At 40.9% G+C, this 57,671-nt stretch carries 45 protein-coding genes, 1 other RNA gene and 1 pseudogene (1 of these 47 running past the window's edge); 43 read left to right on the top strand and 4 right to left on the bottom strand.

From position 1 onward, the window contains the following. The 9 genes and pseudogenes from G603_RS0109420 to smpB form a co-directional block, all read left to right on the top strand. Nucleotides 1-1,130: the 3' portion of a sensor domain-containing diguanylate cyclase gene (locus G603_RS0109420; RefSeq protein WP_026670074.1), read on the top strand. It extends 2,005 nt beyond the left edge of the window; the window shows 1,130 of its 3,135 coding nt (coding positions 2,006-3,135); its start codon lies beyond the left edge, outside the window; its stop codon occupies nucleotides 1,128-1,130. Further along, nucleotides 1,130-2,089, top strand: coding sequence for an ROK family protein (locus G603_RS0109415; RefSeq protein ID WP_026494756.1), 960 nt, complete (start codon nucleotides 1,130-1,132; stop codon nucleotides 2,087-2,089). Before G603_RS0109420 ends, G603_RS0109415 begins: the two co-directional genes overlap by 1 nt. A 124-nt stretch (nucleotides 2,090-2,213) precedes the next feature. Continuing rightward, entirely contained in the window at nucleotides 2,214-2,855 is a 642-nt protein-coding gene (locus G603_RS0109410; RefSeq protein WP_026670073.1) for an RpiB/LacA/LacB family sugar-phosphate isomerase, read from the top strand. Nucleotides 2,856-2,943: 88 nt separating this feature from the next. Beyond that, nucleotides 2,944-3,828, top strand: coding sequence for a hypothetical protein (locus G603_RS0109405; RefSeq protein ID WP_026670072.1), 885 nt, complete (start codon nucleotides 2,944-2,946; stop codon nucleotides 3,826-3,828). Between the two features lie 143 nt (nucleotides 3,829-3,971). Beyond that, on the top strand, nucleotides 3,972-5,519 hold the full coding sequence (gpmI, locus tag G603_RS0109400) for a 2,3-bisphosphoglycerate-independent phosphoglycerate mutase (RefSeq protein ID WP_026670071.1): 1,548 nt from the start codon (nucleotides 3,972-3,974) through the stop codon (nucleotides 5,517-5,519). Nucleotides 5,520-5,607: 88 nt separating this feature from the next. After that, the gene (locus G603_RS19860; RefSeq protein WP_051207686.1) at nucleotides 5,608-7,416 is read left to right on the top strand and encodes a glycoside hydrolase; all 1,809 of its coding nucleotides are present in this window, start codon (nucleotides 5,608-5,610) and stop codon (nucleotides 7,414-7,416) included. 58 nt (nucleotides 7,417-7,474) lie between these two features. Next, on the top strand, nucleotides 7,475-7,717 hold the full coding sequence (gene secG / locus G603_RS0109390) for a preprotein translocase subunit SecG (RefSeq protein WP_026494752.1): 243 nt from the start codon (nucleotides 7,475-7,477) through the stop codon (nucleotides 7,715-7,717). Between the two features lie 107 nt (nucleotides 7,718-7,824). Then, nucleotides 7,825-9,792: pseudogene (gene rnr / locus G603_RS0109385) on the top strand (ribonuclease R); the annotation flags it as partial. 498 nt (nucleotides 9,793-10,290) lie between these two features. Then, nucleotides 10,291-10,755, top strand: coding sequence for an SsrA-binding protein SmpB (gene smpB, locus G603_RS0109380; protein ID WP_026525708.1), 465 nt, complete (start codon nucleotides 10,291-10,293; stop codon nucleotides 10,753-10,755). Here the strand turns inward: smpB and G603_RS0109375 are convergent. Then, a complete protein-coding gene (locus G603_RS0109375; protein WP_026670069.1) occupies nucleotides 10,748-12,595 on the bottom strand; it encodes a DUF6020 family protein in 1,848 nt (615 codons plus the stop codon). The two genes, smpB and G603_RS0109375, sit on opposite strands and share 8 nt — an antisense overlap. A 175-nt stretch (nucleotides 12,596-12,770) precedes the next feature. Here G603_RS0109375 and ssrA point away from each other — a divergent pair. Both ssrA and G603_RS0109370 read left to right on the top strand, forming a co-directional pair. Then, nucleotides 12,771-13,121, top strand: a transfer-messenger RNA (tmRNA) gene (gene ssrA, locus G603_RS21950). Between the two features lie 270 nt (nucleotides 13,122-13,391). Then, on the top strand, nucleotides 13,392-13,670 hold the full coding sequence (locus tag G603_RS0109370; protein ID WP_026670068.1) for a hypothetical protein: 279 nt from the start codon (nucleotides 13,392-13,394) through the stop codon (nucleotides 13,668-13,670). A gap of 713 nt (nucleotides 13,671-14,383) precedes the next feature. On the opposite strand, the gene G603_RS0109365 is transcribed toward G603_RS0109370, so the two are convergent. Beyond that, the gene (locus G603_RS0109365) at nucleotides 14,384-15,286 is read right to left on the bottom strand and encodes a hypothetical protein (protein ID WP_026670067.1); all 903 of its coding nucleotides are present in this window, start codon (nucleotides 15,284-15,286) and stop codon (nucleotides 14,384-14,386) included. A 350-nt stretch (nucleotides 15,287-15,636) separates the two neighbouring features. Here G603_RS0109365 and G603_RS0109360 point away from each other — a divergent pair, with 350 nt between their 5' ends. From G603_RS0109360 to G603_RS0109350, 3 genes are read left to right on the top strand one after another with little or no spacing between them, the layout of a single operon-like run. Beyond that, a complete protein-coding gene (locus G603_RS0109360) occupies nucleotides 15,637-16,506 on the top strand; it encodes a hypothetical protein (protein WP_026670066.1) in 870 nt (289 codons plus the stop codon). A 20-nt stretch (nucleotides 16,507-16,526) separates the two neighbouring features. Beyond that, nucleotides 16,527-17,342, top strand: coding sequence for a glutamate 5-kinase (gene proB / locus G603_RS0109355; RefSeq protein WP_026670065.1), 816 nt, complete (start codon nucleotides 16,527-16,529; stop codon nucleotides 17,340-17,342). A gap of 4 nt (nucleotides 17,343-17,346) precedes the next feature. Then, entirely contained in the window at nucleotides 17,347-17,916 is a 570-nt protein-coding gene (locus G603_RS0109350; RefSeq protein ID WP_026670064.1) for a GNAT family N-acetyltransferase, read from the top strand. 35 nt (nucleotides 17,917-17,951) lie between these two features. Here G603_RS0109350 and G603_RS0109345 read toward each other — a convergent pair whose 3' ends face one another. Then, entirely contained in the window at nucleotides 17,952-18,530 is a 579-nt protein-coding gene (locus G603_RS0109345; protein WP_026670063.1) for a hypothetical protein, read from the bottom strand. A gap of 161 nt (nucleotides 18,531-18,691) precedes the next feature. Between G603_RS0109345 and G603_RS0109340 the strand changes: the two genes are divergently transcribed. The 17 genes from G603_RS0109340 to G603_RS0109260 all read left to right on the top strand — a co-directional run bounded on the left by G603_RS0109340 (nucleotide 18,692) and on the right by G603_RS0109260 (nucleotide 40,637). Further along, a complete protein-coding gene (locus G603_RS0109340) occupies nucleotides 18,692-21,550 on the top strand; it encodes an FtsK/SpoIIIE family DNA translocase (protein WP_026670062.1) in 2,859 nt (952 codons plus the stop codon). Nucleotides 21,551-21,591: 41 nt separating this feature from the next. Beyond that, nucleotides 21,592-23,268: a formate--tetrahydrofolate ligase gene (locus G603_RS0109335; RefSeq protein WP_026670061.1), complete on the top strand. Its 1,677-nt coding sequence runs from the start codon at nucleotides 21,592-21,594 to the stop codon at nucleotides 23,266-23,268. A 67-nt stretch (nucleotides 23,269-23,335) separates the two neighbouring features. After that, entirely contained in the window at nucleotides 23,336-24,202 is an 867-nt protein-coding gene (gene folD, locus G603_RS0109330; RefSeq protein ID WP_026670060.1) for a bifunctional methylenetetrahydrofolate dehydrogenase/methenyltetrahydrofolate cyclohydrolase FolD, read from the top strand. Continuing rightward, nucleotides 24,203-25,657 carry a chitobiase/beta-hexosaminidase C-terminal domain-containing protein gene (locus G603_RS0109325; protein WP_026670059.1) on the top strand — a complete coding sequence of 485 codons (1,455 nt, stop codon included), beginning with the start codon at nucleotides 24,203-24,205 and terminating at the stop codon, nucleotides 25,655-25,657. A gap of 101 nt (nucleotides 25,658-25,758) precedes the next feature. After that, complete coding sequence (locus G603_RS0109320) at nucleotides 25,759-26,634, top strand: sulfide/dihydroorotate dehydrogenase-like FAD/NAD-binding protein (protein ID WP_026670058.1); 876 nt, start codon at nucleotides 25,759-25,761, stop codon at nucleotides 26,632-26,634. A gap of 44 nt (nucleotides 26,635-26,678) precedes the next feature. After that, entirely contained in the window at nucleotides 26,679-28,070 is a 1,392-nt protein-coding gene (gltA, locus tag G603_RS0109315; RefSeq protein WP_026525697.1) for an NADPH-dependent glutamate synthase, read from the top strand. A gap of 10 nt (nucleotides 28,071-28,080) precedes the next feature. Further along, the gene (locus tag G603_RS0109310) at nucleotides 28,081-28,569 is read left to right on the top strand and encodes a hypothetical protein (RefSeq protein WP_026525696.1); all 489 of its coding nucleotides are present in this window, start codon (nucleotides 28,081-28,083) and stop codon (nucleotides 28,567-28,569) included. Then, nucleotides 28,569-29,048, top strand: coding sequence for a 23S rRNA (pseudouridine(1915)-N(3))-methyltransferase RlmH (rlmH, locus tag G603_RS0109305; RefSeq protein ID WP_026670057.1), 480 nt, complete (start codon nucleotides 28,569-28,571; stop codon nucleotides 29,046-29,048). Before G603_RS0109310 ends, rlmH begins: the two co-directional genes overlap by 1 nt. Beyond that, nucleotides 29,045-30,073, top strand: a complete 1,029-nt coding sequence (locus G603_RS0109300) for a PhoH family protein (protein ID WP_026525694.1) — start codon at nucleotides 29,045-29,047, stop codon at nucleotides 30,071-30,073. The genes rlmH and G603_RS0109300 overlap by 4 nt, the downstream gene beginning before the upstream one ends. A gap of 5 nt (nucleotides 30,074-30,078) precedes the next feature. After that, on the top strand, nucleotides 30,079-31,356 hold the full coding sequence (locus tag G603_RS0109295; protein WP_026670056.1) for a hypothetical protein: 1,278 nt from the start codon (nucleotides 30,079-30,081) through the stop codon (nucleotides 31,354-31,356). Beyond that, a complete protein-coding gene (gene ybeY / locus G603_RS0109290) occupies nucleotides 31,340-31,843 on the top strand; it encodes an rRNA maturation RNase YbeY (RefSeq protein WP_026670055.1) in 504 nt (167 codons plus the stop codon). The genes G603_RS0109295 and ybeY overlap by 17 nt, the downstream gene beginning before the upstream one ends. Nucleotides 31,844-31,865: 22 nt before the next feature. Next, on the top strand, nucleotides 31,866-33,482 hold the full coding sequence (locus tag G603_RS0109285) for a hypothetical protein (protein ID WP_026670054.1): 1,617 nt from the start codon (nucleotides 31,866-31,868) through the stop codon (nucleotides 33,480-33,482). A gap of 65 nt (nucleotides 33,483-33,547) precedes the next feature. Further along, the gene (locus G603_RS0109280) at nucleotides 33,548-34,789 is read left to right on the top strand and encodes an aminoacetone oxidase family FAD-binding enzyme (RefSeq protein WP_026670053.1); all 1,242 of its coding nucleotides are present in this window, start codon (nucleotides 33,548-33,550) and stop codon (nucleotides 34,787-34,789) included. Beyond that, nucleotides 34,786-37,119 carry a 5-formyltetrahydrofolate cyclo-ligase gene (locus tag G603_RS19855; RefSeq protein WP_081669878.1) on the top strand — a complete coding sequence of 778 codons (2,334 nt, stop codon included), beginning with the start codon at nucleotides 34,786-34,788 and terminating at the stop codon, nucleotides 37,117-37,119. Before G603_RS0109280 ends, G603_RS19855 begins: the two co-directional genes overlap by 4 nt. Beyond that, nucleotides 37,112-38,383: a glutamate-5-semialdehyde dehydrogenase gene (locus tag G603_RS0109270; RefSeq protein WP_035792691.1), complete on the top strand. Its 1,272-nt coding sequence runs from the start codon at nucleotides 37,112-37,114 to the stop codon at nucleotides 38,381-38,383. Before G603_RS19855 ends, G603_RS0109270 begins: the two co-directional genes overlap by 8 nt. A gap of 6 nt (nucleotides 38,384-38,389) precedes the next feature. Continuing rightward, a complete protein-coding gene (locus G603_RS21495) occupies nucleotides 38,390-39,472 on the top strand; it encodes a class II aldolase/adducin family protein (RefSeq protein ID WP_051207684.1) in 1,083 nt (360 codons plus the stop codon). 97 nt (nucleotides 39,473-39,569) lie between these two features. Then, nucleotides 39,570-40,637 (top strand): lactonase family protein, encoded by a 1,068-nt coding sequence (locus G603_RS0109260; protein WP_035792689.1) that lies wholly within the window; start codon nucleotides 39,570-39,572, stop codon nucleotides 40,635-40,637. Nucleotides 40,638-40,721: 84 nt separating this feature from the next. Here the strand turns inward: G603_RS0109260 and aroC are convergent, their stop codons facing one another. Further along, complete coding sequence (gene aroC, locus G603_RS0109255) at nucleotides 40,722-41,822, bottom strand: chorismate synthase (protein WP_026670050.1); 1,101 nt, start codon at nucleotides 41,820-41,822, stop codon at nucleotides 40,722-40,724. 202 nt (nucleotides 41,823-42,024) lie between these two features. Between aroC and G603_RS21490 the strand changes: the two genes are divergently transcribed. The 12 genes from G603_RS21490 (at nucleotide 42,025) to G603_RS0109195 (ending at nucleotide 57,241) form a co-directional block, all read left to right on the top strand. Next, a complete protein-coding gene (locus G603_RS21490; protein WP_196808059.1) occupies nucleotides 42,025-43,116 on the top strand; it encodes a M15 family metallopeptidase in 1,092 nt (363 codons plus the stop codon). 67 nt (nucleotides 43,117-43,183) lie between these two features. Continuing rightward, the gene (gene tgt, locus G603_RS0109245) at nucleotides 43,184-44,365 is read left to right on the top strand and encodes a tRNA guanosine(34) transglycosylase Tgt (protein WP_026525686.1); all 1,182 of its coding nucleotides are present in this window, start codon (nucleotides 43,184-43,186) and stop codon (nucleotides 44,363-44,365) included. Nucleotides 44,366-44,444: 79 nt separating this feature from the next. Continuing rightward, entirely contained in the window at nucleotides 44,445-44,804 is a 360-nt protein-coding gene (gene yajC, locus G603_RS0109240) for a preprotein translocase subunit YajC (protein ID WP_242834862.1), read from the top strand. Between the two features lie 129 nt (nucleotides 44,805-44,933). After that, nucleotides 44,934-46,034, top strand: coding sequence for a 3-isopropylmalate dehydrogenase (leuB, locus tag G603_RS0109235; RefSeq protein ID WP_026525684.1), 1,101 nt, complete (start codon nucleotides 44,934-44,936; stop codon nucleotides 46,032-46,034). Then, the gene (locus G603_RS0109230) at nucleotides 46,015-47,658 is read left to right on the top strand and encodes a glycosyltransferase family 39 protein (RefSeq protein WP_026670048.1); all 1,644 of its coding nucleotides are present in this window, start codon (nucleotides 46,015-46,017) and stop codon (nucleotides 47,656-47,658) included. Before leuB ends, G603_RS0109230 begins: the two co-directional genes overlap by 20 nt. A 51-nt stretch (nucleotides 47,659-47,709) precedes the next feature. Beyond that, on the top strand, nucleotides 47,710-49,383 hold the full coding sequence (gene ilvD, locus G603_RS0109225; protein WP_026670047.1) for a dihydroxy-acid dehydratase: 1,674 nt from the start codon (nucleotides 47,710-47,712) through the stop codon (nucleotides 49,381-49,383). Between the two features lie 31 nt (nucleotides 49,384-49,414). Next, nucleotides 49,415-51,100: a biosynthetic-type acetolactate synthase large subunit gene (ilvB, locus tag G603_RS0109220; protein WP_026670046.1), complete on the top strand. Its 1,686-nt coding sequence runs from the start codon at nucleotides 49,415-49,417 to the stop codon at nucleotides 51,098-51,100. Nucleotides 51,101-51,121: 21 nt separating this feature from the next. Beyond that, the gene (locus tag G603_RS0109215) at nucleotides 51,122-52,615 is read left to right on the top strand and encodes a L,D-transpeptidase (RefSeq protein ID WP_035792687.1); all 1,494 of its coding nucleotides are present in this window, start codon (nucleotides 51,122-51,124) and stop codon (nucleotides 52,613-52,615) included. Between the two features lie 191 nt (nucleotides 52,616-52,806). Continuing rightward, nucleotides 52,807-53,889 carry a 3-phosphoserine/phosphohydroxythreonine transaminase gene (gene serC, locus G603_RS0109210; protein WP_026494722.1) on the top strand — a complete coding sequence of 361 codons (1,083 nt, stop codon included), beginning with the start codon at nucleotides 52,807-52,809 and terminating at the stop codon, nucleotides 53,887-53,889. Nucleotides 53,890-53,958: 69 nt separating this feature from the next. Continuing rightward, nucleotides 53,959-55,128, top strand: coding sequence for a phosphoglycerate dehydrogenase (locus tag G603_RS0109205; protein ID WP_026670044.1), 1,170 nt, complete (start codon nucleotides 53,959-53,961; stop codon nucleotides 55,126-55,128). Between the two features lie 8 nt (nucleotides 55,129-55,136). Then, on the top strand, nucleotides 55,137-56,372 hold the full coding sequence (locus G603_RS0109200) for a DUF1015 domain-containing protein (RefSeq protein WP_026670043.1): 1,236 nt from the start codon (nucleotides 55,137-55,139) through the stop codon (nucleotides 56,370-56,372). Nucleotides 56,373-56,581: 209 nt separating this feature from the next. Then, entirely contained in the window at nucleotides 56,582-57,241 is a 660-nt protein-coding gene (locus tag G603_RS0109195; protein WP_026670042.1) for a hypothetical protein, read from the top strand. The last annotated feature ends 430 nt before the right edge of the window (nucleotides 57,242-57,671 follow it).

The following is a 57,671-nucleotide window of genomic DNA, read 5'->3' as shown; positions in this document are numbered from 1 at the left end:
GAGAGTACAACTGGCTTATGTACCTCATAGTTCCTATTATTTCCGAAGGCAGCAAGATGTTTCTTATGTGCTCAAGAAGTATCGATGCAGAGCGTATGAGAAAGCTTCCTGAAATAAGTCAGAGTGGCAGTGAATATTATGATATGCCAAGTGATCCTATATACCTGCTTCTTGCCAGTGATGCCTTTACCGATACCCTTGGTTATGGATCCTTTGAACAGTTTATCAGGAATACGTTTTTCCTGGAGGCTTCTCTTACGGATGATCAGACTATATATATGCATCTTGGACAAAGCGGTCTTATCAGTGACTTTGGTGAAACCGGATATATCTCACTTCCTTTTGGTGAAGTGATAAAAAGCATGGTATTTTCACAGGTCATTGAAGAAGACAGGGATAAGATGTACGAGTTCTATGACAAGGACAGACTTATTGCCGAGTATGAGAAAGGTAATATTTCAGGAAAAATCGTATATCTCCAGAGAACCGGTGCAAGTGATAAGCCAAGATATCAGAACGCCTGCTACCAGATCAGGAAAAATCGTGATGGTGACAATATTCATGTATATATCCTCACTTATGACGTTGATGAGTTTAAGCGCACCAATGAGACCATCAGAAATCTTGCGGAGAGGGATGTTCTCACAGGACTGTTCAACAGAATGACCATAACAAGGGTAGTTGAGGATATCATGAACGATCCTGAAACGCAGAATTTCGCAATGGTGCTTCTTGATCTTGATTTCTTCAAACAGTTTAATGATAACTACGGACATGACTGTGGTGATAAGGTCCTTCAGGATGCTTCTGAGAGAATGAAGAAGTACATGGGAGATGACAGCTATCCTGCACGAATAGGCGGAGATGAGTTCATGGTAATAATAAGGAATAAAACTCAGCCTGAAGTTGATAAAATTCTAAGTGATTTTTCTACAATGGATAAATCATTTGAATACAAAGGACAAAAAGTGACGTATACTATGTCTATAGGATATGCTCTTTGTCCTGATGATGGTACTAATTATAACTCGTTATATCAGAATGCCGATAAGGCACTCTACAAAGTTAAGGAAAGCGGCAGAAACAACTACGGACAGTATATTAAGTCAGAACAAAAGGAGGATAAGTAATGGGAGATACTTATAACATTTGCCTTGATATTGGGGGAACTAAGATACTTGGCGCGATTTTCAATGAAAAGAAAGAAATCGTGTATCGCCTTAAAAAGAAGACTAAGGAAATGGGCGATGATGTAAATAATATCGAGAAAGTCATCATAAGTGTCGTTAACGACATGATCAAGGATTCTGATATTAAGAAGTCCAAGATTAAGGCAATAGCAGCAGGCGCTCCGGGTGTAATCGATCAGGGTGCAGGTATCGTCCTTACATCCCCTAATCTTCCATGGCAGAATTATGACATCAAATCTTCCATAGAGAAAGAAGTAGGAATTCCTTTTTATATCGGAAATGATGTTAATGTGGGCGTTCTTGGTGAGTACAAGTACGGCGTTGCCAAGGGTTATAAGAACGTAGTCGGTTTCTTTGTAGGAACAGGCATGGGCGGCGGACTTATCCTTGATGGCAAGCTTTTTACAGGAAATAAGTATAAGGCTGCTGAGTACGGACACATGATCCTTGATCCCGAGGGACCTCTTTGCGGATGCGGTCAGAGGGGCTGTCTTGAAGCATTTTCAAGTAAAAAGGGCATGAGTGCCTATATCATGCAGCAGACAAACAGAGGCAGAAAGAACATGCTGGCAGACACCATAGAAAATGGCGTATTTAAGAGTAAGAATCTGAAAAAAGCCATTGCAGCAGGAGACCCCGTTACTCTTGAAGCTGTTGACAGAGCATGCCATTATCTTGCAATTGCAACAGGCAATATGATAAATACCATAAGCCCTGACATCGTGGTTTACGGCGGTGGTGTAATGGAAGCTGTTGGAGATTTCTTCATGGAGAAGATCTTAGCAGAGGTAGATCGTTACTGCATGCCTTCCATCAGAAACACTGTAGAGCTTAAAAAAGCCGCTCTTGGTGATGATTCAAATATCTACGGCGCTCTTGCCATGATAGAGGATAATTAACTACAGCTTTTAATGCCAAAAATGTTGAAAAAACAATACTAATGGCCAAGTGATATAGAATAAATGAATATTTAGAGATAAAATAACCTTGCAAATACTTTAATATTTGGGAGGTTATTTTTTTATGAAGATCGGTCTTATCAATGAGAACAGTCAGGCTGCTAAAAACCAGGTTATATATAACGCACTTAAGAAGGTGGCTGACGGCTACGGCTTTGAGGTTTTTAATTACGGTATGTATTCTGCAGAGGATGAAGCTCAGCTCACTTATGTACAGAATGGTATTCTTGCAGCAGTTTTGCTTAATTCAGGCGCTGTTGATTATGTGATCACAGGATGCGGCACAGGTGAAGGTGCAATGCTTGCACTTAACAGCTTTCCCGGCGTTATCTGCGGACATGTAGAAGATGCCCTTGATGCTTACACCTTTGCACAGATAAATGACGGCAATGCTATTTCACTTCCTTTTGCTAAGGGTTATGGATGGGGCGGAGACCTCAATCTTGAGTATATTTTCGAGAAGCTTTTCTGCGAGCCCAGCGGCCAGGGATATCCCAGAGAAAGAGCTGTTCCGGAGCAGAGAAATAAGAAGATTCTTGATGAAGTTAAGAAGGTGACTTATGTTCAGGATCTTACTGAGATTCTTTCAAAGCTTGATCAGGACCTTGTTAAGGGTGCTCTTTCAGGCGAACATTTCCTGGAGTACTTTAATGCTAACGCAAAGGATGATAAAATTAAAAAGTACGTTAACGAGCTTATGAAATAATAATATTTCCTGAAAACAAAGCCTCGCAGATGCTTGCGCCAAAGCGTACATTTGTGGGGCTTTTTCTTTGCGAAAAATGGGAGTAAAAATGAAAGATTTATTGGAATTAAGAAGAAAAAGCGAAGAAGACTTGGCTGTAACCTATGGTTTATATGAGCTTGAGTTTTCTGATGAAAGAAATGATGCTTTGGCACAGGAACTTAGAGATGCTATGGAAAAAGCATTTGATCAGCAGGACGAGGATGGAAGCGTAGAATATGATCTTTGTGCCACATCTGTTTTTGCTGCTAATATGTGCATAGCATCACGTGCTCTTGATGAGTATGATCCGATTTTTGCAAGGGACTGTATTCATGCAGCCCTCGATTCCGGTCAGTTTCTTATGGCTGCATTAGATAAGCTTGGGCTACTTAGAGGAAAAGATACAGAGGGCGTAACTACAGAAGATAAGCAGGCTATAGTATTTGCTTTTTCAGAGCTTATGAGAACCGACATTGAGATTAGAAATGCTTATGACCATTCCATGATGGCTGGAATGCCCCAGAAGATGAGCAGACAGAAAAAGTATAAGCTTATCACAGATTTTCTTAGTAATGACGAGCTTTATGGTGAGCTGTCTGATATGCTGGTTCTTACTGCAATAGCGGTATTGCTTGATGAAGAGGATAATGCCACTTCGAAAACAAGGAAAACTATCATGGATAAGTTGTCCTATTTTGCTGATAGCACTATTGATGGTGAGCTTTTGGAAGATGATAAGGGGCTTTATATGCTTTCCTATAGGACTATAATTGATGCACTTAATATGGTTTTGCAGAAGGATAAGGAAAAAAGAGAAGGCGGAGATTCCAATCTGATAAAAGTTATCGAATACAATGTTATCGATAACAGAAAGCATATGTCTGATGAAGAGATAAAAGAGATTCAGGACAGAATTACAAAATATGAAAATAAGCTAAAGAGTTTTGAATGATTTTTATGTTTTTTTAATGAGGCCAAAGCTACATAAAAGGGCTATTTCACTTGATAAATAAGCGGTTTATCAGTATACTACTTTGTGGAAACAGTTAAATTGCAAATTTAATATAATTTATTATTTATATGGAGGCATAAAATATGCAGGGTTCTAAACCAACAGTTTTACTTATTATGGACGGATTCGGAATTAACGACAATCCGGAAGGCAACGCCATTGCAATGGCTAATACACCGGTTCTTGACGGCCTTATGAAGGATTATCCTTGTGTAAGAGGTAACGCCAGCGGACTTGCAGTAGGTCTTCCTGATGGTCAGATGGGTAACTCCGAAGTAGGTCATATGAATATGGGTGCTGGACGCATCGTTTATCAGGAGCTTACAAGAATCACAAAGTCTATCGAGGATGGCGATTTCTTCACAAACGAAGGACTTATGGCAGCAATCGATAACTGCAAGAAAAATGATTCAGCTCTTCACATGTACGGTCTTGTAAGTGATGGTGGTGTACACAGCCACATTACACATATCTATGGACTTCTTGAGCTTGCTAAGAGAAACGGCCTTTCAAAGGTATATGTTCACTGCTTCCTTGATGGACGTGACACACCTCCGGAATCTGGTATCGATTTCGTTCAGCAGCTCGAGGATAAGATGAAGGAGCTTGGCGTTGGCGAAGTAGCTTCTATTTCCGGAAGATACTATGCAATGGACAGAGATAACAACTATGATCGTGTGAAGATCGCTTATGATGCACTTACAAAGGGTGAGGGCAACAAGGCTGACAGCGCACACGAGTGCATGGTTCAGACATACAAAGATGGCAAGACAGATGAGTTCGTTATTCCTACAGTTATCATGAAGGATGGCGCTCCTGTTGCTACAATCAAGGACAATGATTCAATCATTTTCTTCAACTTCCGTCCTGACAGAGCAAGAGAGATCACTCACTGCTTCTGTGATGATGAATTTGATAAGTTCGACAGAGGAGCACGCATCAAGACTACTTATGTATGCTTCACAGATTATGATCCGCTTATCCCTAACAAGGAGATCGCATTCAAGAAGGTTCTTCTTACAAATACCTTCGGTGAGTGGCTTGCAGCTAAGGGCATGAAGCAGGCTCGTATCGCTGAGACAGAGAAATATGCTCACGTTACATTTTTCTTCAACGGTGGTGTTGAGGAACCCAACGAAGGCGAGGACAGAATCCTTGTAAACAGTCCTAAGGATGTTGCAACATATGATCTTAAGCCTCAGATGAGCGCACCTGAAGTTTGCGAGAAGGTTCTTGAAGCTATTAACTCAGATAAATATGATGTTGTAGTTACCAACTTCGCTAATCCTGACATGGTTGGTCATACAGGTGTTATTCCTGCAGCAGTTAAGGCTGTTGAGACAGTTGATGAGTGCGTTGGTAAGATCGTAGAAGCAGTTAAGGCTAAGAACGGAACAATGTTCATCTGCGCTGATCACGGTAATGCAGATATGATGATCGATTATGCGACAGGCGAGCCTTGGACAGCTCATACAACCAATCCTGTTCCTTTCATACTGGTTAACTATGATCCTGCTTATACTCTTAAGGAGAATGGCTGCCTTGCAGATATCATTCCTACACTTATTGAGTGCATGGGTTATGAGAAGCCTGCTGAGATGACAGGAGAATCACTTCTTATCAAAAAATAAAACGTAATAAAAATTAAGGCGTGTGAAACAGACAACTGTGTGGATTTTCCGCACAGTTGTTTTTTCACTGCATGTATGGGGATTAGGTATGAAAAAAACAATAAGCTGCCTTTTAGCAGCGGTGATATTTTCTGTTGCTCTTGGGTGCTGCGGCACGAGGACAGATAATATTGATGATCAGAATTCCGGGGAAGTAACTGGTGATGCTACGAATTCTGATAACACAGATGGTGCTAGTGATGAAGATAGCGTAAATGAAGGCGAAGGGGAGACCTCTATGAATAAAGAACCGGACAGAAATATTAAAGTGTCTCTGGAAGAACATTCTGTTTTCAATGATACCAATGAAGACGGATATGGAGAATTTCAGGGCTTTGGTACATCCCTTTGCTGGTGGGCCAACAGATTAGGCTACAGTGAAAAGCTGACAGACGCTGCTGCAAAGGCTTTCTTTAATAAGGACGAAGGCCTTGGAATGTGTATCGGAAGATATAATGTGGGAGGCGGAGATAATGTCGCTGAAGACGGCAAAGTATTTACTGCTGAGAATGTGGATATTGATGTTCCCCACAAGACTCATATAAAACGTTCTGATTCTGTGGTTCCGGGATATGCTGTTGATGTGACCAAAATCGACACATCAGAGCATGACATTTCATATTACGAAGAGAATTTCGACAGAGCCTTTGAGGATTGCGGCTATGCCTGGAATTATAACTGGGACGCCGATGTTAATCAGATGAATGTGTTAAAGGCAGCCCTTAGGGAAGCTGGAGATGAGTTTATTGCAGAAGCTTTTTCCAACTCTCCTCCGTATTTCATGACAGTGAGCGGCTGTACTTCGGGCGGATTTAATCCTTCTGAGGACAATCTTAGAGAGGATTCAATTGAAGCCTTTGGCGCATACATGGCAGATGTCATTGAGCACTGGAAAAATGAAGGTGTTGTTACTTTTCAAAGTGTAAGTCCAATGAACGAGCCAACCACAAGCTACTGGGAGTGCTATAGCCCAAAGCAGGAGGGTTGCCATATAAGCTCCGGCGATATGCAGTCTGAAGTTTTGGTTGCATTAAAGGATGAGCTTGATGAAAAAGGTATAGATATCATAATCAGCGGAACAGATGAGACCAGCATTGATTCGGCAATTCAGGCTTATAATGCATTATCTGATGATGCAAAAAGTGTTGTTTCAAGAATAGATACTCACAGCTATACAGGCAGTGAGAGAAAACAGCTCCGAAAGCTTGCCGAAAGTGAAGGTAAAAACCTGTGGATGAGCGAAGTGGACGGTGATTTCGTAGCTGGTAAAAATGCCGGGGAAATGGCTTCGGGTCTTGGCTTATCCAAATGGCTTAAAACTGATATAAATGAGCTTTTACCTGCAGCCTGGATTCTCTGGGATGCCGTTGATGTGCATATAGATGAGACTAACCCTTATGACTGGCATACAAGAGACCACTGCTTTGGAGACCTTGATCTTGAAGGTGGCAACAGCCTTTGGGGAATCGCCATCGGAGATCACAATGAAGAGGAGCTGATCCTTACAAAGAAATATTATGCACTTGGTCAGTACACAAGATATATAAGGCCCGGCTTCTGCATACTTGCAGGGGATAACTTCACTGTATGTGCCTATGATCCTAAGGATAAAAAGCTTGTGATTGTGGCTACAAGCAATGCCAATAAGGATGAGCGCTGGGAGTTTGAGCTTACCGGATTCAAATCCACAGGAGTAAATGTAACTGCCATAAGGACCAGCGGAACTCTTGCAGATGGCGAAAACTGGGCTGATGTCACAGGTGATGCAGCCATAAGTGTAAACAGCGAAAATATGAGCTTTTCAGCAGATATTAAATCTCAATCTATCACTACTTTTATTGTTGATGGTGTTGATTAATCTGTGTTTTTATGGTAATTTATATTGGTATTTGTGAATTTGTTAGGAGGAAAATTTCGTGGCAGCTTTAAAGATTGTACTTTCTATTATATTTATACTTGATTGTGTAGCACTTGTAACACTTGTACTTGCTCAGGAAGGTAAGACACAGGGACTTGGTGCTATTCAGGGCTTTGCAGAGACAACTTACTGGGGCAAGAACAAAGGACGTTCCAGAGAGGGAATTCTCAAGAAGACAACTGTAGTTTTATCAGTACTTTTCGTAGTTCTTAGCGTAGTACTTAATATGCAGGTTTTCTAATTTAGTTGAATTGATTTTACGAAAGGCACTCTTTACAGAGTGCCTTTTTCATCTTATAAGAAATGCTTTGTGTTTCGATAACAGGAGATTTAATGTCTAAGAGGAAAATAGCAGCGAAGAAACAGAATATAACGGGAACCTTTATCTCAAATTCAAGGGGCTTTGGCTTTGTAGAGGTTGAGGACAGAGTTGATGATATTTTTATTCCCGAGGAGTATACAGGCACTGCATTTCAGGGTGATACCGTTGAAGTAGAGATTATCAGTACTGCCGCTCAGAGTGGCGGTAATCGCGATGAGGGAAGGATTGTTAATATCCTTGTTCGCGCTATTGATAAGATTGTTGGTACTTATCAGGATGGTCATACCTACGGATTCGTAATTCCTGATAACCTTAGATTTACTCAGGATGTTTTCATTCTTAAGGAGCATAGCAAGGGTGCTGTATCCGGTGATAAGGTCGTTGTTACCATGACCGATTACGGCGATCCCATAAAGGGCAGAAAGCCTGAGGGAAGAGTGTCGTCTATTATTGGTAATATAAATGATCCGGGCGTGGATATTTTATCTATAGTTGAGAGTTTTGATATACCCAGCGTTTTCCCTGAGAAAGTTATGAACCAGGCCGAGAAGGTAAAGGACCATATCATCGAAGCTGATATGGATGGAAGACTTGACCTTAGGGATACTGTGATGGTGACTATTGACGGCGAAGATGCCAAGGACCTTGATGATGCGGTATCACTTACTGTATCTGATGGAATATATCATCTTGGTGTCCATATAGCTGATGTTACCAATTATGTACAGGAAGGCTCTGCTCTTGACAGAGAGGCCTTCAGGCGTGGTACCAGTGTGTATCTGGTAGACAGGGTTATTCCCATGCTGCCCCATAGACTTAGTAACGGGATATGCAGTCTTAATCACGGCGAAGACAGACTTGCTCTTAGCTGCCTTATGGATATTGACTGCAACGGTGCTGTTATTTCACATCAGATAGCTGAGACGGTTATCAATGTAAATGAGAGAATGTCATATACTTCAGTTGCTGCAATTTTGGAGGATGAGGATCCTGAGCAGATAGACAGATACAAGGATCTCGTCCCTATGTTTAAGGAGATGGCAGAGCTTTCCGAGATTTTGAAGAAAAAGAGAAGAAGCCGCGGTGCCATAGATTTTGATTTTCCTGAAGCAAAGATTCTTCTTGATAAGGATGGCAATCCCACTGAAATCAAGGTGAGGGAGTCCAATACGGCTACTACCATGATAGAGAGCTTTATGCTTGCTGCAAATGAGACAGTTGCTGAGCATTTTTATTGGATGCAGGCACCCTTTGTTTACAGAGTCCATGAACAGCCTGATATGGAAAAGATAGCTAATCTTAATTCCTTTATAAGTAACCTGGGATATCATCTTAGATTTAAGTCTGACTCCATACAGCCCGCAGAGATTCAAAAGCTTCTTACCAAGATAGAGGGCACAGAGGAAGAGCCTGTAATCAGCAGAATTGCTCTACGTAGTATGATGCAGGCAAAATACAGTACAGAATGTCTTGGACATTACGGTCTTGCATGCACATATTATTGCCACTTTACATCGCCCATAAGAAGATATCCTGATCTTCAGATCCATAGAATTATTAAGGATTACTTAAGGGGCAGGATGAAGGATGAAAAGCTTGCTCACTATCAGGGAATACTTGAGGAGGTTGCAAAGCATTCCTCCGACACTGAGAGAAGAGCTGAGGAAGCTGAGCGCGAGACAGATAAGCTTAAAAAGGCTCAGTTTATGGAATCTCATATAGGAGAGACCTTTGAAGGAACTGTGTCAGGTGTTACAGGATGGGGAATGTTTGTAGAGCTTCCCAATACCTGCGAAGGCCTTGTTCCTGCATCGTCAATGGAGGATGATTTCTATATCTATGACGAGAATAATTTTTGTCTTGTGGGTGAGAGAACAGGCAGGACCTATAAGCTTGGTCAGACTGTAAAGGTTAAGGTTTTTGATACTGACAGGCTCAGTAAGACCATTGATTTCAGGCTTGTTTCGGATGTGGAAGATGATGAAGCATACGATCCTTTCACGGATGATGATTATGAAGAGGACTACTACGAGGAGGATGAGAATGGCCGAATCCGCCTTGTAAAAGGAAAGTCTAAGAGATCAAAGGCAGATAAGAAAAGAAAGTCTTTAAAATCTGATAGACCTGAGAAAAAGACTCCTGCTAAGCTTCGTGCCGCAAAGGTATCAAGGCTTGCACTTGAAGCTGAGGATGTAGATGCAGACAGAGCTTCCAAGGCAGAGCGTAAGAAGAAATCCAAGTCTAAAGCAGAATCTAAGAAGAAAGCTGATTCCAAGGTGAAGGGTAAATCCAAGAAAGGAATTAAAGCCAAGGAAGAAGCAGGCTCTAAGGGCCGCAAGGTTTATAAGGTACATAAGTATAAAAAGTCCGCTACCTCCAAGGCTGCCAGATCAGCTCAGGGCAAGCGGAAAAAGAAATGATGAACTACAGGGTTATGTACATAATGGATTATTCCCTGTAATATTAAATAAAAAACAGGTTGGTTAGGCTACATGGCAGAAGATAGTATTAAATTAATAGCAAATAATAAGAAAGCTTTTCATGAGTATTTCATAGAGGAAAAATATGAAGCAGGTATTTCACTTGCAGGAACTGAGGTTAAATCTCTTCGACAGGGCAAGTGCAGTATTAAGGAAGCCTGGGTCAGCATCGATAAGGGTGAAGCTTATATCTGCGGCATGAATATCAGCCCTTACGAGAAGGGGAATATTTTCAACAAGGATCCTCTCAGAGTAAGAAAGCTCCTTCTTCATAAAACAGAGATCAGGAAGCTTGATCAGGCATCACAGGCTCAGGGCTATACTCTTGTACCTCTTGAAGTGTATTTTAAGCGTGGAAAAGTGAAGGTCCAGATCGGTCTTGCCAAAGGTAAGAAGCTCTACGATAAGAGAGATGTGGCTGCCAAGAAGGATCAGCAGAGAGAGGCTATGAGAGATTATAAGGTGAGCCTCAGATAGTATCACCTTTATCAGATTTAAAACACATAAGTCCCATCAGCAGCATATTTGAATAGACAACAGGCAGAGCGTATCTGCCGCCGTTATTCATATAGGTAGGCCCGGCGAGACAAATGAGTATGGTTAAGATAGACGGAATCAGCAGTAAGAACTGCTTTCCGTCTTTTCTTTTTATGCTGCAAAAGAAAAGGCAGATTGGAATCCAGCACTGTATCGCAATATTTACAAAAGGGAATACTAATGGCAGATTCTCAATCACTCTGATAAATAGCTTGAATTTGGGTTTAAAGCCTGTTAGCATGGCTGGCTCTGAGAATGTAACATCCTTGTCGTTCCAAAGCATGGAATATACGCCTGATGTGGCATCGGGAGTACCCATTCTGGCATCAGGATAGTAGAAGCCTATACCTGTTGAGATGAAGGCATCAAAGTAGCTGTCAGGATATTTGAAAAATAACGAGAACCAGGAACCAAGATATTTTGACAGAGCATCACCTTCAGCGTGATAGGTCTTTTTTACAGGGTCAGATAAAAAGGCCTCATAGTCTGATAGAAGAACGTCGTAGTCAAGAACTGCTGAGATTTTCTCTATATCTTCTGATGAAAGCTCGTCGCTGTGCATGGACACAACTCTTGCTGTCTGCTGAAAAGGAACAGAAAGAGCCTCAGCTTCAGAGCCTTTCTTGATCCCAAGGGCAGGCAAAAAAGCCGCGGAATATATAAAGTAAAATACTGCAGCAAGGGTAAGAGGGATGATTAGCATGGATTTTTTCTTGATTAGTCCGATTATCGCAAAGATTATACAGCCGCCAATAAGATAGATTCCGTTGTTTCTAAAGATAGTTACCGCGAAGGATATAAAGAATAAAGCTATTAGCTGCTTTTTGTTTTCTCCAAGATATATGAGTCTTGCAAGGATGCATAAATAAAGAACAACGAAGCAGGTAAATAAAGTGTCCTTAACTACAGAAGTTATGTATCCGGGGTAAATCGGAACAACTGCAAAAACTACCGTGCTGATGATGATCCAGATAGAGGGTACATTTAGTTTTTTTAGAGTATCAGTGCAATAAGCAAATATAAGCGCTCCAATAAGAGACTGCACCAGAACCATTACGAAAATGCCAAGGTTAGTACTGCCAAAGATTTTATCTCCAATGAATACGAATATACCCATGAATGCTGTGGATGCAGGCGGCCAGTGAGCTGTTACATTACCTGCCATGAATCTGGCAATCTGATGATAACCGTCATACTCAAAGCCTGCAGGGAATCTGAGAAGGATATAAGGCAACCAGCATAAGAAGTAGAGAATAGTACAGTTTCTGAATGTGTGATCAAAGAATTTTGGCAATGCTTTACCTTTTGAAGCAGCGCAGATAAAGGAAAACAGGCGCTTTAAATACCTAAATGCAGTAAGCATCAAAAAGTAACTACCTATATAATACACTGCTGCAAAGAGAATGAATCTTGAACTATACATATTTTCAAAAAATGAATCTGTAGTGATTATAGAAAATCCCTCTGTCATAAAGAGTGCGAAGATGAGGGATGAGATCCTGTCGCAGATATTGGCTTCTGAAGCGTCAAACGACACTAATACTCCCAGACATACACAGAAGAATACTGCCATAGTCTGAACTGAGTATGGGAAAAGAAGCTGAAGTGCATCCGCAAATGAGAAGTATTCCATATTAAGAAGCTCAGCAAAGAGATTGGAATTCTGAGCCTGGAAAAACATGAATATGAAAAGAGCCTCAATAAGCCCTGTGATAACTGTTTTCTTATTCAAATGCTTTATAATTGAAAAAGTGGATCCTGCTTCGATATTTGTATTCACTGATTTCACCCTGAATAATATTATGATTATGTCAAATTGCTTTGATAGAATTAAGCATAAACTAAGCGGTTTTGACTAAAAAATTATAGCATATTTTATACCACAGGTTCAGTTGATTTTCTGAGAATAAGCCGATATAATAGGCAGAGTAAATAGAACATTTACAATTAAATAAGGGTTAGTAAAGGTTTCGACAGGGATTCTGAAGCTGGAGAAGCTGTCCGCAGGATGGTGCGTTAAACCTCAAACTTAAATATAAACGCTGAAGATAATTTAGCACTCGCTGCCTAAGTGCAGCGCGTAGGCCTGAGTGCACCTGCACATTCAGTAACCTGCGTCGACTTTGCAGGAAACGACATAGCTTAAGCTTTGCGGTTATGGTCGTATCATGAAGCTACCGAACTTCTTAGGGTGTGAATTTCCGGTGAAGTAAGGGAATCGGGCTTGCCCACAATAATTCACTACGACAGTAGAAGGACAGGGGACGGGTTTTTGGACAGGGGTTCGACTCCCCTCTAATCCACTAAAAAAGAGGACGCAAGTCCTCTTTTTTGTAGGATTAGAGAGGGAGTCGAACGACGAGACCACTGAGCAAAGCTCAGTGAGAAAGCGCCAGTGGCGCTTTCGTGTCGAAGACCGGCCCGAAAGGCGGCTAAGCCGCCGGTGGGACTCCCCTCTAATCCACTAAAAAAGAGGACGCAAGTCCTCTTTTTTGTTGGAGCAGAGAGGGACTCCTCTCTAATCCACTATACCGTGTATTGACGAACACCTGTCCATAAAGGTGTTCAAAACACGAATGTACCTAATTTGTGGCTTTCGTAACCCATTTGAAGCGGAGTCCGAAAAATGGCAGAATTCATATCAGCTATCGATCGGAGGCGTCAGAAAGTGGGTTAAGAGGTCATATGGGCTTGATATCAGCAAATCAAGTGTTTGTTCCGTAAGAAACAAATGTGGGGCTGATAAGCTTGAAATAGGTGCTGGAAAGATAGTTTCTAAACTGAAGAGTAAAAAGGAACTGGCAGTATTAAAAGCTTTTATGGCTTTAGGATTTATAGCGAATACAGAAGAGTAGAGGAATTGTTTCCCCTGCTCTTTTTAATTTGTAAAAAATATCCCCACGAAACATGAGATTATCATGTCTATGGGGATATTGTATGAAATACCATTATTTATAGGATTCGACTTGCTTCACAGTGACTATTTAACATGTATTCATGAAGTAGGCGTACTGTTAGACTGAAAATATCGAGATAGCGTGCTGCTTTTCCGGTTTCAGGATCCATAAACAATAAATTGAGACGGGACACTACTGCGAAAAGCTTATCGTATTCGTCATCGCCTCATTGATATCAGATGAATTAAAGATAAGTATCGAATCAGCGAATATATCAGCGAATTCTGATGAAAAATCAGCGAATAAATCAGCGAATTCAAATAAGGAGTCAGCGGATAAAATGGACGCTCTTACTAAGCGCCAGTGACAAATCCTAACAATAATGGAGGATGGCAGAGAATATACTACGGAGGCTATTGCCGGAATCATTGGATTAAAAGGTCCAAGAACAAGACAGTTAATGAATGAACTCGTTGAGCTCGGTAAGGTAGAGAGTCTTGGAACAACAAAAGATCGTAGGTATCGAAAAAAATAGGTATTTCGATGTGATCAAAAAAATATGTTTTACATGAATATGGAAATGCGGCCGGCTCCACTAAAAAAGAGGACGCAAGTCCTCTTTTTGTTGGAGAAGAGAGGGAGTCGAACGACGAGACCTCTGATCCGGTTTATCATTTCTTATCTGTTTTAAATTTCTTGGATGATCCCCATTTTCCGTATCCTGCCTTATTTGCAACCCTTGCCTGTACGGTTATCTTTTTACCTTTGCCAACTTTAACTTTGAATGTGTTTGATGTACTGGTCTCAGTCTTCCATTTTTTACTACTGCCGACTTTGTATCGGATCTGATATTTAGTAGCATCCTTTACTTTCTTAACTGTAATCTTGGCTTTTGCACCCTTGACATTGGATATCCTTGAAACTGTTCCTTTATTAGGCTTTTTTACAGAAGAATCTTTTTTATCTGTATCCTTACCGTTTGATATCTTAAACTCAATAACAGCATTGGTTCTGAATTCGCCAACTAGACCTGTGCTTCCTGATGGTGGGTATTCCCAATACATTAGGCTTACAGGGACAGATATGGTACCATCGTGATTATCGGTAACCGGAACTTTTGCTGTATCCGATGCCGAAGGGCTATTGTCAAACATCTCTATCATTACAGCTGAACTCGGATCATGTTCTGATGCATAGGGAACGGTAAGTGTCCCTGTATATTTCTGGTTTTGATCCACATACCCAGGGGCAATACATCCGGCATGTAATGTATATCTGAAAGCTTCATCGTAGCCTGCATCCATGAGAGGATTTATGGAACCTTCATCAGTGAGTGTTTCAAGACGTACGTCAACAAAGAAATCTCCATTGTGGTCGGACATGTCAAAGGTGATTCCGTTTACTGTCAGAGAGGCAGTCTTGGTCGTTTCAACGAGGTTATTGCCCGGGAGCATAGGGATGCCGGTGATGGTATTTGTTGCAGCATGGGCAATACTGCCCGGAAATAGTGAAGCTGATATGGCCAGCCCCGTGATAACCGCCATTACTTTTTTGAAAATAAACATTCTAACCATATAGTAACCTCCTAAAAATATTCCATTGCATCAATTTGTAGATAGCTCAATTTTTATATCGACATTCTTTTTGAAAATTCTTATATGGAACAGGAATTTCATTTTGCAAATGTCAATATTGCTGTACTGCGCTTATCAGTGCGGAATATTAGGAACGTGTTAATTAAATTGGTTACATATAGTTATTTGCCTGTTAGGAAATAATTCCATGGGTTAAAAAATTGATTTTATAAATATTTATATTTGAGTGCGACGCCGTCAAGTGTCAGAAAATTTCTTGCATTTACATATCCTTGTGGTTAGAATGTATGCTAGGTACTAAATCTATTATTTTATAAAGGAGAAATGGTATGAAAGGTATGAAAATTTTTAAGGGAGCGCTTGCAGCTGTTCTTGCAGCTACATTCATAGTTAGTGGTAATCCTACAAGTACTATCGAAGCAAAGGCATCTTATGACGCTTTTGTTGACGATGGAGTTAAGGTTGAGGTAAGAGAAGTAACTCAGGCTCTTAACAAAAAAGGCAATGTTATGTACAAGGATACAGGCAAGGACGTAAGCAGGGATTACATCACACTGACTCCCGGCTTTTTCGCAAAGAATGTTCTTGAAGTAAAGATCAGCTCTGATGAGAAGAAGTATAAGATCAGAAACATAAACTGCTCAAGAAATCTTAAGTACAACAAGACAGCTACAATTTATGACTACAACAATGATTCAGTTACTTATCGTTTTTCTTTCTATCCTATGAAGGAGAAAAAGTATAACTTTAAGTTCACTGTAAACGGAAAAGAGTTCAAGGTTAAGTTCAATGCAACAACACCTGTAAAGAAGATTACTTTCGGTAACGAAACTCTTTCAACAAAGACAGGCATGCTTGGTAGCATGAACTCAGTTACTGATGCTGTTAAGGGTAAGGTTAAGGTTCAGATGAACAAGGGTTATTCTCTTGAGTCTATCCAGATCGGCAGATATAAGAACGTTACCGACAAGGATACCAAGAACGTTGAGCCTGTTTTATATTTTGAGAACTTCAAAAATGGTAAGAAATTAAAGCTCAGCGAATCAGTTCAGACTACCAGAGAAGAAGATAAAGATGGTGAGTATATCGAGAACAGCTTATACGCAACCACAATTATCAGAGTAAATTATGTAGTCAAAGGCACTAAGGGATACGTTGATTATTATCTTAACAAGATAGTTAACTACGATAACGACTAATCCGGATTGTAAGGGAAAAAATGAGTCCTAAGAAAATCAGAAAAGAAAGAATAGTAGTAAAGGTTGGAACCTCCACCATTACAAATGAAAATGGAGGTATCAACATCCATCAGATAGATCTCTTATGCCGTGCTCTTGCTGGCATCGAGAATCTTGGATATGACGTAGTTCTTGTTAGCTCCGGCGCTATTGCCGTCGGGGCTAATAAAATGCGCCTTTCTCAAAAGCCAAAGGATATGAGACTTAAGCAGGCTGCCGCATCTGTGGGACAGAGTGAGCTCATGCATCTCTATGATAAATTCTTTGGTGAATACGGAAGGCTTGTGGGACAGATCCTACTGGACAATGATGATGTGGAAAATAAGGATCGCAGAGTGAATCTTCAGAACACCTTTGATGCGCTCCTTGAGAATCACATTATTCCCATTGTAAATGAGAACGACTCTGTCAGCCATGCGGAGATTGAATCTGATCAGAAGCTGTTTTCAGATAATGATATGCTTTCTGCAATTGTTGCTGCGTTTTGCGGTGCATGCAAGCTTATAATCATGTCTGATATTGATGGCTTCTATGATAGTAACCCTTCAAAGAATCCTGATGCAAAGCTCATCAGCAGAGTTGAAGAGATAGATGAGAAAATCTATGCCCTTGCTGAGGGTGAAGGCTCCGGCTCCAACAGAGGAACCGGCGGAATGATAACTAAGCTCCAGGCAGCTGAGTATGCTACCAAGAGAGGTGTGGATGTTCTTATTACAAATGGTAAGAACACAGACAGTCTCTACGACATAATCAACAAGAAGCATGTAGGTACGCTTTTTGTAGCAAAGGAAAACTGATGTGATGGCAGTCACTATTGAAACTGAAAGACTCATTCTAAAAAAATGGACTGATTCTGACGCAGAAAAGCTATACGCCATGGCATGTGATCCTTTGGTGGGGGAAGGGGCCGGATGGCTTCCTCACTCAGATGTTGAGTATTCAAGAGCTATTATAAGATCTGTTCTGACCGCAGATGGTGAATTTGCCATAAGACTTAAGGATACTGAGGATCCAATCGGTAGTATGGGCTTTCGTATCGGCGATTCTCCCAAAAGAGGAATCGAAAATAAGGACGAAGCCGAGATTGGTTACTGGGTTGGCAGGGATTACTGGAACAGAGGTTTTGCCACAGAAGCTCTGACGGAACTTATCAGATATCTTTTTGAAGAGGTTGGTATCAGAAGAATCTGGTGCGGATACTTTGATGGAAATGTCAGATCAGAGCGTGTGATTACAAAATGCGGACTTAAATTTCATCACAGAAATGAGAATCGCTATAATTCAATGCTTAAGAAGAATTATAATGAGACCATGATGTGTATGAGCGCAGAAGAATATTTTGAAAATAAGAAAACTCTCAAGCGGATGTAATGCTTGAGAGTTTTTTAATAGAAGATTCTATGTTATTACTGAGCCAGGATGTTGTTATTGAACTTATCATAAATCTCTGAAAGATAAGTCTTAACCATCTCGATATTAGCCATCTTACGAAGCTCGCTATTGCCCATGGCGATTGCAATTTCATCAGCAAGAAGGAGCATGTCATAAATTGCAAGCTTGAATTCGTTTCTGCTCATCTCTGAAATGTTGATGTTCATAAGAGGAGCACCAAGCTTCATGGTAACATTCTCATCAGCGATACCTGTCATAACGATACTGGTGTCAGGATCAAAGTTTACATAAAGGATGAGCTTTTCTTTCTCGTGCTTCTTAAGAGTGATAGTAGTCTGGTGACTTGTCTCCATCCACTCGTAGAGATCAGCATCATCGGGGTGAAGAAGATAATTAGTAAGTTCTTCACGATGCTTCTCAACATACTGAAGATATTTGCTGGCATTAGGGCCTGTATAGGAAAGCTCCACCTTTAAACCATTGTCTGTCTTAAGAAGACGACATTTTGAAGCAACATCTTTGATTTTCAAAGTGGTCTCGGTATTGCCAATCTGTTTGAGAAGTCCGGTCTCAAGTTCCTGTCTGAATTCCATATAAAATCATTACCTCCATTTAGAAGTTTCATAATACATCTGTCTTTGAAACGTGATTAGTATAGCACAAAGATAATAAAAATGGTATATTATTTAATGTGCGCTTTTCTTAATTAAATAGCACATTTTTATGAAAAAAGTTTTAAAAAGTATGGGTGGATATGGCTACAGGTAATACAAAAAGACCCGGAGGTCGTCCGAAGGGAACAAAGAATACAAAAAGATCATCGACTGCAAGGAGAACTGATACCAGGAATCAAAACGAGGTTTTGGACTATTCATTAAGTAGTGAGGTTTCTCTGATTCTGTTTGCTGCGATTACGGTCTTTTTATTTTTATGCAATTTTGGAATATGCGGTAGCTTTGGTAATGTGTTAAGCGGTATTATGTTCGGCGTTTTCGGCATTACAGCTTACATTATACCTCTTGTGATTTTTGCATCTGCTGCACTTTTATTATCTAACGGAACCAGTCCTGCAGCGCTTCGCAAGGTAATATCGGGACTTGTCCTGCTTCTTGTAATTGCAATGCTTTTGGAGCTTGTTACCGGAAGAGTTGAGGGCATGACTACCTTTGACGGAGCAGGCTTATATAAGGCTGCCAGTGAAGCCAGAAATGGCGGCGGATTCATAGCTGGAAGCATAGCATATTTTCTTTATCATAATCTGTCACTGGCAGGTACTCTTATCGTAATGCTGGTGGTTTTCCTTATCTGTGCAGGACTTTTCACACAGAAATCCGTAGTACGCGGAATGAAGCGTGGCGGCAGAAGAGTCTACGAAAAGACGAAGCAGGGTGCTCTTGAATACAGAGAGTATATGGATGAGAGAGCAAGGCTTCGAGAGGAAGAAAGAGAGAGAATCGAAGAGGAAAAGCAGCTTCTTCTTGAACAGAAGGAGGATGAGAAGATACTTCGAATGGATAAAAAGGTATCCGGAGTAAGCATGGATACCCGTATAACTGAGGATGAAGAAGAGAGGGATGAATTCGAAGGACCGGAGATTCACCTGCTTGACGGCGATGGATATGATATGGATGAGGTTCCTGCTCCAGAGGATCGTCAGAATACTCATAATGTCTTTATTCCTGAAGAAGAAATCCATGATGACATCCACGAGATACGTTATAATCCTGATATAGTCACAGAGGAAGGTGCTGATGGTCAGTTTACACTTAAGGCTGACAAGATAGCAGCTGATGATACTCATAAGATAGAGCTTGCAGCTACTGATGATGAATATCAGGAAGAAGAGCATATTATTGATACTTATGCTCAGGATGAAGAGGATGTTGATGAAGAGGAGGATATTTTTGAGCCGGAGATAACTTCTCCTCTTGCTCCAAAGCGCCCCGTTGCGAGACTGTCTAAGGTTGCCGAGGAAGACTCCTTTGATAATGATGAGATCCCGATTCATTCCGAGAATTTTGCTCCTGATTACAATGGAGAATACAAGGTTCATTCGACTGACTATGTAAAGAGTAAAAAGAGTGAAGAGAGAATGCAGCAGGCTAAGGAGAGATCTGTGGTTAGGCCTCCTGCTAAAAAATATGAATTCCCTCCCATCAAGCTTCTTGCAAAGGGCATAAAGGGTAAGGGAGATTCCGAGTCCTATCTTAGAAATACCGCTAAGACACTGGAAGAGACTCTTGCAATGTTTAACGTAGTTGCCAAGATCACACATATCTCTCAGGGACCATCCGTTACCAGATATGAGCTTCAGCCTGAGGCCGGAGTAAAGGTTAGGAAAATCGTTGATCTGTCTGATGATATCAAGATGCATCTTGCAGCTACAGATATCAGAATTGAGGCGCCTATTCCAGGTAAATCCGCCGTTGGTATTGAGGTGCCAAATAAAGAGAATTCACCTGTTGCGGTAAGAGACCTTATTGACAGTGAAGAATTCAAAAAATCAAAATCCAATCTTACCGTTGCTGTTGGTAAGGATATTGCAGGTAAGATTGTTGTTACGGATATAGCCAAGATGCCACACCTTCTTATAGCAGGTGCTACAGGATCCGGTAAGTCCGTATGTATCAATACTATTATAATGAGTATTATCTACAAGGCAGATCCTGAGGATGTAAGGCTCATCATGATCGATCCCAAGATTGTTGAGCTGTCTGTTTATAACGGAATTCCTCACCTTCTCATACCTGTTGTCACAGATCCCAAGAAGGCAGCCGCAGCGCTTAACTGGGCCGTTGCCGAGATGACAAACAGATATAAGAAGTTTGCAAATGCAAAGGTACGTGATCTTAAAGGCTATAATGCACTTTGCGCTCAGAGTAATGACGAAGAGATGCAAAAACTCCCTGAGATCGTGGTTATTGTAGATGAGCTTGCAGACCTTATGATGCAGTTTAAGAATGAGGTCGAGGATTCTATAGTAAGACTTACACAGCTTGCCCGTGCTGCCGGTATTTATTTGATAATTGCAACCCAGAGACCTTCCGTAGATGTTATTACAGGTCTTATTAAGGCGAATATTCCAAGCCGTATTGCTTTTGCGGTTTCAAGTGGTGTTGATTCAAGGACAATCCTTGACAGCTATGGCGCAGAGAAGCTTATCGGTAAGGGCGATATGCTATTCTTCCCCAGAGGCTATAACAAGCCGGCCAGGGTACAGGGCTGTTTTGTTTCTGATGAAGAAGTGCAGGCTGTTACTGATTTTATTAAGAACCAGAATGTTGAGACTGAATATGGCGGAAATGTTCAGGAAGAGCTAAATAGCTTTGAGGTTTCTTCAAAATCCGCACCTTCAGCGGCAGGCGACAGTGCAGATGCAGGTTCTGATGTAGATCCTCTTTTTGCACAGGCAGGAGCTGCCATTATTGAAAAAGAAAAGGCATCCATCGGTATGCTTCAGAGACTATATAAGATCGGCTTTAACAGAGCTGCCAGAATTATGGATCAGCTCAGTGATGCAGGAGTTGTGGGACCTGAAGAGGGCACAAAGCCCAGGAAAATTCTTATGACAAAAGAAGAGTTTGAACAGTTCATGGAGTCAAACCCTTCTTAAATATAACCATGTATCCAGATGTTTATTGAGGAGGTTTCAAAATGGCATTTAAGTCAGACATCGAAATTGCAAGAGAGGCAGAGCTTTTACCTATCGGTAAGGTAGCAGAGACTATCGGTATTACAGAAGATGATCTTGAGTATTATGGAAAATACAAAGCTAAGCTTACGGAAGACTTTTTACAGAAGATATCAGACAGACAAAAGGGCAAGCTTGTACTTGTAACAGCTATCAACCCTACTCCTGCAGGAGAAGGTAAGACCACAACCAGTGTTGGTCTTGGCGATGCACTTAACAGACTTGGCAAAAAGACAATGATTGCTCTCAGAGAGCCTTCACTTGGTCCATGCTTTGGCATAAAGGGCGGTGCCGCAGGTGGCGGATATGCTCAGGTTGTACCTATGGAGGATATTAACCTTCATTTTACAGGTGATTTTCATGCAATTACATCTGCCAACAATCTGCTGGCAGCTCTCCTTGATAATCATATTCAGCAGGGTAATGAGCTTGGCATAGATACCAGACAGATAATCTGGAAGAGATGCGAGGATATGAACGACAGAGCCCTCAGAAATATAGTTGTTGGTCTTGGCTCCAAGATGGACGGCTTTGTAAGAGAGGATCATTTTGTAATCACTGTTGCATCTGAGATCATGGCGATTTTATGTCTTGCAAAGGATTTAAAGGACTTAAAGGAAAGGCTTTCCAGAATAGTTGTTGCATATAACTATGCAGGCGAGCCTGTTACAGCTAAGGATCTTAAAGCTGTTGGCGCAATGGCAGTTCTCCTTAAGGATGCCCTTAAGCCCAACCTTGTTCAGACACTGGAGCATACACCTGTATTTATCCATGGCGGTCCCTTTGCCAATATCGCTCATGGCTGCAATTCCATAAGAGCTACAGAAGCAGCGCTTCATTTATCTGATATCACAGTTACAGAGGCGGGCTTTGGTGCTGACCTTGGAGCTGAGAAATTCCTTGATATCAAATGCAGAATGCATGGACTTAAGCCTGACGCAGTAGTTCTTGTTGCTACCATCAGAGCTCTTAAATATAACGGTGGAATCCCTAAGGATAAGCTCTCAGATGAGAATCTTGATGCTCTTAAGAAGGGTATTGTGAACCTTGAAAAGCATATAGAGAATATCCAGCAGTACGGTGTTCCTGTTGTTGTAACTCTTAACAGCTTCCTTTCAGATACAGCTGCTGAGATAGAATTCGTTAAGAAGTTCTGCGAAGAGAGAGACTGCGATTTTGCTATTTCAGAGGTTTGGGAAAAAGGCGGCGCAGGCGGAGAAGAGCTTGCTAAGGCTGTAATCAACACTCTTGAAACAAAAGAGTCTCACTACGCACCTATCTATGCTGATGATCTCTCACCTGAAGAGAAGATTGAAACAGTTGCAAAGAAGATTTATGGCGCATCAGGCGTAAGCTATGCCCCTGCGGCTAAGAAGCAGCTTAAAAAGATTGTAGATATGGGATTTGGAAATCTCCCTGTATGTATGGCTAAAACACAGTATTCACTTTCTGATGATCCTGCGCTTCTTGGAAGACCTGAAGGGTTTGAAATCACTGTACGTGATGCTTATGTATCAGCTGGAGCAGGCTTTATCGTAGCTATCACAGGAAGTATCATGACAATGCCGGGGCTTCCCAAGACACCTGCAGCATTCTCAATTGACGTTGATGATAACGGCAATATTGAAGGATTATTCTAATATAACAGCATGTAGAAGGAGCATTCTTTCTAAGCACAAATAATAAGAACGGAGCGGACATAATTCTATGGAAACTAAGATAATTGATGGAAAAGCAATATCTGCAGCAGTTAAGGATGAGGTTAAGGAAAAGACAGCCCTTTTATTTGAGAAGTTTGGCGTAAAGGCATGCCTTGCCGTAATTCTTGTAGGATCTGATCCTGCATCTGCAGTTTATGTAAGAAATAAGAAAAGAGCATGTGAATATGTGGGTTTTGAATCCTTATCCTACGAATTACCGGAAGAAACAACCCAGGATGAGCTCATTGGTCTCATTGATAAGCTCAATGCAGATGATAAGGTTCATGGAATTCTTGTCCAGATGCCCCTTCCAAAGCATATAGATGAGAAGACTGTAATTGACAGAATAAGTCCCGCTAAGGATGTGGACGGCTTCCATCCCATGAGTGTAGGAGCTCTGTGCATTGGAGAACCCGGTTTTGTATCCTGCACACCTGCAGGAATCATTCAGCTTCTTAAAAGAAGCGGTGTAGAGATCGCAGGAAAAGAGTGCGTAATTGTGGGCAGAAGTAATATCGTAGGTAAGCCCATGGCACTTTTGATGCTTAGAGAAAATGCCACAGTTACGGTTACACATTCTAGAACCAAAGACCTGCCGGCAGTTTGCAGACGAGCAGATATACTTATCGCTGCAATCGGTAAAGCAAAGATGATAACAGAAGACTATGTAAAAGAAGGCGCTGTAATAATCGATGTTGGAATAAACAGAGATCCTGAATCAGGTAAGCTCTTTGGCGATGTTGATTATGAAAATGTATTTGATAAGTGCAGTGCCATAACTCCGGTTCCCGGAGGTGTAGGTCCTATGACCATAGCAATGCTTATGAACAACTGCCTTGAAGCAGCAATCAGATTATCAGGAGCGAAGCTGTAAATGAAATGTCCCAAATGCGGAGCCACAATTCCGGATGGACTTCTTTATTGTGAAATTTGCGGAGAAGAAATTAGTTTCGTACCGGAATTTGACCCAGAGGTTGAAAATCAAATAGATGCGACCCTATCTGATATGGCGGATAACCTTAACAGTGCGGATTTTGACACTAAAAGACTTCATCTTATAAAGTCCAATCAGCACAGTATCAGTCTGAAGGCAATGCTTCCTGCGATCATAAAGGGAGCAACGATTTTTATCATAGCTCTGGTTGTATGTCTGATTATTATTAAGGGCATACATTCAGCCAAAAGCAATGAAGAGCAGGCCAAGGACTACTATGTTAACGGCAATTATGACAAGGCCATTGAGATGCTTATGTCTGCCATAGCAGAAGTGCCTGAGGATGATACAGAAAAAAGGTCTGAGCTTTTATTTGAGCTTTACGGATATCAGACAGAAGCAGGATATGAGGAGTCTGCAAGAGATACTCTTTTCGAGCTTACAAACGAGGAGCTCTATGATAAAGAAACTGTTTCTACCGCAGCCGGATATATCATAGATTATTACCTTGAGAATAAGGACTATGAATCCATAAGCTCTATGGTAGAGGGATTTGCGGATGCAGGATTAAGGTCAAAATACGCTGAGTATTTATCCGTAAAGCCCACAATTTTCCCTGAAGAAGGTGAGTATGAGAATTCACTGGAAGTGACCATGGGTAAGGATTCTCAGGGTGAGATCTATTATACGGTTAACGGTGAGGATCCAAATACTGACAGCATCATGTATGAGGCACCGCTTATTCTTGAAGAAGACGGTGAATACATCGTTAAAGCTGTATTTGTAAATAAGTATGGAATATTGAGTGATGTGGCAACGGCGGTTTACACACTGTTAAATACAGGACCGGCGGCGCCGGAGGTTCTTGAAGAGAGCGGAGATTATTCTCAGACAACAATGATTGCCGTTGTAAGTGAGCCAGGCTGTTCAATTTACTACACAAATGACGGCTCAGATCCGGATGAGAATTCCACGCCTTATATTTCGCCTATAAATATGCCGGTTGGAACTACCACCTACAAGTTTATAGCAGTAGATGAGAACGGAAAGTACAGCGATATTGTAGAGAGAACCTACCACCTTACATATTCAAGACTTGTATCTGTAGATCAGGCAAGAGCCAGCATTATACAGATACTTCTTAAGCTTGATATCATACTTGATGGCAACGGAAGTATAAGAGGCGGTGGTCACTACGAGTATATGTATGACGGTGATATAGAGATCGAAGGCTCCGGAGAATACTATGTATTCAAAGAGACACTTATGGCAAACGATGGAACCACAAAAGACACAGGACTTTTGTATGCGGTCAACACCCATGACGGTAAGGTCAACAGGCTTGGATACGACTCAAGTGGAAAATATACCCTTATCACTATCTCAAACAGATAAGAATTTAACACTTTAACGAGTCAAAGCTTGAAAATATCGCGGCTTTACTATATGATTTTTTATTAGGTATTGAAAAGAATTTTAAATACAGGAGGAGAACAATGTTCAAAATTTTAGAGGCAAATGAGCTTGCAGCGAATATTCATCAGCTTATCGTTGAAGCACCTCGCGTAGCAGGCACATGTTTACCCGGACAGTTTCTTATTGTTCGCGCAGAGGAGGATGGAGAGCGTATTCCGCTGACCATCTGTGATTACGACAGGGAAAAAGGAACTGTCGAGCTAGTTGTACAGGCACTTGGAGCAGAATCAAGAAAGATTTGCCGCAAGAAGGCAGGCGATACCCTTGCCGACGTTGTTGGTCCTCTTGGAAATGCTTCCGATCTTTGCAGTGAAGATATCGAAGAGCTTAAGAAAAAGAAAATCGTTTTCATTGCAGGTGGTGTAGGTACAGCACCGGTTTATCCTCAGGCTAAATGGCTTAAGGAGCAGGGTGTTGAATGTGACGTTATCATCGGTGCAAAGAATAAGGATCTTGTAATTCTTGAAGATCGTTTTAAGAGCGTATGTAATCTTTATGTTACAACTGATGATGGATCTTACGGCAGAAGCGGTATGGTTACAAAGTGTCTCCAGGACCTCTATGATGAGGGTAAGAGATATGATCACTGCGTAGCTATCGGTCCCATGATCATGATGAAGTTTGTTTGTAAGCTTACAAAGGAGCTTGATATACCTACTGTTGTCAGCATGAATACTATCATGGTTGACGGTACCGGCATGTGTGGTGCATGCAGACTTACTGTAGACGGTCAGGTTAAATTCGCTTGTGTAGACGGACCTGAGTTCGACGGACACAAGGTTGATTTTGATCAGGCTATGATGCGAATGAAGCTGTATGCAACTGAAGAAGGACGCCTTGCTCTTAAGGAGCAGGAAGGTGATACACACCATGGCGGTTGCGGAAATTGCGACTGAGAACCTGTTAACAAGTATTCAATAATTACAGATTGGAGATAAAGATGGCAGTAGATGTTTGGAAGAGAATACCGGTTCGCGAACAGGATCCCAAGGTTCGTGCAACCAATTTCGAAGAAGTATGTCTTGGATATAACAAAGAGGAAGCAGAAGATGAGGCAACAAGATGCCTTAACTGTCCTAATCCTCAGTGCGTAAAGGGATGCCCCGTTTCTATCAATATCCCTAAGTTCATCATGGAGCTTAAAGAGGGCAATGTAGAGAAGGCTTATCAGACTATCAGTGAGTCAAGTGCACTTCCCGCTGTTTGCGGACGCGTATGTCCTCAGGAGAGTCAGTGCGAAGGTAAGTGTGTAAGAGGTATCAAGGGTGAAGCCGTTTCAATCGGTAAGTTGGAGAGATACGTAGCTGATACAGCAAGAGAGATGGGCATTAAGCCCCAGGGCGCAACAGAGAAGAAGAACAAGAAGGTTGCAGTTATCGGTTCAGGTCCTGCTGGTCTTACCTGTGCAGGTGATCTTGCAAGAATCGGTTATGATGTAACTATTTTCGAAGCTCTGCATGAAGCAGGCGGCGTTCTTGTATATGGTATTCCTGAGTTCCGTCTTCCCAAGGAAGCAGTTGTTAAGAAGGAAATCGAGAACGTTAAGTCTCTTGGCGTAAAGATCGAGAAGGACGTTGTTATCGGTAAGTCTGTAACTATCGATTCTCTGATGAAGGATGAAGGCTTTGAAGCTGTATTTATCGGTTCAGGCGCAGGCCTTCCCAGATTCATGAATATTCCCGGTGAGCAGGCTCTTGGCGTATTCTCAGCTAATGAGTTCCTTACAAGAAGCAACCTGATGAAGGCATTTTCAAGTGACAGCACAACACCTATCATGCATCCTAAAAAGTGCGTAGTTGTAGGTGGTGGTAACGTTGCTATGGACGCTGCAAGAACAGCACTTCGTCTTGGTTCTGAGGTTCACATCGTTTACAGACGTGGCGAGGAAGAGCTTCCTGCACGTAAGGAAGAAGTGGAGCATGCTAAGCAGGAAGGAATCATTTTCGATCTTCTTTGCAATCCTGTTGAGATCCTTGAGGATGAAAACGGATGGGTTAAGGGCTGCAAGTGCATTCGAATGGAGCTTGGTGAGCCCGATGAAAGTGGAAGAAGAAGTCCTGTTGAGGTTGCAGGTTCTGAATTTGAGATCGAGTGTGATGCAGTAATCATGTCACTTGGTACAAGCCCGAATCCTCTCATCTCCAGCACAACAGATGGTCTTGAGATCAACCGTCGTAAGTGCATCGTTGCTGATGAAAACAACGGACAGACCTCCAAGGATGGCGTATTTGCCGGCGGTGATGCCGTTACAGGTGCCGCTACAGTTATCCTTGCTATGGGTGCAGGTAAGGCTGCAGCAAAGGGCATAGACGAATACTTATCATCAAAATAAAGAGGACACTATGGTTTATCAGAGTAGCAGTGATAAGGCAAAAGAGAATCATTCAACCGGCTGGATGCTGATAATAGTAGGTGGTTTGGGATTTGTAGGGGACATCATATTTTTTATGATGAACCCTATGAATATGCCCATGTTTAACAGATATTTATCCTGTGGCGTTATGGGAGCACTGTTTGTGCTCTTTTTCGTCATGGGTATTTTGTCTGTTAGGACCTATAAGATTTTCAGTGTGAAAGCAAAAGAAGAAGATAATGTGCTCAGACAGATCAGAGACTGGTGCGAGAGCGAGCTTTCAAAGGAAGTTATCGAAGAGGATATCGCCAGTGTAGGTGAGGATGAGTCAGTATTTTCAGGTGAAGGTACCATGTACTTTAAGAGATGTGAGTATATTAAGAATCGCATCAGAAGACAGTATATGAACCTTAATGAAGATATGCTTGATAGTTTTGTTGATGAATATTATACACAGGTTTACGGAGATGAGACTTGATAAGCATTGATATTTTATGCGTTGGTAGAATAAAAGAAAAATATTGGAATGATGCAATAAGCGAATATTCAAAAAGACTTGGCAGATATTGTAAGCTTAATATTATAGAGGTTCAGGATGAGAAAACTCCCGATAATGCCCCCGAAGCCATTGAGAATCAGATTAAGGCGAAGGAAGGTGAGCGGCTGTTAAAGGCCATAGACTCCAAGGCTTTTGTTTATGCGCTTGCAATAGATGGAAAGAAGTTTTCATCGGTGGCTTTGTCAGATGCAATTGATAGTAAAGCTACATCCGGGTACAGCAAAATACAGTTCATTATAGGAGGATCTCTTGGTCTTTCCGATGAAGTGTTACGGGCTGCAAATGGGAAAATCAGTTTTTCCGATATGACATTTCCTCATCAGATGATGAGAGTCATTTTACTTGAACAGATATATCGTTCATACAGAATCATAAATGGAGAACCCTATCATAAATGAGTAATATTACTGAAAAGAAGATTTTGCTCAGTATTGAAGAAATGCAGAGCATTTTCGGACAGCATGATAAATATATACGTAAGATAGAAGATAATCTCGGTGTTGAAATTATAGATAGAAGCGGTGAGCTTCACATTATCGGTAAGGATAAGGATGTAAGCAAGGCCTATGGTATAATAAAGGAGCTTGCGGGTTTATCTGATTCCAATAATGATATTGAAGAGCAGAGCGTTAATTATGCTATTCAGCTCTCCGAGGATCCTTCAGAGGATGAGGAGAATGCGCAGGGGAGCGTACTTAGTCAGATAGATGCTGATGTCATTTGCCACACAATCAGTGGAAAACCTATTAAGCCAAAGACCTTAGGTCAGAAGAAATATGTGGATGCTATCAGAAAAAATATGATAGTATTCGGACTTGGTCCTGCCGGAACAGGTAAGACCTATCTTGGCATGGCTATGGCAATTACAGCTTTTCAGAAGGGTGAGGTAGAGAGAATTATTCTTACAAGACCTGCTATAGAAGCCGGTGAGAAGCTTGGATTTTTGCCGGGAGACCTTCAGAGTAAGGTAGATCCATACCTTCGTCCTTTGTATGATGCTCTTTATCAGATTATGGGCGCTGATAATTTTGTTAAGAATATGGAGAAGGGACTTATTGAGGTTGCGCCTCTTGCATATATGAGAGGACGTACTCTTGATAATGCTTTCATTATTCTTGATGAAGCACAGAATACCACACCTGCCCAGATGAAGATGTTTTTGACAAGAATAGGTTTTGGTTCCAAGGTCATCATCACCGGTGATGCTACCCAGAAGGATCTTCCATCCGATACCAAATCTGGACTTGATGTGGCGCAGGCAGTCCTCAAAAAAATAGATGATATCTCATTCTGCAATTTGACCAGCCGCGACGTCGTAAGACATCCTCTGGTTCAGAAGATTGTTAAGGCCTACGAGGACTTTGAAAAGGGCAAAAAGAATGATTCAAGGATATCAGCTATAAAGAAACGGGAAAGACACTAATTCTTATGAGAGACAATGAAACAAAAGAAATAACAGAAACAAAAGAAGTAAAAGAGATTAAGGAAAACAAAGTATTAGAAGCAGTTTTTGACATAAGTGAAGGACCTATAAAAGTAATATTTGCATCTATATTTTTCGTAACCGGAATAATGGTGACACTGTTTTCATATCTGTATGGTCTTAAGGTGGAAGCCATCATCAGAAACGGAGTTACGGGTTTTCTCTGCGGTGGCATTTTAGTATATATGCTTGTGGATGCCAGTACCAGAGGCCTTTTTGCATATGATAACGGACAAAAGAGAAACAGATTTGTTATCTCGTATTATGTATCACTGATTTTAGCTATGTTTCTTCCGATGATAGCAATTGAAACATGGCCCTATTTATTCGTATTTTTATTGCTTGGTCTTTTCTCAACCAACGAGATCGGACTTTTTTCAGGATCCTTCCTTGTTATGTTTTCGGTTCTTCTGGAAAAAGAAGGCAATTACGCAGAGTTCTTTATTTACTTTATAGCGGGAGCGGTTATTCTTACGCTGCTTCGCGATCTTAATGAGACAACCAAAATCGGAGTTCCGGTTTTTATCTCAATGACTTTGCTGATGGTTCTTATCGTAGCTTACGATATTATGTTCCAGAACAGAACACTTAGCATAGCAATGCTGGTTGTACCTGTTGTTAACCTTCTGATATCAATTATTTTGATCATGGTTCTTCTGAATCTGTTCGGAGTATATGTAATCAGAAAAAGTAACGACAGATACATGGATATCAACGATACGGAATATCCGCTTTTGGTTCAGCTTAAGGAAACTGATAAGGATGCATATTTTAATGCTATTCATATTGCGTACCTGGCTGAGAGAATAGCTCTTGATCTTAACTTAAATGCCAGAGCCGTTAAGACCATGTCTTATTATTACAATATCGGAGTAATCGATGGCTCTAAGACCTGGGATGAGGTTAAGCATTTTTATATTGAGAATAATTTCCCCGAGGAAGCCATGGAGTATCTTGAGGAATATATTGTAAATGACAGGAGCAAACAGCTTTCAAAGGAAGCTGCTGTTATATATATGAGTGAGACGGTCATTGCATCCATCACTTATCTTTTCGGTAAGGATAAAAATGCCAAGATCAATTATGATGAACTCATAGAGAAGGTATTTGCTCATAAGATGAATAACAAGGAGCTTTATAACTACAATATTTCTCTTTATGAGCTTGACCACATGAAGGCTCTTATGAAGAAGGAGAAGCTTTATTATGATTTTCTTCGTTGAAAATGAAACAGATGCAAAGTTTGATTTTGACATTGAAGAAGTTGCAAAATCAGTGGCAGAAATGGCTCTTAAGAAGGAGAACTGTCCCTTCGATGTACAGCTGAGCCTTCTTATTACTGATGATGAAGGAATAAAAGAGATGAACAGGGATTTCCGCGGGATAGATGCTCCTACGGATGTTCTTTCTTTTCCCAATATAAGCTATGAGCAGCCTGGGGATTTTGAAGCAGCACTTGGCGAGCAGGAAGTTGACATAACAGATCCGGACAGTGGACTTATCGTTCTTGGGGATATTGTGATAAATGAGAACAGAGTCAGAGAGCAGGCTGCTGAGTTTGGACACAGCGAAAAGAGGGAGTTTGCCTTCCTCGTAGCTCATTCCATGCTTCATTTATGTGGCTATGATCACATGGAGGAGGATGAAGCAAAGGTAATGGAAGAGAAGCAGGAAAAAGTTTTGGAGGCCCTTTCTATAACCAGAGATTGAGGCATAATTTTCGGGTGGAGTCATGGAAAAAAGTATGAAAATAAGACCTGATGTCGTTCTGGCATCCGGATTTTTATCTATATGTATGATGATGGTTCTGTGCGTTGTTTATTACAAGATTACGGGACCTGAAGGAGCGGGCTTTATGTCGGCTCCTATTGCCATGTTTCTGATGGGATATGGAGTTCTCATAATTGCATTTGAATCTGTTACCAAAGAGATGGTAAAGAGTCATCTTCACAGACAGCAGATGAAGATTGCAGGTGATAACGTTAAGAGGCTTATGCTCATAAGCTTTATTTGCGGACTTGTACTTGCGCTTTTATGTGCTGCTTTTTCCAGAGTATTCGCTCTGATGGTATTTCATTCTTCAAGAAGTTTTTTTGTACTATTTACAATTGCCCCAATACTTTTATTTATGAGTGTTCAGGGTGTTTTGAGAGGATATCTTTGCGGAGCAGGATTTTCTGCGGTTTCAGTTTTCTCTAATCTGATACTCGTTGTTATTACCTTTGTTTTATCTATTATTTTTTCGGGAATTGGGTATAAGTACGGACTTAAAGTCAATGCGCTTATGCACGTAGATGACATTGCATCTGCTTATGGCGCAATCGGAGCAGCCCTCGGTATTACTGTTAGCTGCTTTGTCAGCTTTTTGTTCATCGTAATTATGGTGCTGATTCACAGGGGAAGACTTCATGCACTTGCTGAAAACAGCGCTCCCATCAAGAATCCCGGACAACAGAGATTCCTTGGAGAGCTTATTCCTTTGTGGGTTGTTTTCGCTCAGGGCGGATTTCTTCTTTTCATGGACGAGTGTGTTTATCTTATGGTGGCTAACAGCGTTCATCCAAGTGAAAACAATATCAGTAACTGGGGCATCTATATCGGACAGGTAATAGCTATTACGGTATTTATTATATTTATCTGTACCGTACCTTTTTCAAAGTCCTGGTTTAGTATCTTTATCAGCATCATGAAAAAGGATTATAAGATGGCAAGGGCGAAGATTCAGAATCTTGTTCATTTTGAAGCAATGCTTGTATTTCCTGTGACAATTTGGTTCATGGTTCTTGCAGGTACCTTTACGGCACTTTTGTTTGGAAAAACTAATCACTCTGCTGTTAATATCATTGCTATAACAGCACCACTGGCTATTCCGGGTGTATTTCTTCTGTTCCAGACATTTTTGCTTGTTCAGCTTAAGAACAGACTACTTGTGCTTTTTAATTCTGTTATCGGAATCGCTGCTCATATAGCAATACTAATAGTTATGTCCGCAGCCTTCAGCTTTGGTATACATGCATCTATAGCTGCATTTGCTGCGATGATAATCCTTGAGACAGTGCTTGGATTTTTTGAGATCAGAATGATGCTTGATTATAAGCAGGAGTTTTTAAGACCAATATTTAAGCCGCTGCTTGCAGCAGGAATATCAGGGATTCTGACCCTTGCCATCGACAGACTTCTTGTTAATCTCATCGGCGAAGCTCTGACCCTGATAATAGCTCTTGTTTTATCATATTTACTTTATATGGTAATGCTGATTGTATTAAGAAGCGTGAACAGATATGAGATTGAACGTATGCCTTTTGGTGATCAGTTTGCGCTTATCTACGACAAATTAGAGAGTAGATAAATTTTTATATATGGCTTGCTGCCAGAAACCAAAGAATCAGCTGACTTTGAAGAATGGAGAGGTATATGACATCAGCAAGAAGAATTCTTGTAGCCGGAGGCGGTGCTGCAGGTCTATGCGCTGCCATAGCTGCAGCCAGAGAAGGTGCGCAGGTAACTATAATTGAAAAAACGGACAGCTGTGGTAAAAAGCTGTCCATGACAGGTAACGGCAGATGTAATCTTTCAAACTTTGAGATGTCTGCCGATGCTTTTAATGAGGATTCCAAGGGCAGGATGAAAAAGTGGCTGGGTAGGTTTGGCGTACAGCAGACCGTTGAGTTTTTCACTTCTCTTGGACTGATAATTGATAACGAGGATGGATATCTATATCCAATAACAGGCCAGGCCACATCTGTTGTTAATGTTCTTGTAAAAGAATGTGAAAGGCTCGGTGTGACCTTTGTCTATAATGAGCAGTTAAAAAAGATACTTCCCATAGGTTCAGATGGAGCACCTTGTTTTAAAGTTATAACATCGAAGAATGAATACGAGGCTGACAGAGTAATCCTTGCTACCGGCGGGCTGGCAGGACCTAAGAGCTGTGGCGCCACAGGTGATGGATACTATATCTGTGAGCAGCTGGGAATGAAGGTTAAGGATACATATCCTTCTCTTGTTCCTCTTTTATCTGAGGATGAGACTCTTCCTGAAAAGAGCGGTGTCAGAGCTTACGCAACAGTTTCCTTTATGATAGGGGACGGAGTATTTGCTTCCGAATACGGAGAGGTTCAGATTACTTCCAATGGAATTTCCGGAATACCTGTAATGCAGGCTTCCGGCCTTGTTGCACAGCATCTGTCAAAGAATAGACCTGTGACAGCAACAATCAATTTCTTTCCATACTATGACAATGATCAGTTTGAACAGCTGATTGATAAGATGCTAAATCTTCCTGGAGACAGACGATTAGAAGATCTGTTATCCGGATTTTGCAATTCAAATATCAATGAGATGATCCTTAGACGTATGAAGCTTTCAGGAAGTATGAAAGCCAAAAATGTTGGCGCCAATATGCTTAAGTGCATCCTTAATACTTACAGGGATGTCCGCATTGAGATTAGTGGTGTCAGTGATTATAAAAAAGCTCAGGTTACAAGGGGCGGAATAAGCCTTGGAGATCTGAGCGATGAACTAATGTACAATAAAATGCCCGGTGTTTATGTGGTCGGCGAACTTTGTGATGTTGACGGCAGATGCGGCGGCTACAATCTTCAGTGGGCATGGAGTAGTGGTTATATAGCAGGAGAGGCTGCAAGCTGTCTATGATTAGAATCAGTAACATTAAATTTCCAAATAATGGTTTTGAAAAGCTTCCCCAGGATAAAAAGGAGAGGCTTCTTAAGCTTAAGAGTAATCTTATTAAGAAGTCAGCCAAGCTCCTTCAGGTACAGCCATCAGACATTAAGGATCTGACCATTCATAAGCATTCCATAGATGCCAGGAAAAAGCCTGAGATTTTGGATATTTATTCTGTAAATGTTTGCTTTAGAGACGGTCTTAATGAAGAGAAAATTCTGAAGAGATCAGGCTGTAAGAATGCTCAGACGGTAAATGAGAAACGTTATAAATTCCCTGATGAGCGCAAAGCTGATGAGTCTTTAATGAGAAATGTAACTCCTCAGAAGCCTATCATTATAGGTTCCGGTCCTGCGGGACTTTTTTGCGCTTATGAACTTGCTAAGGCTGGATATAGCCCCATTGTCCTTGAGAGAGGAATGGATGTTGATGAGAGAGTTAAGGTTGTAAATGAGTTCTGGGAAACAGGCATACTAAATACCAAGTGTAACGTGCAGTTTGGTGAGGGTGGTGCCGGTACTTTTTCTGACGGCAAGCTTAACACAATGGTTAAGGATAAGGATGGAAAGGGCTATAGATGCCTTGAGATTTTTGTGGAAAATGGAGCATCCGAGGATATTCTTTATGATGCTAAGCCACATATCGGAACAGATGTCCTTACCAAAGTTGTTAAGAATATGAGGAAAAGGATCATCAGCCTTGGTGGTGAATATTTCTTTGAAACAAAGGCTACAGAGCTTTTGTTTGAGGATGTTCCTTCAAGGAAGGGGAGCCTTAAATATGATAAAAAGATCTGCGGCGTAAGATGCGAGGATGGCAGGGAGTTTTACTCAGATATCGTGGTTCTTGCCATAGGTCACAGTGCAAGAGATACCTTTGCGATGCTTCATAAAAAGGGTATTACCATGGAGCAGAAGGCCTTTGCTGTGGGACTTAGAGTTGAGCACAGACAGAGCATCATAAATAAATCTCAATATGGTATAGATGAGCCTGTAAGCCTTCCGCCTACGCCCTATAAGGTAACAGCCCAGTGCTCTTCCGGATATGGCGTATATTCATTTTGCATGTGCCCCGGCGGATATGTGGTTAATGCTTCTTCCGAGGAAGGCAGACTTGTAGTAAACGGAATGAGTTATTCAGGACGCGACAGTAAAAATGCCAACAGTGCCATAGTTGTAACTGTTGATACCAAGGATTTTGGTAGCAGTGACGTTCTTGCCGGTATGGAATTCCAGAGAAGGCTGGAGGAAAAAGCTTTTGCTACAGGAAATGGCAAAATTCCCGTTGAATATTTTGATGATTTTAAGAAAGGTACAAAAGCCTTAAAAGACGATGATGATGTTCTTGCATCAATAAAAAAGCATGCGAAGGCAGACAGAAATACGCCCTGCGTTAAGGGGGATTATGTATTTGCTCCTGTCCACAGGATTCTTCCTGAGAACATAAACAGCGCTATTGTTGAAGGTATGGAGCACTTTGGCAGGATGATAAAGGGTTTTGATGATGATGAAGCTTTATTCCTTGGCGTTGAGACCAGAACCTCATCCCCTGTAAGGATTAACAGAGATGAAGACCTTGAAGCTATTGGCATAAATGGTCTTTACCCCTGCGGAGAAGGTGCGGGCTATGCAGGCGGAATTACATCAGCTGCAATGGATGGAATGAAGGTTGCTGAGCGCATAGGCACTCATTATCACAGTGCAAAATTCCTTCTTAGAAGGAAGATGATTGAGAGGAGAAATAAGCTCTCTATAGCTGAAAAAGAAAAATATGATGATGCCATTTTTAATAATCTGACAAGCTCAGATTCCTTTAAAAATGCAGAGGACATTCTTATTTTTTGCAGCACCGATGTTGAAGCAGATACCCACAGAATAATCGAGCATGCCTTATATCTTGGTAAAAAGGTGTATTGTCCAAGAATTCTCGACAGAAGAAAGTACCTTATGGAGTTTTTCAGAGTAGACAGTCTCTATGATTTTGAAGAAGGCTCTTATGGCATATCTGAACCTGTGAATTTGTCAGATGACAGAGTATATGATTTTACCGGCAGAAAAACCTTTATCGTTCTTCCGGGACTTGTTTTTGATAAAAAGGGAAATCGCATCGGCTATGGCGCCGGATTCTATGACAGATATATAATTCGCTTTTTTAATGGTAGCCATGATGGTATGATAGAGAGCAAAGCAATTGGATACGATTTTCAAGTGACAGATGATGATCTTACGCCATATATGAACAGTATGGATATACCTGTGAGTGCCATCATCACCAACAGTGGGGAAATTAAAAATGAGTGAAAATGCTTCAGAAATCAAGACAGAGATAAAAGCAATCGGAAAAAGAGCTTTTGATGCCAAATATGAGCTTATAAAGCTATCTACAGAACAGAAGAATAAGGTCCTGTGCGATGTGGCTGACGAGCTTGTAGCTTCTTCAGAAGAGATAATAGCTGCCAACAATATCGATACGGAAAATGGCAGAAATAACAACATGCATGAAGGCCTTCTTGACAGACTTATGCTGAATGAAGCCAGGATAAAGGACATGGCAGAGGGCCTTAAGCAGGTGGCTGAGCTTCCCGATCCTATAGGAGAGAAGCTCTCTGAGTGGACACTGGAAAACGGCCTTAATATCAAAAAGGTCAGCGTACCCCTTGGCGTTATTGGTATTATCTATGAATCAAGACCTAATGTAACGGCAGATGCCTTTGCACTTACCTTCAAGGCGGGCAATATTGTTATATTAAAGGGCGGTTCCGATGCCATTAATTCAAATAAGGCAATTACTGAGGTAATTAGAAGAGTAACAGACAGAAGCGGCTTTAATCCCGATTTTGTACAGCTTCTTCCTTTTACAGACAGAAGCGCTGTTAATGAGCTTTTGACCATGAGGGAATATATTGACGTTATTATCCCCAGAGGCGGCGCAGGACTTATCAGAATGGTATGTGAGAACAGCAAGATCCCTGTAATTGAGACAGGAAGCGGTAACTGCCATATTTACATCGATGAGTATGCAGATATCGATAAGGCTATTCCCATCATAATTAATGCCAAGACTCAGAGAATAGGTGTCTGCAATGCTGCAGAGTCACTGGTTGTTCATGAAAATATAAAGGATAAATTCCTGCCAAGACTTAGCGAAGCTATGAAGGAGAATAAGGTTGAGCTTAGAGCGGATGAGTCATCCATAATCCTTCTTCCAGGTGCCGAGAAGGCAACAGAGGCTGATTTTGGTACGGAGTATCTTGATTATATTTTATCTGTAAAAACTGTTAAGAGCGTTGATGAAGCAATTGCTCACATTAACAGATATAATACCGGCCACTCTGAGAGCATAATCACAGAGAATAAGGAAAATGCTGATAAATTCCTTAAAGGTGTTGATGCTGCCTGCGTTTATGTGAACGTATCCACCAGATTCACCGACGGCTTCCAGTTTGGCTTTGGGGCTGAAATAGGAATCAGCACTCAGAAGCTCCATGCAAGAGGACCTATGGGCCTTAGGGAGCTCACATCTTACAAATATGAAATTATAGGAGACGGTCAGATAAGACCATAATCGTAAATGAAAACAAAAGAGGAAATAAGTAAGCTTCGTGAGGACATCATCGATGTGGCCCTTACACTTTTAGAGCAAAAGCTCATAGTAAGAACCTGGGGCAATATAAGTGCAAGGATCGATGATGACCATTATCTTATTACGCCCAGCGGAATCAAATATGAAAATCTTACTCCGGAAATGCTTCCAATAGTTAGTATTAAAGATGGAAGCTTTGAAGGAGAGTACAAGCCATCAAGTGAGTACATGGTACATTCAGCTGTTTATAAAGCAAGAACTGATGCGGAATTTATCATTCATACACATCAGACCTATGCAACCTGCGTGGGGGCACTTGGAAAAAGTAAGCTGAAGGCTGAACATAAGGAGAAAAAGATAATTTTCCCTGTTGCTGATTATGCACTTCCGGGTACAAAGAAGCTTGCAGACAATGTATACACAGCTATCCAAAAAAATACAGATGCTAAGAGCCTTATAATGTCAAACCACGGAGCTCTGAGTTTTGGAAGGACTCCGGATGATGCCATAAATGAAGCTTTTAAATTAGAGAAGGCTTCTAAGAATTACATTTTCAATATTTGCAGAACAGAGATCGAATTTGGAATTGAGGATGGCTACAGCAGCTATATTGAAAACGGCGAAATTAAATACATTGATAAGGATACTCCAGAGAGAGTAAAGATCATTCACAAAGCTATTTACGCAAAGAGACCTGATATACACTATATTTTCCATAATAAGTCGGAGGCTGTGATGACTCTTTCAAGAAGAGCCAATCATATGAAGCCGCTATTGGATGATTTTGCACAGATAATCGGAACGGGCGTCAGAATTCCCACATCACCTTCACAGAAGCTCCAGATCAAGAAAAAGATAAATGTGGTCTTTGGATATAATGACGGGGCATACTGCCTTGGAGCTAATGAGGATGAGGCCAGAGCCTGCGCAATCGTGCTTGATAAGGGCTGCATAGCCCATGTTGCTGTCACAAGATTTGGAGTTGGAAGGTTCCTTTCTTATTTTGACTGTGCAAAGATGAATAGTAATTACAGAAAAAATTACAGTATGCTTGCAAATATTGAAAAATAAGCGTGAAATTATAGAATTTAATATACAATTCTGTTTTATGACACTGAGATATATGCTAAAATATTGTTATAAATTTTAACCTATGAGGTGAGATATTATGGCAAAAAGTACTAAAAAAGATTCGTATGTTGCATATGTTGCCAGTTATACGTCAGGATCCAAGGACAGCTATGGAATCCGTATTTATGACGTGGATTTGGAAAAAGGTCGAATGACCGAAAAAGAGAAGGTTAATATTACCAATTCTTCTTATATTGCCCTTTCTCATGACCGTAAGACTCTGTATTCCATCACGGATGCAGGTGTTGAAGCATATCACATTGAAGCAGACGGCAGTCTCACAATTCTTAACAAGGCATCCATTAATGGTATGCGTGGCTGCTATATTAACATGGATCAGAATGATAAATTCCTGGTTTGCGCAGGTTATCACGATGGTAAAGTAACAATATTAAGACTTAATGATGACGGAAGTATCGGTGAGATCACAGACGAGAAATTCCATAAAGGTCTTGGAACAATCGCAGGAAGAAATCACACTCCTCATGTTCAGTGCCTCAAGGTAACTAAGGATAATAAATATCTTCTTGCTGCTGACCTTGGAATGGACAGAGTAAACGTATACAGATTCGATACGGAAAACGGTAAGATATCTGATATCGATGTCATCCACTGCGATCAGGAGTCTTCACCCAGACACATGCAGTTCTCTAAGGATGGCAGATTCCTGTATGTTGTTTTCGAGCAGCAGTGCAGTATAAATATTTATTCATATACAGAACAGAACGGATTACCTTCATTTGAAGAGCTTCAGTCCGTACAGAATTCTGAAGAGCAGGATACTATCGGTGTTGCCAGCAGTGCGCTTAAGTTCTCTGATGATTACAATTATCTTGTAAGCTCTGTCGCCGGTGAGAACAATGCAATTATCTACAGTGTAGATAAGGAAACAGGACTTCTTACCAAGAAGATCGAGCTTCCTGTTTCAGGAGCATATCCTAAGGATGTGAGCCTTTTCCCTGATAACAGACATCTTGTTTCACTTAATCAGGAATCCAATACAATGACCTTCTTCAATGTTGACTTTGACAAGAACACTCTTGTAATGAACGGTCCTGAGCTCTTAGTAGACAGACCTAACTGTATTGTATTCCATAAGCTTTAAAGATTATTAAAAGAAAATAAAGAGGTCATTCTTTAGCAAATCTAAAGGATGACCTCATTTTTTATACTTATTTAATGAATCAAATCAGCTTTTGTAAAAATTTATAATTGAGTCTGCTTTTGAATGCATATTCTCCATGAGAAGATCGAGTATTGTAATAGCACACATTGACTCAGCCACGACAACCGCCCTTGGAACCACTACAGGATCATGGCGGCCTTTTATATTGATATCAATCTCAGAACCTGAGTTATTCACGGTTTTCTGATCCCTTGAAATGCTGGGAGTGGGTTTTACATGGGCTCTGATAATGATGTCGCTGCCATCACTCATTCCACCAAGGATTCCGCCACTGTGATTTGTGCTTTTGCCTATATTTGAGCCGTTAATACAAAAAGCATCGTTATTCTCAGAACCCTTTAACTTTGATACCAGGGTTCCATCGCCTATTTCCACTGCTTTAAATGCACCAATACTTATAAGTGCGTGGGAGAGAAGAGCATCAAGCTTATCAAATACAGGTTCGCCGATTCCGGCAGGCATTCCCTTAATAAGAATCTCAATAACACCGCCTATAGAGTCGCCTTCTTCTCTGCATTTCTCAATGAGTTTAACTGCAGCCGCATCAGCATCGGCATCAGGCATTGCAGTAACTGATTTATAAATCTGTTCCTCGCTGAATTTCGCAGGATCTATCTCCACATCACCGATCGATTTTGTATACGCCATTACGGTTATGCCCATTTGAGAGAGGAGTTTCTCGCAGATGGCACCGGCAGCAACGCGCCCGATAGTCTCTCTGCCTGAAGATCTTCCGCCGCCTCTGTAATCTCTAAAGCCGTATTTCTGATCGAAGCAGTAATCTGCATGTCCCGGTCTGTAATAGGAAGCTATCTCACTGTAGTCAGATGATCTCTGTGAGGTATTTCTTACAACCATGGCGATAGGAGTTCCTGTTGTCTTACCCTCAAAAATTCCTGATAAAATCTCAACCTCGTCGTTTTCTTTTCTGGGAGTTGTAACAGAAGATGTGCCGGGTTTTCTTCTGTCTAAAAGCTTTTGAATATCATCTGTGCTTATCTCGACGCCTGCAGGGAATCCGTCAAGAATAGCTCCCAGAGCGACACCATGAGATTCACCAAAAGTAGTTACTGTAATGTTTTTACCAAAGCTTGATCCTGCCATTATCTGCTCCTGTCAAATAAAATTTTTCTTTATATTTTTACATAATTCATCTATGTTTACAACAAAAGGCTAAAAATATGACAAAAATGAATAAATATAATTTCACTGCAATCATTTCTTAATTATTTCTTAATTTTTTGTTGTTATTTTATTTCAACGAGTTATAATAACTATGTATATTATTTTCTATGAGGTTAAAGAGGTGCGAGCTAGAAACTTACAGATGGGACCGACCTTTCGGGATAAGGTCATAGACAGGGTCCGCTCTTTTAGCATTAAGCATAAGAGATTAAAGTTCATCGGCATGGCTTATGCAATAGTTGTCCTGACAGTTTATGATCTGGGACTTTACTTTGCGCATAATGCAAAAAGATTCAGCTGTCTTGCCAGCGTTTTGTTTTTCTTTGTGGCAAGCAGTAGTTTTACTTATCCTGAAGCGATAGCTTTGAATATAAGCTTTGTTTCGGATTTTAATGAAACAGAAAATGAAAGCGAGAATTATTACACATCTGATACACTTGCTGTGAGCGAGGGAGAATCTGATGCGGAGTTGGCAGAGCTTGTGGAGGTTGATCCTTCTATTATGGCAAGCCCTGACGCAGTGGCTTCTGAGTATGAAGAGGCTACAGATGCACAGATTAGTTCCGAAGATATTGATTTTGATGATATCGAGGAAGAGAACATCGAGGAGATCGATGATTCTGAGGACAATGAATTCAGTACAGATGACTGGAAGCTTATTTTGGTAAATAAGCAGCATCCGATTCCTGAGGATTACACATTCCCTCTTGGGGATATCAATTCTACGATGAAATGTGATGAGAGAGTTATAGCTCCTTTGAAGGCTATGCTCAAGGCTGCTTCTGATGACGGAATAAGACTTGTTATCTGTTCACCTTATCGTGACAGCGAGAGACAGGAAGGACTGTTTGACAGGAAGATCAAGTACTACATGGAAGCCGGACTTTCCTATATGGATGCCTACAATATGTCATCTCAAGCAGTTACAGTACCCGGTTCATCAGAACATCAGATAGGTCTTGCTTTTGATATCGTTACAGGTGATTATTACGAGCTTGATGAGGGCTTTGGTGATACACCTGAGGGACAATGGCTTGCAAATAATAGCTATAAATACGGTTTTGTAGTAAGATATCTTCAGGGCAAGGAGAATATCACAAGTATCGAGTATGAGCCGTGGCATTTCAGATATGTGGGAACTGCTGCTGCGACTATAATGCATGATGAGAATCTCTGTCTTGAGGAATTTTGGGATAATTACTTGTATGACTAAAGTTATGGGGCTGCCTTTTTTCGGCAGCCTTTTATCTTGCTAAAAATGCATTTGAATGTGAGGAACTATGTACAAACTTATTAAAAAAGAAGGAAGAGCAAAGAGGGGCGAATTCCACACCGTTCATGGAGTGATTCAGACCCCTGTATTTATGAATGTAGCAACTGTTGCTGCAATTAAAGGCGGAGTATCCACTGAGGATCTTGAACAGATAGGCACACAGGTTGTTTTATCAAATACCTATCATCTGCATCTTCGTCCCGGCGATGATGTTATTTACAAGATGGGCGGACTTCACAAGTTCATGGATTGTAAGGTTCCGATCCTTACGGATTCCGGTGGATTCCAGGTATTTTCATTATCTGAAAACCGAAAGATCAAGGAAGAAGGCGTGTATTTCAGATCCCATATTGATGGGCACAAGCTTTTTATGGGACCTGAGGAGAGCATGAGGATTCAGTCTCATATCGCATCTACAATAGCAATGGCATTTGATGAATGTCCTTCTGCAAGAGCTGATCATGAATATGTGCAAATGTCCGTTGACAGAACTACAAGATGGCTTGAGCGATGCAAAAAGGAGATGGACAGACTTAATTCCCTTCCTGATACCATCAACAAAAATCAAATGCTCTTTGGAATAAATCAGGGTGCGATCTTTGATGATATCAGAATTGAACATGCCAAGAGAATTTCAGAGATGGATCTTGACGGTTATGCCGTAGGCGGTCTTGCTGTTGGTGAGACTCACGAAGAGATGTATCATGTGCTCGATACGGTTGTTCCTTATTTGCCTGAGGCAAAGCCTACATATCTTATGGGAGTTGGAACACCTGCCAATATTCTCGAAGCTGTGGACAGGGGAATAGACTTCTTTGACTGCGTATATCCCAGCAGAAACGGAAGACACGGACACCTTTACACTAAGAAGGGACACCTTAATATTCTAAATGCTAAATATGAGCTTGATGACAGACCGATCGAGGAAGGCTGCGGATGTCCTGCCTGCAGAAGATATTCGAGGGCTTACATCAGACATCTTCTTAAATCCAACGAGATGCTTGGTATGAGACTTTGCGTTTTGCACAATCTTTATTTCTATAATCATCTTATGGCTGATATCAGAAAAGCACTGGAAGATGGCAGATATGCATCCTTTAAAAAGGAGATGCTTGACGGCTTCATGGAATATGACAGTGAGATCACAGGCGAGCGCTACGATATAGCCAAAGGATGGAAAAAGGGTTAAAACTCTTGTTTTAAGTCTTCATTAATTGTAAGATACTAAATATGTTCAAAATATTACTAAATGGAATTGGGAGGATTATATGAACTTTAATAATTTAATGCTACTGGATGCTCAGGCTGCTACAGGTGGTAGCGGACTTATCATTATACTTGTTTACGTAGCTATTTTCGCAGCGCTTTATTTCATCATGCTTCGTCCTCAGCGTAAGGAACAGAAGCAGAAGGCACAGCTTCTTTCGCAGCTTGCTGTTGGTGACAGCGTTAGAACAACAGGCGGCTTCATCGGAACAGTTATTGACATCGACGAAGAGTCAGCTACTGTTATCGTTGAGTTTGGTAACAACAAGAACTGCCGTATCCCTATGGTTAAGGAAGCAATCGTTGAGGTTGAGAAGCCTGAGGATGCAGTTTCAAGTGCTTCTAAGGATGAAAAGAAGTAATTTTTGTAAAGAGAATCTGATACGGATTCGTATTATAAAGTATATAAGCCGGCATTATCTTTTTTGCCGGCTTTTTCATAAGTATTTGGTACATAGGCTTTTGATTATCATTTTTGGGGAGGAAATGGTATGAGACTTAATATAACTTGTATTCCCGGTGACGGAATCGGACCGGAGATTGTTGCTGAAGCAAAAAAGGTACTTGATATAACCTGCAAGAAATACGGACATGAAATAGTTTACACTGATGTTCTCATGGGTGGCTGTTCCATTGACGCATATGGTGTGCCCCTTACTGATGAGACAATTGAAACCTGCAGGAATTCTGATGCAGTTCTTATGGGCTCTATCGGCGGAGATACTTCTACATCTCCCTGGTATAAGCTTGAGCCTTCACTCAGACCGGAAGCCGGTCTTTTGAAAATAAGGAAATCCCTTAATTTATTTGCAAATTTAAGACCTGCTTTCTTGTATGAGCAGCTTAAGGACGCTTGCCCTTTAAAGGATGAGACATCTGAGAAAGGGTTCGATCTTTTAATTATGAGAGAGCTTACAGGCGGACTCTATTTTGGTGACAGAAATACCACTGAGGTAGATGGAGAGCTTGTTGCAACCGATACCCTTGTTTACAAGGAAAGTGAGATCAGAAGAATAGCAATCAAGGCTTTTGATATCGCAATGCTTAGAAATAAGAAGGTTACAAGCGTAGATAAGGCTAACGTACTTGATTCTTCGAGACTTTGGAGAAAAGTAGTTAACGAGGTAGCAAAGGACTATCCTGAAGTAGAGCTTAGTCACATGCTTGTGGACAATGCAGCAATGCAGCTTGTTAAGGATCCTTCACAGTTTGACGTGGTACTTACTGAGAATATGTTTGGTGATATTTTATCTGATGAAGCCAGCATGATCACAGGGTCTATCGGAATGCTTCCCAGTAGTTCCCTCAATGAGACTAAGTTTGGACTCTATGAGCCCAGCCATGGAAGTGCCCCGGACATTGCAGGAAAAGATCTTGCTAATCCTATAGCTACAATACTTTCTGCAGCTATGATGCTTAGATACAGCTTCGGATTACAGAAGGAAGCTGATGCAATTGAGGAAGCAGTGAGACAGACTCTTGCAGATGGCTACAGAACCGGCGATCTTATAAGAGCCGGTGAGAATATTTCTGAAGATAAGAGATGCGGATGCCGCAGGATGGGAGATTTGATTGGCGAGAGAATCAAATGATAATGAATCGTATATAGGCTTATATAATTATCTGCCCACAGAACCTGTCGATATGGCGGTGGTTCTTACGCTGATACTTATGGCGTTTTATTATATTTGGCGTGTTGCTTATATTACTCCCTGGTACGACGAGCTTTATACTTACAATTATTTCATAAGCAGAGGTCCGATATATGCTGCTATTCACTGGCCACTTCCCAATAATCATGTAGGGTATTCAGTTTTATCTTCTATACTCGATCTGTTTGGGAATCCTTATGTAGGCCTTAGAGGGATATCTTTTGTATGTGCGGTACTTAATCCTTTCATTGTATATAGAATATGCAGACGCTTTGTAAGTAACTGGATATCCTACGGAGCGATGCTTTTATACTTCACATGCCTCCTTGTAAATGATCTTTCTGTACAGGGAAGAGGATACACTCTTGCAACTACATGCTTTTTGTTTTGCATAAGAGAGATAATCGTTATCTGCAAATCAGAAAACATCGTGAAAATGGATTTTGTAAAATTTGCGATAACACTGATTCTTGGATTATATACAATTCCAAGCAGCATTTATTGGGTGATACCCACCTGTTTTGCCACAGGGCTTTTTCTTATAATAAACGGAATCCGTTCCAACGATGCCAAGGGTAAAAAGTGGAATAACAGATATTATAAAAAGCTGAGAAGCTTTATTACAGCAGGACTTATAGCAGCAGCTATTGTTTTTGTACTATATGCCGTTATATGGCTTGCTATAGGTTCCAATTTATTGGTGAAGGACGAAGCGAGTATTTATTATGGAATGAGCCATGTGAAGCTTATACTTGGACATCCATTTAAGGCAGCCATTAGAGGTATCGAGTATATGCTTTCTCAGCCATATATTCAGAGTGTTCCAAGGAATGGATATATTGGACAGCTGAATTTCTGGTTGCAGACTCTGACCAGCTATATGTATCCTGTTAACCCTGGAGTTACAGCTTTAATTGTTTTTCTTGGACTTATAATTCTTGGGGTAGAGTGTATAAGGCATTTTGAAAACAGTCGTACAATCTTCAGTCTGCTTATAATAATGAATGCAAACGGATTTTTGATATTGCTGATATTGCAGGCTAAGTTACCTTATTACAGAGTGTTCAGTTATCTTGGTTTTATAACTGCTGCATGTTCTGCGGTAGTGGTCGAGCATCTGTATCTTAGGATAAATGAAATCTTTAAAGATAAACTTAAATCACTCGTGATTTATGAAATACTTCCGATAATACCGGTTATTCTGATGGCGGTATTTTCGGTAATGATGTTTCTTAATACAGCATACTTTGCTCAGCTTGGTGACAGGGAGACCAGTTGTTACAACGCACTTTATGTAATGAATCCCAGTGAAAATAAGAAATTATGTGTTCTCGATTGTGATCAGGAATATCTTCTGAAATTCGGATGGGATATAGAATGCACCAACACAGATCCCTTGGACTGTGATTATGTCCTTGTTGACCGTAACATGATGAAAGAAGGTTATGATGGTCCTGATAATTGGAAATTCTATCAGACCTATGAGACACTTCCTTGGGATTACATAAATTCAGAGTTTTATATTTTTTACGAGAATGAAGATTTTGTCTTGTATAAGAGATGAGATTTTTGAATTTCTTAAGTACTAATTTACAGAAAGGGTAGGTGAAATTTTATGAATAGTGATCGCGTTATGGAAGGCTTACAGCAGGCACCACACAGAAGTCTGTTTAATGCACTTGGTTTTACGGCAGAGGAGAGAAAAAAGCCTCTTATTGGTATTGTAAGCTCTCAGAGTGATATTGTTCCCGGTCATATGGAGCTCGACAGAATAGCACAGGCAGTTAAGCTTGGCGTTGCTGAAGCAGGCGGTATGCCTGTTATTGTACCTGCAATTGCTGTTTGTGACGGTATTGCAATGGGACATGTGGGAATGAAGTATTCTCTTGTAACAAGAGATCTTGTAGCTGACAGCACAGAATGTCTTGCTATGGCTCACGCTTTTGATGGAATGGTTATGATTCCCAACTGTGATAAAAATGTTCCGGGACTCCTTATGGCTGCGGCTAGAGTAAATATACCTACCATATTCTGTTCCGGTGGTCCTATGATGGCAGGCAGAGTTAATGGTAAAAAGCGTTCACTGAGTTCAATGTTTGAAGCTGTTGGAACCTATTCAGCAGGCAAAATGACAGAGGAGGAGCTTACTGAGTTTGAGGAAAAGGTATGCCCCACATGCGGATCCTGTTCAGGTATGTACACAGCTAACTCAATGAACTGCCTTACAGAAGCCATCGGTATGGGCCTTAGAGGAAACGGAACAATTCCTGCTGTTTATTCAGCAAGAATCAGACTTGCGAAAAAAGCAGGTTATCAGATTATGGAGCTTGTTAAGAATAACATTCGTCCCAGAAATATCATGACCAAGGAAGCGTTTACCAATGCTCTTGCTATGGATATGGCTCTTGGATGCTCTACAAACACAATGCTTCATATCCCTGCAATCGCTCATGAAGCAGGAATAGAAATAGATATGGAGATGGCAAATGAGATTTCTGACAGAACTCCTAACCTTTGTCACCTTGCACCTGCAGGTCCTACATATATGGAAGATCTTAATGAAGCAGGCGGCATCTATGCAGTTATGGCTGAGCTTGCAAAGAAAAATCTTATAAATACTGACCTTATCACTTGTACAGGCAAAACAGTAGGGGAGAATATTAAGGGCGTTCAGAATCTTGATCCTGAAGTTATCAGACCTATTGATAATCCATATATGCCTAATGGTGGTATTGCTGTACTTAAAGGAAATCTTGCTCCCGATACAGGTATCGTTAAGAGATCTGCTGTTGTACCTGAGATGATGGTACATGAAGGACCTGCAAGAGTATTTGACTGTGAGGAGGATGCCATTGCAGCTATCCTTGGTGGCAAGATTGTGGCAGGTGATGTGGTTGTTATCAGATATGAAGGACCTAAGGGGGGTCCCGGAATGAGAGAGATGCTTAATCCTACATCAGCTATTGCAGGTATGGGACTTGGAGCATCTGTAGCTCTTATTACAGATGGTCGTTTCTCAGGTGCAAGCAGAGGAGCATCTATCGGACACGTATCTCCCGAGGCTGCAGTTGGCGGACCTATTGCACTTGTTGAAGAGGGCGATATCATTTCAATCGATATCAATAATAATAAGCTTGATATGAAGGTATCAGATGAAGAGCTTGCGCAGAGAAGAGCTAAATGGCAGCCCAGAGAACCCAAGATTACAACAGGTTATCTTGCAAGATATGAGAAGATGGTTACCAGTGGCAACAGGGGAGCAATTCTCGACATTAATCAGAATAGATAATTATAAGAATTAGATAAAGGAGTACTGTTTTATGCAGCTTACAGGAGCACAGATAGTTTTAGAATGCCTTAAAGAGCAGGGCGTTGACACTGTTTTCGGATATCCGGGCGGAACCATACTTAATGTTTATGACGAATTATACAAACAGCAGGATGTTATAAAGCACATTCTTACATCTCATGAGCAGGGTGCTGCACATGCAGCCGATGGATATGCAAGAGCTACAGGCAAGGTAGGAGTATGTCTTGCTACAAGTGGTCCCGGTTCAACCAATCTTGTTACAGGAATTGCTACGGCTTATATGGATTCTGTGCCTATGGTTGCAATTACATGTAATGTTAATCTGCCGCTTCTTGGAAAGGATACTTTCCAGGAGGTGGATATAGCAGGCATAACCATGCCTATTACCAAGCATGGTTATATTGTTAAGGACATAAAGAATCTTGCTGACACCATCAGAAAGGCCTTTGATATTGCAAGAAGCGGAAGACCCGGCCCTGTAATAGTTGATATTACCAAGGATGTTACTGCAAATAAATGTGATTATAAGCCCTATAAGCCTGTAGAGAAGGAAGAAGAGCTTAAGTTTAATTCTGATGACATAAAGACTGCTATCAAGATGATTGAGCATGCCAAGAGACCCTTCATCTATGTGGGCGGCGGCGCAGTAATTTCTGGAGCAGATAAGGAGCTTCTTACTTTTGCTGAGAGAATCCAGGCCCCGGTTTGCGATACCCTTATGGGTAAGGGGGCATTTAGCGGCCATCACAGCCTCTATACCGGCATGATCGGAATGCACGGTACAAAGACCTCAAATTTTGGTGTGAGTGAGTGCGATCTGCTTATTACTTTAGGCGCACGTTTCTCTGACAGAGTAATTGGTAATGCCAAGACTTTTGCAAGAAAAGCAAAGGTACTTCAAATCGATATAGATGCTGCTGAGATCAATAAGAATATCCATGCGGATTTTTCAATCGTCGGTGATCTGAAGGAAGTACTTTCAATTCTTAATGATAAGCTTACTCAGCTTAATCATGCAGAGTGGATCAGCCATATCAAGGAGTATGAGAAGAAATTCCCTCTTGCTTATGACAAGTCTACTCTTAACTGTCCTTATGTTATAGAGACTATTGATAAGCTTACGGGTGGCGATGCCATCATTTCTACAGACGTTGGTCAGCATCAGATGTGGGCTGCACAGTTTTATAAGTATAAGCATCCCAGAACCTTCCTGACTTCCGGCGGACTTGGTACAATGGGTTACGGCCTTGGAGCTGCCATCGGAGCTAAGGTTGGTATGCCTGATAAGACAGTTATAAATATTGCAGGTGACGGCTGCTTTAGAATGAATATGAACGAGCTTGCTACTGCCAGCAGATATGATATCCATATCATCGAGGTTGTGATCAACAACCAGGTGCTTGGCATGGTAAGACAGTGGCAGAATCTCTATTACAACCAGCATTATTCAAATACTATCCTTACGGATAAGGTAGACTACTGCAAAGTTGCTGAAGGTCTTGGTTGTATGGCCATCAGAGTAAAGAAGAAGGATGAGGTAGAGCCTGCACTTAAGAAGGCTCTTGCAGCAAAGGGACCTGTTCTTCTTGATATTGCCATCGATCCCGATGAAAAGGTATTCCCTATGGTTTCACCGGGTGCTTCAATCAGTGAAGCCTTCGATGCAAAGGATCTTGCAGGAAAGGATAGAGCATAATTTGACTCTAAAAGGAAAGGTATGACAAAGAGGGGGATTTTATACATAATACTGTTTTTGTCAGTATTAGTATTTGCGGGTCTCTATGTTATGATGGGCTACTATTACGAAGGCAGCTTTTCATACGGGACCTGGGTAAACAGGGTTTACTGTACGGGGAAATCTATTGATCAGGTAAATCGCGAGCTGAAGAATTCATCGCTTTATAGTGGAATTCTTTTAACTGCGGAGGATGGTTCCAAATATTTTGTTGACGGAACTACTATTGGCTACGAAGCAGATTATAAGAACGAGCTTCAAAACATACTTGATAATCAGAATCCTCTTGCATGGGGAATAAATCTGTTTACTTCAAGAGACAGGGATATCATAGGAAATATCAGTATCGATGAGGATAAGCTCAGAAAGTCTCTTGAGAGATGGTCTATTTTTGAAGATACCGGTGAAGAAATATACGAATTAAGACACGGAGATGAGGGCTATTATCTTGTTAACAACGAGAGAAATAAGCCTGTCTTCGAGGTCTTTTTCAGAAAAGTAAACGAGGCTGTTCATAATAGAGAGTATGAGCTGGATTTAAGTAACGATCCTGAGTGTTATGTCAAAATGACTCCTACAGAAAATGATCTTGCGGTAAAAGAGCTCTATGAAAAGCTGGATGAACTTCAAAAACGCAGCATGTCCATCACAATGCTTGATAAGAGTATAAGCTTTTCAGGCAAGGAATTTGCTGAATACGCTGTGACCTTGCAGGATTTGGATAAGGCAAAGGATGAAGAATTATCAGAGGATAATCCATCACTTGGACGCTTTATCTATGATGGAAAGGTTGGTAAATTCCCTTACGATTACGGAGTTGAGAATGAATTTGTTGTGGATTCTAAGGGAAATCTTATAATAAGCTGCTCCAAATTATATGATTATTACTCCAAAAAGATCATGGAATTTGATACAGAGCATGATATTGCAGCATATCAAAAGACAGGTCAGGGAACAATATTTGTAAGTGGCAGTAAGGACGGACAGTTCTTTGATAAGGATAAGAAATTTGAGGATTTCTTAGAAGCCTTTGCTTCCGGTGAAAATGCAGAGCTTATGGTTGAGGCTCCAAAGAAAAGCTTCGAGATTGATGCTAAAGAACTGGGCAATGAATACATAATCATTGACATGGGCAAACAGCATCTTAGCTACTACAAAGATGGAAAATTATCCCTGGAATATGATGTTGTAACCGGAAACACAGGAGCAGGAAGAAGCACTCCAACAGGATTATTTCATGTTTATAATAAGCGATATCACACAATATTACGTGGTGCAGACTATGCGTCTTACGTAAATTATTGGCTTGGAGTAAATAAAGGAGTAGGCATTCATGACGCAACCTGGAGAAAAGAATTTGGCGGTGAGATATATAAACATTCAGGATCTCATGGCTGTATAAATTCCCCGCTGGAAAAGATGGAAATCCTTTATAACAGTGTAGAAGTGGGCGTTCCGGTACTATTGTTTTATTAAAATAATAACCAATAATCTATCAAAATAGTTCCCGTTCGGGGACTATTTTTTGTGTTTTTCATTCCTTAAAATAATAAAATAACATTAATTACCGAATACATAGTTGACAAAAAATAAAAATGAGAATAGAGTGGAATAAATAATTTAAAAATCAATTTTGTTTTTTGAAATTTTTTCAGGAGGAGAGAACAATGTCCAGAGTTTACAATTTTAGTGCAGGCCCCGCAGTATTGCCGGAGGAAGTTTTGAAGCAGGCAGCTGCTGAGATGCTTGATTATAATGGTTGTGGTATGTCCATCAACGAGATGAGCCACAGATCCAAGACCTTTGATCAGGTTATACAGACAGCAGAGCAGGATATCAGAGACCTTATGAATATCCCTGATAATTACAAGGTATTATTCCTTCAGGGCGGTGCCAGCCAGCAGTTCGCTGCAGTTCCCATGAACCTTATGCAGAATAAGAAGGCAGCATACATTGTAACCGGTCAGTGGGCTAAGAAGGCTATGGCTGAGGCTAAGAAGTACGGTGAGGCTATTGAAGTAGCTTCAAGTGCTGATAAGACATTTTCTTATATTCCGGATTGTTCAGATCTGGCTATTCCCGAAGATGCAGACTATGTTTATATCTGCGAGAACAACACAATCTATGGAACAAAGTTTAAGAAGCTTCCTAATACCAAGGGCCATATCCTTGTATCTGATGTTTCCTCCTGTTTCCTTTCTGAGCCTGTAAATGTTAATGATTACGGCGTAATCTACGGTGGCGTTCAGAAGAATGTAGGACCTGCAGGTCTTGTAATCAGCATCATCAGAGAAGATCTTATCAGAGATGATGTTCCGGATTTCGTTCCTACAATGCTTAAGTGGAAGACTCAGGCTGATAACGGATCTCTTTATAACACACCTAACTGCTGGGCTATTTACATGTGCGGTCTTGTGTTCAAATGGCTTAAGGAGCAGGGCGGTCTCACAGAGATGAAGAAGAGAAATGAAGAGAAGGCTGCTATCCTCTATGATTTCCTTGATAACAGCAAGATGTTCAAGGGCACTGTAAGAGCAGAGGACAGATCTCTTATGAACGTTCCTTTCATCACAGACAGCGAAGATCTCAATGCGAAGTTCATTGCAGAAGCTACAGCAAACGGACTTGTAAGCCTTAAGGGTCACAGATCTGTAGGCGGTATGAGAGCAAGTATCTACAATGCTATGCCTAAGGAAGGCGTACAGAAGCTTGTTGACTTCATGGAGAGCTTCGAAAAGGCAAATTCATAAGCAAGGATTGAATTTAAAAATAATTCGGTTATAACCGGAAAAACAGTGTTTAACATGAGAGGAGACGAAATGTTCAAATATAAATGCTTAAATCCCATCGCAAAGATTGGTCTTAATAATTTCACAGAGCAGTACCAGGCTGTAGATAACATCGACGATGCAGATGGCGTTCTTGTAAGAAGTGCCAACATGAATGAAATGATGTTTTCTGAGAACCTCCTTGCTATCGCAAGAGCAGGTGCAGGTGTTAACAACATTCCCTGTGACAGATGTGCTGATGAGGGTATCGTTGTTTTCAATACTCCCGGTGCAAACGCAAACGGTGTAAAGGAGATGGTTATCGCAGCAATGCTTATCGCATCCCGTGATATCATCGGAGGCGTTGAATGGGTTAGAGCAAATGCAGGCGATCCTGAGATTGCAAAGCTTACTGAGAAGACCAAGAAGAAGTTTGCAGGTACTGAGATTGCAGGTAAAAAGCTTGGTATCATCGGTCTTGGAGCAATCGGCGTTAGAGTAGCAAATGCAGCAAGAAATCTTGGTATGGAAGTTTATGGATATGATCCGTATCTTTCAGTAGATGCAGCATGGAGCCTTAGCTCAGATGTTAAGCACGTTACTAATGTAGATGATATTTATTCAAAGTGCGATATCATCACAATTCATGTTCCTGCCCTGGATAACACAAAGGGAATGGTTAATGCTGAGGCTATTGCCAAGATGAAGAAGGGTGTTATCATTCTGAATCTTGCAAGAGATATCCTTTGCAATGAGACAGATATTCTTTCAGGTATCAACTCCGGTAAGATCAGAAAGTATGTTACAGATTTCCCGAACACTGTAACTGCAGGTCATGACGGATGTATCGTAATTCCTCACCTTGGAGCTTCAACAGAGGAGTCAGAGGACAACTGTGCGATTAAGGCTGTAATCCAGATGAAGGATTACCTTGAAAACGGTAATATCGTTAATGCAGTTAATATGCCTCGTTGCGAGATGGGAATCTGTACACTTCCCAGAATTACAATCATTCACAAGAATGTTGCTGGTATGATCGGTCAGTTTACAAATGTTATGGGTAATGCCGGCTATAACATTGCAAACATGGTAAATAAGTCCAAGGGCGATTATGCGTACACAATGATTGATGTTGAATCTTCAATCTCCGATGATCTTGTAAAAGAATGCGAGAAAATTGACGGCGTAATAAGAGTTCGTGTTGTAAGAAAAGATGTATAGGTGAACAGATGGCAGATATCAGAGCATTTGCAGCATACAGACCAAGAACAGATATAGCAGACAGAGTGGCTGCACTTCCTTATGATGTTTATAACAGAGAGGAAGCAAGAGCAGAGGTCATGAGAGAACCTATGTCTTTCCTTGCGATAGACAGACCTGAAACTCAGTTTCCTGAAGACTATGACATGTATTCTGAAGAGGTGTATCAGAAAGCACATGATATGCTTTGGGAGAAAATCCAGGACGGTACCTTTGTTCATGAGGAAAAGCCCTGCTATTATCTCTATGAGCAGACAATGGACGGAAGAGTTCAGACAGGAATTGTTGCTTGCAGCAGCGTGGATGACTATGAAAACAACGTAATCAAGAAGCACGAGAATACACTTGCCAAGAAGGAAGCTGACAGAATCCATCACGTTGATTCCTGCGATGCTCAGACAGGTCCCATTTTCTTATGTTATAGAGAAGATGAGACTATCAGAAAAGTCATGAACAGAGTCAAGGCTGAGGATAAGCCTGTATATGACTTTGTTACCAAGGATGGTATAAAGAGCCGCGTGTTTATTATTGATAGAGATGATGAAGTATCTGCCATTGCTGACGCTTTTAAGGGAATGGATGCTATTTATATCGCAGACGGCCATCACAGATGCGCTTCAGCTGTTAAGGTTGCAAAAAAGAGAAGAGAGGCTGATCCTGAAGCTAACGGCAACAAGGAATATGATTTCTTCTTATCAGTTCTTTTCCCTGACAGTGAGCTTATGATCATGGATTATAACCGTGTGATTAAGGATTTAAACGGAATGACCGAGGAAGAATTCCTTGCAAAGATCGAGGAAAAATTTGATGTAGTTCCGGAAAACTCCGCTGTTAAGCCTTCGAAGAAGTGCGAGATGGGAATGCTTCTTGGTGGCAAATGGTACAGACTAAATGCCCATGAAAATATAAAGAGCAGTGATGCAGTAGATGGTCTTGACGTAAGTATTTTGCAGAACAATGTACTTACACCTCTTCTTAATATCAGCGATCCTAAGAACGATCCCAGAATTGATTTTGTAGGAGGTATCCGCGGATTATCAGAGCTTGAAAAGCGATGTCAGAATGACTGCGTACTTGCATTTGCTATGTATCCCACAGATATCCATGAGCTTTTTGCCGTAGCAGATGCAGGAAGGCTTATGCCACCTAAGTCTACCTGGTTTGAACCCAAGCTTCTCAGCGGACTTTTTATTCATTCCATTTGATTTAACCTAATGCTTAACGAAGTTCGTTTATCGCTTTATGAAAGATTTTATAAATTTTAAATGATATTTATAATTCATGCCACTTTTTTGTCAATGACAAATTAGCGGCATGAATTATTTTTTCAAAATATTATTATATAATTGTCTTATATAATTCATGTTGTCTCAATATTTTTGCTTCAAATAATACAGAAGGGAGAAATACTGATATGAAATTGTATAAGAAAATGATATGTGTGGTATTAAGTTTAATGACAGTGTTCATTGTCTTGGGTACGACTTCAATAGAGTCAAAAGCCGAGGTTAAGACAAGGTATATCGGAGAATGGCTATTTAAGCCATCATCAAAGTATTATAAACAGAAATTTATAGCTTCCAGACAAAGGGGATGGTTACAATTAGATCAGTATAATTCAACAAATGAAAATGTTGTGAAGATTTACTCACCATCATTAAATTTTTTTAGTAGCTGTGAAGGGTCGTACGAAGTACGTGCTGTTGGCCCCGGAAAAGCAACCCTTGTGCATTATGAGAAAATAGATGATGTTTGGAATAAAGTCTCTGAAGATCATTACTATGTTAAAAAATATCAAAATCCTTTTGCCTTAGTCAAAGTCGGAAACATCAATATTACCCGCTATTTTGATAAAACTAATACCCCCGGCTATTGGGATAGTAGCAAATTTAAAATGATTAAAGGTAAAAAGAAAATAACGGTAAAACTTAAACCGCAATACAAATTTGCTAAAGGGGAAAAAGCTAAAAGGACTGTAAACATTACTAAAGCAGGAGGAATTTTTTTCAAAGTTGTAGACAGGAAACAGCCCAAATATGTATTTAATTTACATTATATTAGCTTGATAGATTAGATAAAAAATGGAATTGTAAAGTAGGCAAAGCTTATATCACCTGTAGATAATTTCTTAATACTTATGAAAAAATAGGGTATATTTATTGACATTAGGTACATTAATGATAAGATATTTTTGCCTATAAAAGACTTTAGAGGGCTTTGTGCCAAGAATGGCACATGGCCCTTTTTCTAGTGTGCCCGACGGCGCACGTTTCTAATGGGTGAAAGTCCCTAGCCCGCCCGACAGTGGGAAGGGCATAGCTGTACACCAAGGGTGTCCTTTCGTGGTATAACCACGTTAACGTGAGGGGAATCTGAAGGAAGGTGTAGGCAAATCTCCGACCTTACGAACAGAAACCATATATGAGGCTATGTTGATATGGGGGTAAGGCTACTAGACAAGTCAAAGCCCAATAACTGTACGGAACCGCGCATAGTAAATTTGG

Origin of the sequence: Butyrivibrio sp. AE3006 (genome assembly GCF_000424165.1) — a bacterium.
GTDB lineage: Bacteria > Bacillota > Clostridia > Lachnospirales > Lachnospiraceae > Butyrivibrio.
Note: the sequence above shows the minus strand (reverse complement) of the source record. Positions and strands in the feature narration are given on the sequence as shown.

Excerpts from the sequence above, each read along its gene's own strand:
- G603_RS0109415 (WP_026494756.1), top strand. The coding sequence starts at position 1,130 with ATGGGAGATACTTATAACATTTGCCTTGATATTGGGGGAACTAAGATA.
- G603_RS0109410 (WP_026670073.1), top strand. The coding sequence starts at position 2,214 with ATGAAGATCGGTCTTATCAATGAGAACAGTCAGGCTGCTAAAAACCAG.
- G603_RS0109405 (WP_026670072.1), top strand. The coding sequence starts at position 2,944 with ATGAAAGATTTATTGGAATTAAGAAGAAAAAGCGAAGAAGACTTGGCT.
- gpmI (WP_026670071.1), top strand. The coding sequence starts at position 3,972 with ATGCAGGGTTCTAAACCAACAGTTTTACTTATTATGGACGGATTCGGA.
- G603_RS19860 (WP_051207686.1), top strand. The coding sequence starts at position 5,608 with ATGAAAAAAACAATAAGCTGCCTTTTAGCAGCGGTGATATTTTCTGTT.
- smpB (WP_026525708.1), top strand. The coding sequence starts at position 10,291 with ATGGCAGAAGATAGTATTAAATTAATAGCAAATAATAAGAAAGCTTTT.
- G603_RS0109370 (WP_026670068.1), top strand. The coding sequence starts at position 13,392 with ATGTACCTAATTTGTGGCTTTCGTAACCCATTTGAAGCGGAGTCCGAA.
- G603_RS0109365 (WP_026670067.1), bottom strand. The coding sequence starts at position 15,286 with ATGGTTAGAATGTTTATTTTCAAAAAAGTAATGGCGGTTATCACGGGG.
- G603_RS0109360 (WP_026670066.1), top strand. The coding sequence starts at position 15,637 with ATGAAAGGTATGAAAATTTTTAAGGGAGCGCTTGCAGCTGTTCTTGCA.
- proB (WP_026670065.1), top strand. The coding sequence starts at position 16,527 with ATGAGTCCTAAGAAAATCAGAAAAGAAAGAATAGTAGTAAAGGTTGGA.
- G603_RS0109350 (WP_026670064.1), top strand. The coding sequence starts at position 17,347 with ATGGCAGTCACTATTGAAACTGAAAGACTCATTCTAAAAAAATGGACT.
- G603_RS0109345 (WP_026670063.1), bottom strand. The coding sequence starts at position 18,530 with ATGGAATTCAGACAGGAACTTGAGACCGGACTTCTCAAACAGATTGGC.
- G603_RS0109340 (WP_026670062.1), top strand. The coding sequence starts at position 18,692 with ATGGCTACAGGTAATACAAAAAGACCCGGAGGTCGTCCGAAGGGAACA.
- G603_RS0109335 (WP_026670061.1), top strand. The coding sequence starts at position 21,592 with ATGGCATTTAAGTCAGACATCGAAATTGCAAGAGAGGCAGAGCTTTTA.
- folD (WP_026670060.1), top strand. The coding sequence starts at position 23,336 with ATGGAAACTAAGATAATTGATGGAAAAGCAATATCTGCAGCAGTTAAG.
- G603_RS0109325 (WP_026670059.1), top strand. The coding sequence starts at position 24,203 with ATGAAATGTCCCAAATGCGGAGCCACAATTCCGGATGGACTTCTTTAT.
- G603_RS0109320 (WP_026670058.1), top strand. The coding sequence starts at position 25,759 with ATGTTCAAAATTTTAGAGGCAAATGAGCTTGCAGCGAATATTCATCAG.
- gltA (WP_026525697.1), top strand. The coding sequence starts at position 26,679 with ATGGCAGTAGATGTTTGGAAGAGAATACCGGTTCGCGAACAGGATCCC.
- G603_RS0109310 (WP_026525696.1), top strand. The coding sequence starts at position 28,081 with ATGGTTTATCAGAGTAGCAGTGATAAGGCAAAAGAGAATCATTCAACC.
- G603_RS0109300 (WP_026525694.1), top strand. The coding sequence starts at position 29,045 with ATGAGTAATATTACTGAAAAGAAGATTTTGCTCAGTATTGAAGAAATG.
- G603_RS0109295 (WP_026670056.1), top strand. The coding sequence starts at position 30,079 with ATGAGAGACAATGAAACAAAAGAAATAACAGAAACAAAAGAAGTAAAA.
- ybeY (WP_026670055.1), top strand. The coding sequence starts at position 31,340 with ATGATTTTCTTCGTTGAAAATGAAACAGATGCAAAGTTTGATTTTGAC.
- G603_RS0109285 (WP_026670054.1), top strand. The coding sequence starts at position 31,866 with ATGGAAAAAAGTATGAAAATAAGACCTGATGTCGTTCTGGCATCCGGA.
- G603_RS0109280 (WP_026670053.1), top strand. The coding sequence starts at position 33,548 with ATGACATCAGCAAGAAGAATTCTTGTAGCCGGAGGCGGTGCTGCAGGT.
- G603_RS19855 (WP_081669878.1), top strand. The coding sequence starts at position 34,786 with ATGATTAGAATCAGTAACATTAAATTTCCAAATAATGGTTTTGAAAAG.
- G603_RS0109270 (WP_035792691.1), top strand. The coding sequence starts at position 37,112 with ATGAGTGAAAATGCTTCAGAAATCAAGACAGAGATAAAAGCAATCGGA.
- G603_RS21495 (WP_051207684.1), top strand. The coding sequence starts at position 38,390 with ATGAAAACAAAAGAGGAAATAAGTAAGCTTCGTGAGGACATCATCGAT.
- G603_RS0109260 (WP_035792689.1), top strand. The coding sequence starts at position 39,570 with ATGGCAAAAAGTACTAAAAAAGATTCGTATGTTGCATATGTTGCCAGT.
- aroC (WP_026670050.1), bottom strand. The coding sequence starts at position 41,822 with ATGGCAGGATCAAGCTTTGGTAAAAACATTACAGTAACTACTTTTGGT.
- tgt (WP_026525686.1), top strand. The coding sequence starts at position 43,184 with ATGTACAAACTTATTAAAAAAGAAGGAAGAGCAAAGAGGGGCGAATTC.
- yajC (WP_242834862.1), top strand. The coding sequence starts at position 44,445 with ATGAACTTTAATAATTTAATGCTACTGGATGCTCAGGCTGCTACAGGT.
- leuB (WP_026525684.1), top strand. The coding sequence starts at position 44,934 with ATGAGACTTAATATAACTTGTATTCCCGGTGACGGAATCGGACCGGAG.
- ilvD (WP_026670047.1), top strand. The coding sequence starts at position 47,710 with ATGAATAGTGATCGCGTTATGGAAGGCTTACAGCAGGCACCACACAGA.
- ilvB (WP_026670046.1), top strand. The coding sequence starts at position 49,415 with ATGCAGCTTACAGGAGCACAGATAGTTTTAGAATGCCTTAAAGAGCAG.
- G603_RS0109215 (WP_035792687.1), top strand. The coding sequence starts at position 51,122 with ATGACAAAGAGGGGGATTTTATACATAATACTGTTTTTGTCAGTATTA.
- serC (WP_026494722.1), top strand. The coding sequence starts at position 52,807 with ATGTCCAGAGTTTACAATTTTAGTGCAGGCCCCGCAGTATTGCCGGAG.
- G603_RS0109205 (WP_026670044.1), top strand. The coding sequence starts at position 53,959 with ATGTTCAAATATAAATGCTTAAATCCCATCGCAAAGATTGGTCTTAAT.
- G603_RS0109200 (WP_026670043.1), top strand. The coding sequence starts at position 55,137 with ATGGCAGATATCAGAGCATTTGCAGCATACAGACCAAGAACAGATATA.
- G603_RS0109195 (WP_026670042.1), top strand. The coding sequence starts at position 56,582 with ATGAAATTGTATAAGAAAATGATATGTGTGGTATTAAGTTTAATGACA.